56 protein-coding genes and 4 pseudogenes (2 of these 60 cut by a window edge) are annotated in these 56699 nt (G+C 68.9%); 35 read left to right on the forward strand and 25 right to left on the reverse strand.

The annotated features are described in order from the left end of the window. The 4 genes from ABZ725_RS47310 to ABZ725_RS47325 form a co-directional block, all read right to left on the reverse strand. Positions 1–1459 carry the 5' portion of a hypothetical protein gene (locus ABZ725_RS47310; protein WP_351914068.1) on the reverse strand. It extends 110 nt beyond the left edge of the window, so the window shows 1459 of its 1569 coding nt (coding positions 1–1459); it begins with the start codon at positions 1457–1459; its stop codon lies off the left edge, out of view. A gap of 949 nt (positions 1460–2408) precedes the next feature. Then, entirely contained in the window at positions 2409–2795 is a 387-nt protein-coding gene (locus tag ABZ725_RS47315) for a hypothetical protein (RefSeq protein ID WP_358808571.1), read from the reverse strand. Positions 2796–2936: 141 nt separating this feature from the next. After that, positions 2937–3305, reverse strand: coding sequence for a hypothetical protein (locus tag ABZ725_RS47320; protein WP_358808572.1), 369 nt, complete (start codon positions 3303–3305; stop codon positions 2937–2939). A gap of 94 nt (positions 3306–3399) precedes the next feature. Then, positions 3400–3921, reverse strand: coding sequence for a hypothetical protein (locus ABZ725_RS47325; protein WP_358808573.1), 522 nt, complete (start codon positions 3919–3921; stop codon positions 3400–3402). A 311-nt stretch (positions 3922–4232) separates the two neighbouring features. Here ABZ725_RS47325 and ABZ725_RS47330 point away from each other — a divergent pair, with 311 nt between their 5' ends. The 3 genes from ABZ725_RS47330 to ABZ725_RS47340 all read left to right on the forward strand — a co-directional run bounded on the left by ABZ725_RS47330 (position 4233) and on the right by ABZ725_RS47340 (position 5889). Next, complete coding sequence (locus tag ABZ725_RS47330; RefSeq protein ID WP_358808574.1) at positions 4233–4664, forward strand: Rrf2 family transcriptional regulator; 432 nt, start codon at positions 4233–4235, stop codon at positions 4662–4664. Positions 4665–4776: 112 nt separating this feature from the next. After that, entirely contained in the window at positions 4777–5193 is a 417-nt protein-coding gene (locus tag ABZ725_RS47335; RefSeq protein WP_351914076.1) for a nuclear transport factor 2 family protein, read from the forward strand. 249 nt (positions 5194–5442) lie between these two features. Further along, on the forward strand, positions 5443–5889 hold the full coding sequence (locus ABZ725_RS47340; protein ID WP_358808575.1) for a nuclear transport factor 2 family protein: 447 nt from the start codon (positions 5443–5445) through the stop codon (positions 5887–5889). A 147-nt stretch (positions 5890–6036) separates the two neighbouring features. On the opposite strand, the gene ABZ725_RS47345 is transcribed toward ABZ725_RS47340, so the two are convergent. From ABZ725_RS47345 to ABZ725_RS47360, 4 genes and pseudogenes are all read right to left on the reverse strand, one after another. Then, the gene (locus ABZ725_RS47345) at positions 6037–6444 is read right to left on the reverse strand and encodes a hypothetical protein (RefSeq protein WP_351914080.1); all 408 of its coding nucleotides are present in this window, start codon (positions 6442–6444) and stop codon (positions 6037–6039) included. Further along, positions 6434–7255 carry a hypothetical protein gene (locus ABZ725_RS47350; RefSeq protein WP_358808576.1) on the reverse strand — a complete coding sequence of 274 codons (822 nt, stop codon included), beginning with the start codon at positions 7253–7255 and terminating at the stop codon, positions 6434–6436. Before ABZ725_RS47350 ends, ABZ725_RS47345 begins: the two co-directional genes overlap by 11 nt. Positions 7256–7272: 17 nt before the next feature. Further along, a pseudogene (locus ABZ725_RS47355) lies at positions 7273–7554 on the reverse strand (hypothetical protein); the annotation flags it as partial. Continuing rightward, a pseudogene (locus ABZ725_RS47360) lies at positions 7539–7991 on the reverse strand (GGDEF domain-containing protein); the annotation flags it as partial. The pseudogenes ABZ725_RS47360 and ABZ725_RS47355, both read right to left, overlap by 16 nt. A gap of 132 nt (positions 7992–8123) precedes the next feature. On the opposite strand from ABZ725_RS47360, the gene ABZ725_RS47365 reads away from it, so the two are divergent. From ABZ725_RS47365 to ABZ725_RS47375, 3 genes are all read left to right on the forward strand, one after another. Beyond that, the gene (locus ABZ725_RS47365; protein ID WP_358808577.1) at positions 8124–8999 is read left to right on the forward strand and encodes an acyl-CoA thioester hydrolase/BAAT C-terminal domain-containing protein; all 876 of its coding nucleotides are present in this window, start codon (positions 8124–8126) and stop codon (positions 8997–8999) included. 243 nt (positions 9000–9242) lie between these two features. After that, positions 9243–10142, forward strand: coding sequence for a hypothetical protein (locus ABZ725_RS47370; RefSeq protein WP_358808578.1), 900 nt, complete (start codon positions 9243–9245; stop codon positions 10140–10142). Beyond that, on the forward strand, positions 10139–10282 hold the full coding sequence (locus ABZ725_RS47375; RefSeq protein WP_358808579.1) for a hypothetical protein: 144 nt from the start codon (positions 10139–10141) through the stop codon (positions 10280–10282). Before ABZ725_RS47370 ends, ABZ725_RS47375 begins: the two co-directional genes overlap by 4 nt. A gap of 79 nt (positions 10283–10361) precedes the next feature. Here the strand turns inward: ABZ725_RS47375 and ABZ725_RS47380 are convergent, their stop codons facing one another. Next, a complete protein-coding gene (locus ABZ725_RS47380) occupies positions 10362–12179 on the reverse strand; it encodes a hypothetical protein (RefSeq protein WP_358808580.1) in 1818 nt (605 codons plus the stop codon). 174 nt (positions 12180–12353) lie between these two features. Between ABZ725_RS47380 and ABZ725_RS47385 the strand changes: the two genes are divergently transcribed. From ABZ725_RS47385 to ABZ725_RS47430, 10 genes are all read left to right on the forward strand, one after another. Beyond that, on the forward strand, positions 12354–12692 hold the full coding sequence (locus tag ABZ725_RS47385; RefSeq protein WP_358808581.1) for a hypothetical protein: 339 nt from the start codon (positions 12354–12356) through the stop codon (positions 12690–12692). Further along, positions 12689–13369: a nucleotidyl transferase AbiEii/AbiGii toxin family protein gene (locus ABZ725_RS47390; protein ID WP_358808582.1), complete on the forward strand. Its 681-nt coding sequence runs from the start codon at positions 12689–12691 to the stop codon at positions 13367–13369. The genes ABZ725_RS47385 and ABZ725_RS47390 overlap by 4 nt, the downstream gene beginning before the upstream one ends. An 866-nt stretch (positions 13370–14235) precedes the next feature. Further along, positions 14236–14415 carry a type II toxin-antitoxin system Phd/YefM family antitoxin gene (locus tag ABZ725_RS47395; protein WP_358808583.1) on the forward strand — a complete coding sequence of 60 codons (180 nt, stop codon included), beginning with the start codon at positions 14236–14238 and terminating at the stop codon, positions 14413–14415. Between the two features lie 89 nt (positions 14416–14504). Beyond that, complete coding sequence (locus ABZ725_RS47400) at positions 14505–16460, forward strand: zeta toxin family protein (RefSeq protein ID WP_358808584.1); 1956 nt, start codon at positions 14505–14507, stop codon at positions 16458–16460. A gap of 202 nt (positions 16461–16662) precedes the next feature. After that, entirely contained in the window at positions 16663–17316 is a 654-nt protein-coding gene (locus tag ABZ725_RS47405; RefSeq protein ID WP_358808585.1) for a hypothetical protein, read from the forward strand. 39 nt (positions 17317–17355) lie between these two features. Continuing rightward, the gene (locus tag ABZ725_RS47410; RefSeq protein WP_351914154.1) at positions 17356–17496 is read left to right on the forward strand and encodes a hypothetical protein; all 141 of its coding nucleotides are present in this window, start codon (positions 17356–17358) and stop codon (positions 17494–17496) included. A gap of 244 nt (positions 17497–17740) precedes the next feature. Further along, positions 17741–18043 (forward strand): hypothetical protein, encoded by a 303-nt coding sequence (locus ABZ725_RS47415; RefSeq protein ID WP_351914156.1) that lies wholly within the window; start codon positions 17741–17743, stop codon positions 18041–18043. Then, positions 18040–18411, forward strand: a complete 372-nt coding sequence (locus tag ABZ725_RS47420; RefSeq protein WP_358808586.1) for a fic family toxin-antitoxin system, toxin component — start codon at positions 18040–18042, stop codon at positions 18409–18411. The genes ABZ725_RS47415 and ABZ725_RS47420 overlap by 4 nt, the downstream gene beginning before the upstream one ends. A gap of 642 nt (positions 18412–19053) precedes the next feature. Next, positions 19054–19578, forward strand: coding sequence for a group II intron maturase-specific domain-containing protein (locus ABZ725_RS47425; RefSeq protein ID WP_358808587.1), 525 nt, complete (start codon positions 19054–19056; stop codon positions 19576–19578). Then, positions 19536–19802 (forward strand): hypothetical protein, encoded by a 267-nt coding sequence (locus tag ABZ725_RS47430; protein ID WP_358808588.1) that lies wholly within the window; start codon positions 19536–19538, stop codon positions 19800–19802. Before ABZ725_RS47425 ends, ABZ725_RS47430 begins: the two co-directional genes overlap by 43 nt. Positions 19803–20966: 1164 nt before the next feature. Here ABZ725_RS47430 and ABZ725_RS47435 read toward each other — a convergent pair. Continuing rightward, on the reverse strand, positions 20967–21419 hold the full coding sequence (locus ABZ725_RS47435) for a hypothetical protein (protein ID WP_358808589.1): 453 nt from the start codon (positions 21417–21419) through the stop codon (positions 20967–20969). 260 nt (positions 21420–21679) lie between these two features. Between ABZ725_RS47435 and ABZ725_RS47440 the strand changes: the two genes are divergently transcribed. Beyond that, positions 21680–22000, forward strand: a complete 321-nt coding sequence (locus ABZ725_RS47440; protein WP_358808590.1) for a transposase — start codon at positions 21680–21682, stop codon at positions 21998–22000. 152 nt (positions 22001–22152) lie between these two features. Here ABZ725_RS47440 and ABZ725_RS47445 read toward each other — a convergent pair whose 3' ends face one another. After that, positions 22153–22770, reverse strand: coding sequence for a peptidase inhibitor family I36 protein (locus tag ABZ725_RS47445; RefSeq protein ID WP_358808591.1), 618 nt, complete (start codon positions 22768–22770; stop codon positions 22153–22155). 150 nt (positions 22771–22920) lie between these two features. Here ABZ725_RS47445 and ABZ725_RS47450 point away from each other — a divergent pair. Beyond that, positions 22921–23225: pseudogene (locus tag ABZ725_RS47450) on the forward strand (ISAzo13 family transposase); the annotation flags it as partial. Between the two features lie 237 nt (positions 23226–23462). Here the strand turns inward: ABZ725_RS47450 and ABZ725_RS47455 are convergent. Beyond that, entirely contained in the window at positions 23463–26321 is a 2859-nt protein-coding gene (locus tag ABZ725_RS47455; protein ID WP_358808592.1) for a BTAD domain-containing putative transcriptional regulator, read from the reverse strand. A gap of 678 nt (positions 26322–26999) precedes the next feature. Here ABZ725_RS47455 and ABZ725_RS47460 point away from each other — a divergent pair. Beyond that, a pseudogene (locus ABZ725_RS47460) lies at positions 27000–27398 on the forward strand (transposase family protein); the annotation flags it as partial. Positions 27399–27771: 373 nt separating this feature from the next. Here ABZ725_RS47460 and ABZ725_RS47465 read toward each other — a convergent pair. Beyond that, positions 27772–28200, reverse strand: a complete 429-nt coding sequence (locus tag ABZ725_RS47465; protein WP_358808593.1) for a peptidase inhibitor family I36 protein — start codon at positions 28198–28200, stop codon at positions 27772–27774. A 443-nt stretch (positions 28201–28643) separates the two neighbouring features. Here ABZ725_RS47465 and ABZ725_RS47470 point away from each other — a divergent pair, with 443 nt between their 5' ends. Further along, the gene (locus ABZ725_RS47470) at positions 28644–29255 is read left to right on the forward strand and encodes a TetR/AcrR family transcriptional regulator (protein WP_358808594.1); all 612 of its coding nucleotides are present in this window, start codon (positions 28644–28646) and stop codon (positions 29253–29255) included. Here the strand turns inward: ABZ725_RS47470 and ABZ725_RS47475 are convergent. Further along, positions 29241–30404, reverse strand: a complete 1164-nt coding sequence (locus tag ABZ725_RS47475; protein WP_358808595.1) for a DUF418 domain-containing protein — start codon at positions 30402–30404, stop codon at positions 29241–29243. The genes ABZ725_RS47470 and ABZ725_RS47475 overlap by 15 nt on opposite strands. A 468-nt stretch (positions 30405–30872) precedes the next feature. After that, complete coding sequence (locus tag ABZ725_RS47480) at positions 30873–31433, reverse strand: hypothetical protein (protein WP_358808596.1); 561 nt, start codon at positions 31431–31433, stop codon at positions 30873–30875. Positions 31434–32688: 1255 nt separating this feature from the next. Between ABZ725_RS47480 and ABZ725_RS47485 the strand changes: the two genes are divergently transcribed. Next, entirely contained in the window at positions 32689–32991 is a 303-nt protein-coding gene (locus tag ABZ725_RS47485; protein WP_358808597.1) for a sigma factor, read from the forward strand. A 115-nt stretch (positions 32992–33106) separates the two neighbouring features. Continuing rightward, the gene (locus ABZ725_RS47490) at positions 33107–33367 is read left to right on the forward strand and encodes a WhiB family transcriptional regulator (protein WP_351914179.1); all 261 of its coding nucleotides are present in this window, start codon (positions 33107–33109) and stop codon (positions 33365–33367) included. A gap of 152 nt (positions 33368–33519) precedes the next feature. Here ABZ725_RS47490 and ABZ725_RS47495 read toward each other — a convergent pair whose 3' ends face one another. Both ABZ725_RS47495 and ABZ725_RS47500 read right to left on the reverse strand, forming a co-directional pair. Further along, complete coding sequence (locus tag ABZ725_RS47495) at positions 33520–34512, reverse strand: hypothetical protein (protein WP_358808598.1); 993 nt, start codon at positions 34510–34512, stop codon at positions 33520–33522. A 125-nt stretch (positions 34513–34637) separates the two neighbouring features. Continuing rightward, complete coding sequence (locus ABZ725_RS47500; protein WP_358808599.1) at positions 34638–36035, reverse strand: hypothetical protein; 1398 nt, start codon at positions 36033–36035, stop codon at positions 34638–34640. A gap of 760 nt (positions 36036–36795) precedes the next feature. Here ABZ725_RS47500 and ABZ725_RS47505 point away from each other — a divergent pair. From ABZ725_RS47505 to ABZ725_RS47555, 11 genes are all read left to right on the forward strand, one after another. Then, positions 36796–37326: a hypothetical protein gene (locus ABZ725_RS47505; RefSeq protein WP_351921016.1), complete on the forward strand. Its 531-nt coding sequence runs from the start codon at positions 36796–36798 to the stop codon at positions 37324–37326. Next, complete coding sequence (locus ABZ725_RS47510) at positions 37323–37601, forward strand: hypothetical protein (protein ID WP_351921018.1); 279 nt, start codon at positions 37323–37325, stop codon at positions 37599–37601. The genes ABZ725_RS47505 and ABZ725_RS47510 overlap by 4 nt, the downstream gene beginning before the upstream one ends. A 73-nt stretch (positions 37602–37674) precedes the next feature. Continuing rightward, a complete protein-coding gene (locus ABZ725_RS47515; protein WP_351921020.1) occupies positions 37675–37941 on the forward strand; it encodes a hypothetical protein in 267 nt (88 codons plus the stop codon). Positions 37942–37960: 19 nt separating this feature from the next. Then, positions 37961–38698, forward strand: a complete 738-nt coding sequence (locus ABZ725_RS47520) for a hypothetical protein (protein ID WP_358808600.1) — start codon at positions 37961–37963, stop codon at positions 38696–38698. 1 nt (position 38699) lies between these two features. After that, positions 38700–39863 carry a hypothetical protein gene (locus ABZ725_RS47525; RefSeq protein ID WP_358808601.1) on the forward strand — a complete coding sequence of 388 codons (1164 nt, stop codon included), beginning with the start codon at positions 38700–38702 and terminating at the stop codon, positions 39861–39863. A gap of 136 nt (positions 39864–39999) precedes the next feature. Then, entirely contained in the window at positions 40000–41493 is a 1494-nt protein-coding gene (locus ABZ725_RS47530; RefSeq protein WP_358808602.1) for an SCO6880 family protein, read from the forward strand. A gap of 116 nt (positions 41494–41609) precedes the next feature. After that, positions 41610–43040 (forward strand): ATP/GTP-binding protein, encoded by a 1431-nt coding sequence (locus ABZ725_RS47535; RefSeq protein ID WP_358808624.1) that lies wholly within the window; start codon positions 41610–41612, stop codon positions 43038–43040. Further along, entirely contained in the window at positions 43037–44797 is a 1761-nt protein-coding gene (locus tag ABZ725_RS47540; protein ID WP_351915088.1) for a TraM recognition domain-containing protein, read from the forward strand. Before ABZ725_RS47535 ends, ABZ725_RS47540 begins: the two co-directional genes overlap by 4 nt. Further along, positions 44781–45650 (forward strand): DUF4913 domain-containing protein, encoded by an 870-nt coding sequence (locus ABZ725_RS47545; protein WP_358808603.1) that lies wholly within the window; start codon positions 44781–44783, stop codon positions 45648–45650. The genes ABZ725_RS47540 and ABZ725_RS47545 overlap by 17 nt, the downstream gene beginning before the upstream one ends. A gap of 140 nt (positions 45651–45790) precedes the next feature. Then, positions 45791–46582 (forward strand): peptidoglycan DD-metalloendopeptidase family protein, encoded by a 792-nt coding sequence (locus ABZ725_RS47550; protein WP_358808604.1) that lies wholly within the window; start codon positions 45791–45793, stop codon positions 46580–46582. A gap of 824 nt (positions 46583–47406) precedes the next feature. Beyond that, positions 47407–47913, forward strand: a complete 507-nt coding sequence (locus tag ABZ725_RS47555) for a hypothetical protein (RefSeq protein ID WP_358808605.1) — start codon at positions 47407–47409, stop codon at positions 47911–47913. 184 nt (positions 47914–48097) lie between these two features. Here the strand turns inward: ABZ725_RS47555 and ABZ725_RS47560 are convergent, their stop codons facing one another. The 8 genes from ABZ725_RS47560 to ABZ725_RS47595 all read right to left on the reverse strand — a co-directional run bounded on the left by ABZ725_RS47560 (position 48098) and on the right by ABZ725_RS47595 (position 54411). After that, a complete protein-coding gene (locus tag ABZ725_RS47560; RefSeq protein ID WP_351915082.1) occupies positions 48098–48637 on the reverse strand; it encodes a sigma-70 family RNA polymerase sigma factor in 540 nt (179 codons plus the stop codon). 78 nt (positions 48638–48715) lie between these two features. Then, on the reverse strand, positions 48716–48955 hold the full coding sequence (locus ABZ725_RS47565) for a hypothetical protein (RefSeq protein ID WP_358808606.1): 240 nt from the start codon (positions 48953–48955) through the stop codon (positions 48716–48718). Next, on the reverse strand, positions 48936–50030 hold the full coding sequence (locus tag ABZ725_RS47570; RefSeq protein WP_358808607.1) for a hypothetical protein: 1095 nt from the start codon (positions 50028–50030) through the stop codon (positions 48936–48938). Before ABZ725_RS47570 ends, ABZ725_RS47565 begins: the two co-directional genes overlap by 20 nt. Positions 50031–50071: 41 nt before the next feature. Continuing rightward, on the reverse strand, positions 50072–51088 hold the full coding sequence (locus tag ABZ725_RS47575) for an N-acetylmuramoyl-L-alanine amidase (protein ID WP_358808608.1): 1017 nt from the start codon (positions 51086–51088) through the stop codon (positions 50072–50074). A 570-nt stretch (positions 51089–51658) separates the two neighbouring features. Further along, complete coding sequence (locus ABZ725_RS47580) at positions 51659–51889, reverse strand: hypothetical protein (protein WP_358808609.1); 231 nt, start codon at positions 51887–51889, stop codon at positions 51659–51661. A 156-nt stretch (positions 51890–52045) separates the two neighbouring features. Next, positions 52046–52765, reverse strand: a complete 720-nt coding sequence (locus tag ABZ725_RS47585; protein WP_358808610.1) for a zf-HC2 domain-containing protein — start codon at positions 52763–52765, stop codon at positions 52046–52048. Beyond that, positions 52762–53337 carry a sigma-70 family RNA polymerase sigma factor gene (locus ABZ725_RS47590; protein WP_351915070.1) on the reverse strand — a complete coding sequence of 192 codons (576 nt, stop codon included), beginning with the start codon at positions 53335–53337 and terminating at the stop codon, positions 52762–52764. The genes ABZ725_RS47585 and ABZ725_RS47590 overlap by 4 nt, the downstream gene beginning before the upstream one ends. 177 nt (positions 53338–53514) lie before the next feature. Next, positions 53515–54411, reverse strand: a complete 897-nt coding sequence (locus ABZ725_RS47595) for a lytic transglycosylase domain-containing protein (protein ID WP_358808611.1) — start codon at positions 54409–54411, stop codon at positions 53515–53517. 461 nt (positions 54412–54872) lie between these two features. Between ABZ725_RS47595 and ABZ725_RS47600 the strand changes: the two genes are divergently transcribed. Both ABZ725_RS47600 and ABZ725_RS47605 read left to right on the forward strand, forming a co-directional pair. Further along, complete coding sequence (locus ABZ725_RS47600) at positions 54873–55544, forward strand: TetR family transcriptional regulator (protein WP_358808612.1); 672 nt, start codon at positions 54873–54875, stop codon at positions 55542–55544. A 419-nt stretch (positions 55545–55963) separates the two neighbouring features. Further along, a protein-coding gene (locus ABZ725_RS47605; protein ID WP_351915091.1) for a bifunctional DNA primase/polymerase crosses the window boundary here: on the forward strand, positions 55964–56699 show its 5' portion. It continues 299 nt past the right edge of the window; 736 of the gene's 1035 nt are visible here — the first part of the coding sequence; its start codon is at positions 55964–55966; the stop codon falls past the right edge of the window.

Here is a 56699-nt window from a genome sequence, read left to right on the forward strand (position 1 = left end):
TATTACGACGCTTTCTGAGCTCCTGGACCCTGTTGCCATCGGTCTTGGTCAGGTGCCGAAGTACGTTCTGGAGCCTCTCTTCCGTGCCAAACTCGGCGAGCAGTTGCAGGACGCGCTCGGCAAGGGCCCTGTCTTCCTGGTTCGACATGCTGCCCTTACGTAGGAAGCGGAGTGCATGCGCCAGGTCTGCCGGCGGGCGGCCCAGAGCCATGCCGCGCAGAAAGCAGCTCCCGATAGGGGACTCCGCGTGGCGGCGCAGATGCGTCCTGAGTTCTCCGATTTCCCGGTATGCGCCAGCTGCCATAAGGAGCTGGGTGGCAGCGGTATGACTCTCCTGGCTCACGCCGTCCACCAGGTCCATGTACCGGGCGAAGCCGCCAACCGACTCGCTGCCCCGCTGTGCCAAATTGATCAAGCGCTGGCTGATGACGTTCTCGGTATGCCCGTCGCTTCGCAGCGCGTCGATCCAGTGGGCGATGTCGCCGGGCACCTCTGTCCTCATCGCTTTGGCGTACAGCTCCACCTCCGTTGCCTGCCGGGCTGGCTGATCGCTCCTGGTCGGCACGGTTTTTTCCATGGAAAAATCTGCGACCGATCGTCGCAGCTCAGAGTGCTTCTCTCTGAGGTCGTACATCATCTTGCGTGTGCGGTTGAGCACCGTGTGCACGTCTGTCGGTCCCCGGTCCTGTCCGAGAGGATCAGAGGCCCATAGCCCTTCGGCCGCGAAGTCCACCGCGAAGCCTGGGGTCTCCTCATCGGGTTCGACCCGATGCAGTTCCGCCATGAGCTCCTCGTTCAGCTCCAGGGCGGCATCGCGTTCTCGTTTCGCTTGGGCAAGCTGTGAGGCAAGCTCCTTTTGGGCATGCTCAAGCTCTTGGATCCGGGCACGGGCCTCAGCCAGCTCTGCTGCGTCTGGACCGACGACCACCCGCAGTGCCGCTCGTTCTCTCTTGCACTGCACAAGTTCCCGCTCCAGCTCTGAGCTGGCCCAGTACAGACCAGCAACAAGCTGCTGCGTGTCGTAGATGAGGGCGTCACTGCGAGTGAACGCATCCTTGAGACTTTGCCTCTCCTTGAGGAGACTCTGCGTCTCCTCCAAGAGCTCTATCTGCCGCCCTTGAGTGATGATGAGCTCTTCGTTTCTGGCAGCGAGCTGGCTCTCCAGGTCGCTGATGAGCCTGGCCGACTCAACAGATCGCGTAGTGGGGTTGCTCTGTGCCGCGTGGAGTAGCTGCAGCGCTGGTTGGAGCCGTTCCGCGACCGTGCATCCGAAGCAGATGTCCTCGATCGCTTTGATCGTGGCTTCTTCGACCTTGTGGCCCTGCAACTGCTCATAGAACCTGCTCCGTCCGGGTACTTTGGCGTCTTCCGCCATCCCGTAGTGCTCCGGAACCAGCCTGGCGTGCACCTTCTGGCCGGTCAGGCCACTCGTTTCGATCCACTCCTGAAGGATCAGCACTAGGCGAGCCATCTCCTCGGACTCTGCCGTCGGCACCTTGGGGCGGCCGCGGCGAGTGGGCTTCCCTCGAGGGTGATCGTCCACCGTGTTCCCCCTGTATTCCATGGACGTCCAGGGAGAACATCTAACTGTTCAGAAGCGGCCCGCGCGGGTGCCAGAGTCACTTCATACCCGGATTGGGGATCCCATCCGGACTGATCGACGCCGTGGGAGTCGCCATGAGTGCAACCGTAGAAGACCCCGAGTCCCCTGAGGAGTTGGGTGGCGGACCCGAACTTCCGGAGAAGTCTGGGGTCAGCATCGGACGGGAAGGACTGGTCGTCAAAGCCGGCAAGCACCTTCACGTTCACGTGTCGCTCGCTCTGATGGGCTGGGGCGCTGCCCTCGGCACGGGCGCTGGCGCAGGCCGACTGCTCGGACTGTTTGCCTAAGGCCGGCAGGTTGTTGTCCGCGGACAACAAGTCATCCGTCCAGGCTGCACGGCACGTTGCCAAGCCGCCCGCTCAGCGGCAGCCGACGCGGGAAGACATCGAGCCGCCCAGCACCGGCGGAGTCGGCAGCGCGACGAGGTCCGCTGAAGCCGTGCCGGACGGACACGGACAGCCGCGTCGACTGCCGTACGAAGACGCCTTCTCCGTGGTCACCCAGCCGCACCTGAAGATGGAGCCGACGGCCTTCGCTACAGGCGCTCGTGCATGGCTGAGCATCCTGCGTGACCGGCATCCCGACGAATACAAAGCGCTGCTCCAAGAGCTGCCCGACAGGAGCAGTCAGCCTGACCCCAGCGGTCTCGAACGTAAAAAGGCCCGTGGCCTCCTGCGATTCTCTTCGCAGGAGGCCACGGGCCTTTGGCGTGCTCGGGCGGTGAGGTCAGGGTGCCCAGTCGGCGACTGCCGTCTCGTCAGGCTCAGGGGCCGCCGGGGGTGGCGGTGTTGGTCGCCACCGATGGTCAGGTGGGGGTGTGGGCGGCGGAGGCGAGGAAGACGACCAGGGCGCGGGGATGGTCGGTGGCGTCGAGCGTCCACAGCCGGATGGGCGTCTGGTCGACGGTCGTGTCGATGAAGGTCATCCGCCACCACAGCCAGTCCGACACGCTGTCCTGCTGGGGCCCGGCGGTGCCGTAGGCGCTCTCGCCGGTCGTGCGAGCGGTGACGTTCAGTGCCTTGGCCCAGTCCCGCAGGGCGGCCCTGTCTTGGACCCGTATCAGGGCGGTCGGCCCGAGGCCGTTCGCGTCGGCGATGTCCACCGACTCTGCGGAGAGGCCGGGGTGCGCGGCGAGCAGAGCAGCTGCGGCGTCGAAGGCCGGGGTGGGAGGGCTGGGAACGGCGATGCCCATGGATTCCTCTCGGGTGCTGTGCGTCAGGGCGGCCACCGGATGCGGTGGCCGCCGGATGGTCAGGTCAGCTCTCTCGCGGCAGTTCTGGCGAGGCCGCGCATTGGCGCCCGCTGACGGTCGATCCATCGGTGCGGAGGCCCCTCAGCGGGCGGGTGCCGCTCCGTCTGCGGGGTGGGTGTAGCGGATGGGCTTGCCGAGGCTGCGGGCGTATTCGATCTCTTTGCGGGTGCTGTCGCCGATGTAACCGCCGGGGTTGACGATGAGGACCTCGTCGGCGAGGTCGATCTTTTGACGGTGCAGGGCGTCCAGCATCAGCTTGAGCCGGTCGGCCCGCGCGGGGTCGGCCCACAGCGGGTGGGCCTTCCTCAGATTGCAGCCGGGTGCGAGGACGATCCGGCCGGCCGCCGTCTCGTAGACGTTGGCTTCGGCGAGCTCCTCCCAGTACCTGGTCGACCCGCACAGCACGACGATCGACGGTCGGGAGGATGAGTTGTAGGCGGTCTCGTGCACGAGAGGGTCCCTTCGTGGGCAGGTGGCAGGGGAATCGGGGCGCGGCCGGAGCCTAGGTTCGGCGGGCCGCCCCGGCAGGGACGTGCGGATTGGGTCAGCTGGTGAGGCGGGTCGGCTCGCTCACGGCGCTGTCGGGCGGTTGCCGGCCGACCGCGGCGTGGGTGAGGGGCCGGTAGGCGTCGTCCCAGGGTCCGAGGATCAACGTGCGGGGGCAGGGCATCGGCCGGGTGAGGACCTCGCCGGTGTCGGGGTGGATGAGCGCCAGTTCGACGACGTCGGCACTCAGGTCCTGGCCGGGTTCGGGGCGGGCGCGTTCGACTCCGTCGGGGACTTGGACGGCGAGGTCTTCTCCCTCGGTGAAGGAGGCCGGGTCCCTGCGGGCGCTGAGCATCCGTTTGAAGGCGTCTACCACCGCCCGGTTGCCGGGGTGCAGCTCGCCGGGCCCGTGATCGCAGCGCTTCTGCGGCTGCTGTCCCTGCTTCTGGCTCTTCAGGACGCGGGGCAGATGGGCGTGGAGGTGCCGGGCGGTGACCGGGACGCCGTGCTCCAGGAGGCGCACGGCCAGCAGTTCGACCAGTGCGCATGCCCTGTGCTTGCCGCCGGTTCTCTCGCTCATTGCGAGTTGTTGCTTCCATTGAGCGGTGTGCATCGTGAAGTCGCAGGTCACGGGTCTGGTGTGAAGGGCGAGACAGCCGGCTGGGGCGGCCCGTCGTCAGCCCCGGGTGGCCCGGTTGGCGCCGTAAGCACGGCTGACGGTCGGGCATGACCCAGATACGCCAGAAACCCGCCACCGGGTGATCTTGGGGTCCTGTGGGTGGCGTGCTCCTTGACGAGGCGGGTCCAGCCAGCCCCGCAGGACTTGCCGCATGCAGTTGTAACAACTATCGTTACGACTAGAACGGAGAGACAAGGGAGGTGGAGTCCGACATGAGTGCGAACAGCAGGCTGACCATCGCGGCGCACGCCCTGACATGGATCGGGTTGTATCAGCGGCGTGGCCACGAGGTCGCCACCTCCGAGCAGATCGCGACGAGCGTCAACACCAACCCCGTGGTGATCCGCCGCCTGCTGGGTGAGCTGCGCAAGGCCGGCCTGGCCGATTCACGGCGAGGTGCGGGGGCGGGCTGGATGCTCGCGCGGGACCTGGCGGCGATCACTCTGCTCGACGTCTATCAGGCGATCGAACCGGGGCCGGTCTTCGCCCTGCATCGCGCGACACCGGACCCCGAGTGCATCGTGGGGCACGGCATCGGGCCGGCGATGACCGCCGTGTACGACGATGTGGAAGCCGCCCTGTGCAGGGAGCTGGCCAAGACCACGCTGGAGGACGTGCTGCGGGACGTCTTGAAAGCCGCCTGACCTCGGACCGTCGACTTCCCCCGATCGAGGGGAGTCGCATTCCACGCCCACTGATGTAACAAAAATGGTTACGCCGACGAAGAGATAGAAGACAAGGACAAGGACAAGGACGATGACAACAGACACTCAGACGTCGCGGACCGTGGCCGAGAAGTTCCTGGAGCGCCTCGGCCGGCAGGACCCCGACGGCATCCAGGACCTGTTCTCCGAGGAGATCGACTGGCACGTCCCCGGCAGTGACGCGCTGCCCTGGACCGGGCGCCGTACCCGCCGGGAGGAGGTCGCGCCGTACTTCACCACGATGTGGCCGCACTTCGCGCACGGCCAGAGCAAGGTCGTGCTGGAGCGCTTCATCGTCGACGGTGGTGACGTGGTGCTGCTGGCGGTCTTCACACACACCGCCGCGGCCGGCGGCAAGGAGTTCACCACACCGGTCGCCATGCACCTGGCGGTCGAGGGTGGCCACATCGTCCGCATGCACCTGTACGAGGACACGCTGACCGTCGCCGAGGCGTTCAACGCCAGCTGAGCGGAGGGCACTCAGGGACCCCCGCGGCCCGGGGCAGCCGGACATGTACGCAGAGGGCCAGCCGAGACACGGCCGAAGCTGTCGGCGGATCTCTCTCCCCGGTCGCGTACAGGCGTCCCCAGTCGTCAGACCAGGTGGTGCCATGCCGCGCACTCCTCGGCGGGCCGACGCGACTCCTCAAACGAATCAGGTCGAAACGGTGCTCCATGGAAACCACGAGCATCGGCAACACGGAAAGCGGAACAAACCATGAACGAAAACGACCTCCACGCGCAGCGCGAAGCAACAGCCATCCAGTACTTCCGCCTGGTCGATGCCGCCGATCCGGCACTCCTCGAACTCTTCGCGGACGACGCGCAGATGTTCTTCCCGAAGTTCGGAACCGCCAAGGGCCTGGCGCAGATCGGGGCCTTCGCCCAAGGCTTCGCCCGGGGCATCGCTGACATCGAGCACGACATCGCCCACTTCAACGTCCTCACGTCCGGCGACTACGTCGTCGTCGAAGGGGCCGTCAGGGGAGAGACGACATCCGGTGTGGAGTTCCCCGACGGATCCTCAACCTTCGGACTCTTCTGCAACGTGTTCGAGTTCCAGGGCGAAAAGATCAAGAGGCTCCACATCTACGAAGACCCCGACTTCGCAGGCACCCACACCGACGGAGCATCCTGGGGTCAGTCCGTACGTGACAGCATGTAGCCGGCACGACCTGTTCGTGACTGGCCAAGGGGACCGATGGGCTCCGCTCTCTCCCCGCGCGTCAGCGGCCAGCCAGATTCCCCCGCTCGGGCCACTTAAGTACCGCTCAATGGCAATCGATCACGGTTCATCTGCCGTTCCCGCGCATCAGGTGATGCTGGTGGGGAGGCTCCGGACGGGACTGCGCTGGGTGTTGTTGTCGGTGCGCCGGTCCAGCTCGGTGCGGAGTTCGTGGATGACCTGGGCATAGACGGCGACGCGCTCGCGAAGCCGGCCGTTGTCCTCCCGCAGGGCCTGGGCGGCGGCTTCGGCGTCGATGGCGCGGGCGTGCAGATGCTGGAACGCGGGCGGGATGCCGTTCGCCTTGGACTTTCGGCGGGCGAATTCTTCTTTGAGGTCAACGTGCTTGTGCGTGAGGACCCAGCGCTTGACGCCTGCCTCGGCGGCGAGTTGCAGCGTGGTGAGCGCCCCGGTGGACCGGGTTGGACGGCCGTCGAGGAGCCGTTGGATCGCTGCGGTGATGGCGGCGCGTTCGTCGTCGTGGTCAGTGGCCATCGTGGGGTTCTCCGGTCGAGCCGTGGGCGGTGACGATTCGTTCCAGGCGGTCGAGTTCGTGCTGTTCGCGGGCGTGCCGGAAGGCGGGCGCCAGCGGGTCGTCGACGAGCGGTCGTAGTCGCTCGATCTGGACGAGGACGTGTTCGACGTCGCGATCGGTCCGCGCCATGTTGACGCAGTTCGGGCGGCAGTCGTCGAGGTCGGGGGTGCGGCGGGTGCCGTCCTCCTCGCTCCGCAGGCGGCAGGCTGCTCGCTTCGGGTCCAGGACGCAGGTCATGCCCTTGCCGGGGAAGATCTGCAGGTCGGGGTTGGCGAGCATGGCGTTGGCGTGCCGCTTGGTGCGCAGGACTCTCCCGGCGAAGCGGGTGGCGGCCTGGACGCGGTGCCGGTAGGTCTCGGCTGCTGGGCCGCTGACCTGCTCGCCTTCGCGCAGGCGCTGGTGTGCGTCGGCGAGGGTGTCCAGCCGGGCAAGCCAGTCCTCGAAGGCGAGGTCGTCGGGGAAGCCCGAGGCGTGGTTTCCGGCGTAGCCGAGGGTCATCTGGACGCGGAGGTGTCCGTACTGGATGGCGGCGGCAACCAGGCCCCTCGGCCGGCGGACGATGAACCAGGCCAGGGTGCGGCGCAGGCGAGCGGAGTAGATGACCGGGTGGGCCGGGTCGGGCGGGACGCGGTCACTGCGGCCGTGCTCGGTGCAGTAGGTCGCGACCCAGGCCAGGAACTCGGCGATGTCGTGGTTGATCCGGGTCTCCGACCGGGAGCCGCCGACGCGGCTGCGCAGGATGGTCGCGCCGTCGCGGCCGTCGGTGAACAACGTCGCCGGGAACAGCCGGGGTCCTGGTGGCAGTCGGCGATCCGGGCGATGCCGACCACCGCGCCCGTAACGAGCTGGCGGCCGCGGATCGTGCGGCCGATCAGCGGGATACGCAGGGCGGGCTGGTCGACGGTCTTGCTCGTGTGCAGCAGCACCCAGCCGGTCCGCCATTGGACAGGCCGGTTCTCCACCGTCTTGGCACCGGCGACGATGCAGGCCGCATACGGCTGCCGAATGCTGATGCCGCGGATCCAGTCGCCCTCGGGCAGGGTGGCGACGCTCGTGCGGCTCGCCCCCACATCGCCGTGCCCGGGCGGCCCGCGCGCCGGCCGTTGATGGACGGCACCGTCGCGTGCTCCTTGGTGGCGAGGACCGCACGGCCGGAGTGCTTGCCGTCGTAGAGGGCGGCGTCGGCGGCGCGCTGAAGCTGCGTCAGGTCGCGGACGCCGATCACGTCCGGCGTCGCGGCCCCGACCGAGGCGGCGACGTCGACGGTGCGGCCGTCGTCCAAGACGACTGGTGTGTGCAGCATCCGCACCAGCTGCTCCGGGCGGTGCGCGCGACGGTCGGCGGGCAGCTCCAGGACCACGGCGAACTCATCGCCCCCGAGCCTGCCGACGGATGCGCGCGGGCCCGCCCAGACGGTGAGCCGGGTGCCGAACGCAGCGAGGACGGCGTCGCCAGCCGCGTGCCCGAGACCGTCGTTGACGTCCTTGAAGTGGTTTTCCCGGACTAACTCAGGTGGCTTGTGGGGCGTCATGATGGAGACCTTCATGCGAGTGGAGGCGGGGCGCGGCACCTTTGGCAGGTGGCCGCGTCCCGCGTGCTGGGCAGGGGGTTATGAGAGCTGTGGAGGCGGGAAGCGCGCGTGGACGTCACTGAGCACGAGCTGGCCGATCCGTGGGAAGGACTTCTCGTCGCTCCTGCTCGTGGCAGTGACGTCGGGGTGCTGGTCCTGGCAGGATCCAGTGGGCGCATTGAACGCGAGCGAGCGTGCATCCTGGCTCAGCAAGGAGTCACGGCCCTTGCGATCCGCTGGTTCGGTGGGCCAGGGCAGAGCCCGGGCATTTGCGAAGTCCCCTTGGAGACCTTCACCACCGCCATCGACGTCCTTCAACGTGAGGGGGCTCGACGCATCGGAATTCTTGGCGTTTCCAAGGGAGCTGAAGCGGCTTTGCTCACGGCGGTGCACGACCCGCGCGTGGACGTGGTCGTCGCGTTGTCGCCCACCTCTCGGGTCTGGTGCAACGTCGGTCCGGGCAGCGACGGAGCGCATCACCCGTATCGCTCGTCCTGGACATGGCAGGGGCGGCCGCTACCTTTCGTCCCGATGGACGACTCGTGGCCTTCCCCGGAGCCGGACAGCGGGGCCGTCGCCATCCGCGGGTGGTACGAACTCAGCGAACGGACCTTCGCTCACCTCCTTCCGCCAGCAGAGATTCCCGTGGAGGCCGCCAGAGCGGACCTGCTGCTGATTGCAGGCGGCGACGACGCGATGTGGCCGTCGCTGCCCTTCGCCGAACAACTGGCGCAACGCCGACGCTCGGCCGGAGCCACCGTGCGTCTGATCGCGCGCGACGACGCCGGACACCGACCACGCCTTCCTGGCGAGAGCCCCGCATCCGCGTCCCCGCACTTTCAGTACGGAGGCACGCCTGAAGCTGACGCGCTCCTCGGCAAGGCTGCATGGCCTCACATCCTTGACGCACTCGCCGGCGGGAGCCCATCCGTGCTGAGTGGCTGAGGATGAGAGGCCGATGCGTCTTGGTCACGAGGTCCCCTTTGGGTTGGCCGTGATGCGGAAGGCCGTCGGCCGGGGTCCGCGCGTGAGCGCGAGGACCAGGCTGCGGACGCTGCCGCTGTTGACGGGCTGCGCCCGGTCGACTGCGAGGACGACCCGCTGCGCGGGGAACAGCCGAAGAAGTCCACGTCGTCGACCAGCGAGATGGGCGGCCGCGGGCCGGTGCCAGGCCTGCCGATGCGGGTCGTGAACGGTGCAGGTCAGGGCAGGCAGCAGCGGGGGAGGGCGGTCCTGCCGGCTGAAGACCTGCGGGTGATCTTGGAGCCGGTGCGGCTGGTCTGGGCGCGTCTGGAGCGTCCCGCCTCCCGCCGCCTGGTGGAAGCCGCTGCCCGCTCCGAGCTGGCCACGGTGAGCGGGTTCGTCGGCCGGATCGACGCGCCGCAGGTCCTCGCCGACCGGCTCGCCCGACGCCTGGCCGATCAGCTGCGCCTCGGTGGCCCGATCCAGGACCCGGTGGGCTGGCTGATCGGCAAGGGTCTGCCGCAGCGGCAGGAATGCGGTGAGCGGCTGTGCGACGACCGCATGCTGCTCGACTCGGGCCGGGATTGCCCGCGGTGCGAAGAGCGGCGGGCTGGCAGCCGTGCGCAGCGTCACGCGGTCGCGGCCGCCGTCGACAACGCGATGCCGTACGCCTCCGAGGCGGAGCGCCGTACGACGATCGATCGGCAGCTGCACGAGACCGTGACCGCCCGGGCGTGGGCCCGCGAGCACAAGTGGGAGCAGGTCAGGGCCCGGCAGGCGGCGGCCGCCAAGCGCCGCGCTGCAGCCGCGGCGGCGGCCGCGATCCCCGCCCGCGATGAGCCGGCCCCGGTCGTGCTGCCCGCGCCCGGCCCGGCGTCTGCCGTCCCGGTGCCGGAGGCCGACGTCGTCGATCGGGACTTGGTCCTCGAGGACTTGACCCGCGAGCAGGTCCTGGACTGGCGTACCCGCGCGGCCCGCGACCACCAGGTCGTCTTCGACCACATCGACCGGTACGGCGAGCACTCCGCACAGAGGCTGTTCACCAGGGCCTTCGTCGCGGACGTGCAGCGCCTGTCCCGCCTCGGGCACCTGAACCTCGGCTACACCACCTGGGAGCGGTCATGAGCGGCGAGCTGTCGGGCGTCGACCTGGCCCGGGTCGCTCTGTCGAACATCTCGCCGATCCTGCCGGACCAGCCCGCCTATTGGCCACTTCGCACGGCTCTGACCTGGCGTGATGACGCCCACGTGCGTGCCGGGCCCTGATCGGTTGGTCAGTCACGCCCACAGGTCGGCGGGCCTCACGGGGAGTCTCGGAATGCCGCAATTGCCTTGTACGGGTGGGCTATTGGCGACGCCAGTGGTGGTGAACCTGCTGTACGTCTGCTTCGAGAATGTCCCGCAGGTCATCGTCGTCCGCGGGAACCTCCAGCCCCAGCGCGCCGGCGACCTCACGGTAGGACGTCGTCATGTCCGGGTCTCCTGCGGCGACGAGGGACGACAGGAGTGCCTGGTCGGCGGGCGTGGTCCGGTCGACGTGGGTGAGGACCTCGACGCGGTCGGCGAGCGTCATGTGGGGGAGTGCGGAGCCGAGCTGCTGCCTGAGCCGGGACCAGGTGGTGGTGGTCTGCTCGCGGGCGGTCTTCTTGAGCGCCCCGCGTACAGCGGCGGCGGCGGATTCCAGGACGTCCGGCGGGAGCTCGCGGCGCCCCTGGCGGTCACGGGCCTGGGCCTGCTTCTTCACCCGGGACGTCTTCCTGATCCAGGACCTGGCCTGCTGCCGCTCGCCGGTGGACAGCCAGTCGCCGGCGGTTTGCAGCGCGGTGGCGAGTTCGGCGGTCAGCTTCCGCTGTTCATCGGCGGGGAGGCGGTCTCCCCGTTGGAGGCGGTTCAGGATGGTCCGGGCCTGGCGTACGGCTGCACTGCGTTCGCGCTGTTCCGTCCGGGCGGTGTTCGGTTCCTTCTTCCCCTTCCCCCTCTCCTTCTTTCTCTCCGTCGGTGCCTGCTGTGGCTTGGGGGTCGTCTTCGGTTGAGGGCGTCGCTTGGGGCGCGGTGCCAGGAGGGGGTGGAGTACGGTCCGGGCCGCGCCGGGATCGGGGAGATGGTCCTGCTGGCGGAGGAAGGTACGGGCCGCGGTCAGGACGCGCTGCTCGGCGGGGCTGGCGCCGCGCCGGGTGAGCGACGTGGCGGTCTGGAGCTGGGAGCGTACGTCCCAGGCCCGCTTCTCGGAGACGGCCTGGGCGAGGTCGGCGAAGACGCGCTGCTGGTAGTCCTCGTGGCCGGCCAGCCAAAACCGGGCCTCGGCCAGGGCCTGCTCGGCGTCGGCGCGGACGGCGGGGGCCAGGGTCTCGAGGAAGGGGCCGCTGCCGGCGCACAGCCGTCGTACGTGTTCGACGGTGCCGGTGCGCTGGGCTGCCTCCAGGCCGCGGATGAACCGGGTGACGTTGTCCGGCAGAGTTCCCGCGCGGTGCCCGTCGGAGGCCGGGGCGGTGGGGGAGGGGCGGTCGCGGAGGATCTCGGTGGCGGTCGGGGTGATCAGGCCGTCGTCGGTCCAGGAGCAGTCGGCGAGGGGGATCCATTCGGTGGGGTGGGCCAGGCTCTGGGTGCCGATCCAGACCTGGCGGCCGGCTCCGCTGCTCTCGCACTGCACCCGGTACACGTACGGACACCGGGAGAGCACTCCCGGCTCCGGCAGCACCCCGGGACCCAGGACGGGGATGCGGCCGTCGGCCCAGTCGGGCGGCACCGTGCCGTCCATGTGGACGCGCAAGGCGACTCCGTCGTCGAGGTCCACGTCCAGCAGCGACCCGATCGGCGGCGGGAAGGCGAACCGGCCGGTCAGTCCATGGTCGAGCAGGGACCGGGACATGGCCGCCTTCACATACAGGTGGTCGGCGCTGGACTCGCCGACCTTCGGCCTCCGGCAAGCGTGCGGGATGCCGTTGACCTGCGGAAAGTGCTGGAAGTGGCACTGCCGGTCGACATACAGTTTGTGCGCGAGCCGGGCGCCGCAGCCGCCCAGCAGGAGCCCGCACCAGAAGGTGTCGTGTGCGTGCGCGTGGCGGAACCCATCCAGCTCGATGGCCTCGGTCGGCAGGACGACGGGAACGTCCGAGTGCTCGTCCCCGATCACTGCCGTCTGCACCAGCCGCGTGTCGCGCACTACGACGCCCCCCGATCGTCTGCGGTCAACGATAGATCTGCGAGCAGACGGTTCGATAGGAGCAGGTCAGGCCGTTGTCTGCAGGCTGTGGCAGGTGCCGGCCGGAAACGCGGACGGCCAGTTCACTTCCGCCGATGGGCGATGAGTCCCGTCACCAGGGGCCATACTGAAACTGTGACCGTGGACCATGCCGCAGCTTCCCGCTGGGCTCATGTAGCCGAGCGTCTGCCCTCGTATCTTGAGGAGCTGTCCGGACCCGCGACCGGGGCCGTGGAGCTTCCGCTGCACCTGGCGTGGTCGGGGCTCAGGCGCTTCGAGGTGGGCGACGAGAAGCTGCTGCTGGGCCTGTACCGCATCGTGCTCACGAACGGCCTGCACGACGACTTGATCGGCTACCTCAACGCCGACCTGCTGGTGAGGCACTGGCCACGGCTGCGGATCGCCCTGGGCAAGCCCGTACGCACGTGCTGGGAGCAGCGCTTTCCCGAGTTGGTGGCCGCCGACGCGGCATGAGACTCCCGGAACTGCACCGACGTCTGCTGAGCGACGCCCTGGGCAGCGGCCATGCCTACCGGCTGGTGCTCGCCGGCGGCTACGCGATCCAGGCCCACGAACTCGTGAGCCGAACCAGTCAGGACCTGGACCTGGCCACCGACGCAGCGGAAAGCATGCACGAGATCACCGGCGCCGTCGCCGCCGGCCTGGAGAACAGGGGCTGGGTGATCCACGTCGTCGAGGTCGCCCCTCGGATGGCCCGTCTGCTTGCCACCGATGAGGCCACCGGCGAAGCCTGCGAGCTCGACATCCTGAAAGAGATCTTCCACAGGCCTCCCGCGCAGACGGACGCCGGGCCCACGCTGTCCCGGGACGACGCCGTGGGACTGAAGGTCCGTGCCCTGCACGACCGCGGCTTCCCCCGCGACGTCATCGACGTCTTCAGCGCACGAGAGCTCTACACGATGGGTGAACTCGAGCGTCTGGGCGCTCAGCACGACGAAGAGTTCGACCTGGAAGAACTGCACGGACGACTCGAAGCGGTCGACTTCACCTCTGACCAGGAGTACGCCGCGTACGACATGAGCCCCGACCGCATCGCCGAGCTGCGGGCGTGGGTCCGGGACTGGCAGGAAGACCTCGGACTGCGTCTGGCCGAACCGTACGCCGAGGAAGAGGACGAGGACGGTGGCTGAAACGCCCTGATCCATTCGTTCAAGTGCACGTCCGGGAACGGGGGGAGGGCAGCCTGTTGGCATTGGGATGTTCAGAGTCCGACGGCAAGCCCGGGCGGGACCTTTCGGAAGCCGACCGCGAGCGCGCGCAGGGGAGGCCGCCTCGAGCTCGAGGCCGAGTGGACCCCGCAGATCCTTCAGGCCTGGCGTCTGCTCGCTCAAACCCAGCAACGGAGGTGAGGATGGCGGCGCCGGTGGCCACGATTATGGAGACCAGGGCGCAGATCACCACCAGCAGCACCCTGACGAACGTCGGGTTGGGCATCGGTCCGGTTGACCTTTCCCGTGGCCGGACCTGGGGTGCAACGGCACTCAGCCCGACCACCACGCTTCGTGTACGTGGGATCTTGCTGAGGCCGTGCCGACGTTCACTGGTCTCGCTGCCGTGCCAGGGCCGTCCTGTGGCTATCCATCCCGGTCTGCTCGGTATCCGCTTGGTTGTGGTCTCACCAAAGCCCCAGGGTCTCGACCCCGGGGGCGCACATAGCCACACGCCGTAGTCACGGGCACGATGAGGCTCAAGCCCGCTTCGGGGCGCCTTGGTGTCGGCCGACCCGGGACACATCGGGTTCCCGGGCTCGCGCACGTCGCTCGTGCCGCACTGCAGCGGAACGGGCAAGCGTCAACGCCTGCGACACGCACGTGTGTTCAGGTAGATGCGCTGGTGGGCGTCGCCTGCTCGGTGGGCTGGTCCAGCTGCTGGTGGCGCCGCTGCTCGTTGCGGCCGTCAACCCCGGAAAGCCATCAACAGGACCCGGCACCGGTAGCTCACCTCACAACCGGGATCTTCCTTGTGCCCAGACCTTAAGGACCTCAAGATTTGCCTCATGCCTGAACAAGAGATCGGCATCGAGGAAGCCCGAGGAATTCTGGGCGATCTGGTGGAGAGGGTGCGCTATTCCGGTACCGCTGTGACGCTCACCCGGTACGGCAAGCCCGTGGCACGGATCGTCCCCGTCCTCGACGACGAGAAGAAGCCCAAGACAGGCGACGCCGCTGACGGCTGACGTCCCTTAGACACGTTCGGCGCTGGCGCCGACGAGGTACTGCCGGTGCCCGGGGCGGGCCTCTGGACCGAGGAGAAGAAGGGAACGCGGTGAGGGACGCGGATGTCCGCCCGGTTGTGCTGGCCCAGTCCGAGCACGAGGAGATCTTGGCGGCGCAGATCCTGCCGACATGGACCGAGGGCGCAGTCTCGCAGGATCGGCCGGTGGCTGTGCTGGTGGGCGGACCGCCCGGCAGCGGCAAGTCCACCGTGTGCCGGGTGCTGAAGGCGACGCTCGACCGGCGAGGCGGCGCGGTGCTGATCGGCCGTGACCTCTACAAGTCGGCGCACCCCGCCTACCGGTGCCTGCTGCGCGGCGATGACCGCACGGCGGGTGTACGGGTGCGGCCGGACGTGCTGCGATGGCAGGACGAGGTCGAGGAGTACGTACGGGGCCGGCGGTACGACGCCGTGGCGGAGACTCCCGTGGTCGATCCCGAGCAGGCCCGTGCCTACCGGAAGGCCGGGTACCGCGTCGAGGTGCTGGTGGTGGCCGAAGCGGACGCCGTGACGCAGCTGAGCGTGCTGGAGCGCTACCTGGCCCAGGTCGCCGAGGACGGTGTCGGCCGGTACGTGTCGTGGGACAACCACGACCAGTGCGTACGCCGCCTGCCGCAGTCCCTGGAGACCATCGAGACCGAACAGCTGGCCGACCGGGTCATGGTGGTACGGCGTGACCTGCACGTGGTGTACGACAGCGGGCCGGTCACGGCCGGGCCGGACCAGTCCCTGGCGGGCGCCCACCAGGCACTGAGAGCGGCGCGAGCACAGCCGTGGACTGCGCCCGAGACCTGGAGATTCCGCCGCCAGGTGAGAGCCCTGGAAGAGCAACTGCACCCGTCGGTGAGCACGCCGGAGCGGCGCCTCGCGGTCGCCGGCGGTCTGGACCGCGCCCAGGCCTTGGCCGAGCCGGTGCGCCGCATCGCCCAGCCGCTCACAGTGCCGCCGGGCATCGACTATCACCGCCTGTCCGCCGACGAGCACGAGTTCATCTTCGACGAGCTGATCGTGCCGATGTACCTGGGCGGCATCACCGCGCACGATCAGCCGGTGGCGCTGTACGTGATGGGTCCGCAGGGGGCCGGGAAGACCCATGCGACGCGTACGCTGCGCCGTGTGCTGCGTGCCCGACGCCCCACACGGATCGAGGGCGGGATGTTCAAGTCCGTCCACCCCGACTACCGCCGGCTTCTCGAAGAGGAGCCGCGCACGGCGTCAGCGCGGATCCGCCGCGACTACCGGGCCTGGCAGGACAAAGCCGAGGCGTACGTGCGCGGGCGCCGCGGTGACCTGCTGATCGAGATCGCCCCGGACGACGTCGCCCACTTCCTCGACGGCGCCCGCCGCCACCATGCGGCGGGCCACCGGGTGGAGCTCATCGTGCTGGGGGGACGGGCAGCGGACAGCCGTCTGGGCATCGCGACACGGTGCGCCGAGGTGGCCCGCATCGGCGGCACACCTCGCTTCACCTCGACGGCCGCCCACGAGGCGTCGTTCCACGTGCTGGCCGACGTGGTCCGCGCGGCCGAGGCGGTGCCGCACGTCGTCGACTCCGTCTCGGTCGTCCGCAGGGACCTGACCGCGGTCTACCGCAACGCGCGCACCCCGGGCGGCGCGTGGGGACAGCCGCCCCGGGGCGGGGACGTGGTCGAGGCCGAGCAGCAGCGCCGGTACACGCAGGACGAAGCGGCGCAGCTCCTGGCTACGCTGAAGCAGCTGCATGGCGAACTGCCGCAGTACCGGCCGGATCTGGTCGGGATCGCCGCGCTGGCATGGCCGCTCATGCCCGTCCACATGCAGCCGCGCCTCACCGGGTGCAGTCACCCGATTGATGGATCAGGCATCACCCGATTGGCTCAGCCCAGGGCGGAGGGCGCGGCACCGGCTGGCGGCAGAGGAAGCCGGACAGTTCGCGGAGGCGACGCCTGTGCCGTCGCCGTCGGCCAACGGCGAGGTGGCCTTTCGCGGTCGGCCGCGAAGCTGTTCCTGCAGGCCAGTGCTCGTTGAGCCGCTCGCGACAGCGAGGACTACTGCGCCGTGCTGATGCTCGGAGCCGGCCTCGGCGTTGCCATCCATGAACCGCGCCACCTGAGCCTTTCCCCCTCCCGCCACCCAGGCCCAGCTCAAGCTCAGCAGCGATATCGCACGCCAGATCAAGGGCGAGGGCTTGGACTCGGTGCGCCATGCGCTGCGGGCCTGCCGCGGGCGGATGCCTCAGTGGACCGAGCGCAGCTGCCGGGCACTGGCCGAGGTGCGGTGCGCCCAGCACGGGACCGTACGACCGGAGGCCATCGCCCTGCGCGAAGCGTTCGACCTGGCGGCAACCGGACGGACCACCGCGGCGGCCGACCGCATCCGGCTGACCGTGAACGACCTCGACGGCCAAGCGCTGTGGGGCCGGCTGCCGGAGCAAAGGGCCGCCTGCCTGCACATGACGGATTCCGTCGCCGCCCAGCAGGCGCTGGCCGACGCACTGGACGAGAACCAGTGCGTCCTGAAGCCCGCAGGCGGAGCGGAGCCGACCCAGATCAGGCCCGCCGTCGCGCAGGCGCACGAGGCCGCGCAGCTCCTGCCCGCCGAGTACGACGACGGCGTCAACCCGGTCCTCGAGGTGAAGGCGCTGTTGGAAGAAGTCGTATGGGGCGATGAGGAACGCACCGACGTCGCCGAGCGCGCCTGGCAGCGCCTGGGCCTCCACCTCGGTTTCGTGAGCACCCGGCCGGAGAAGCTGTACGGCACGGGTCCGGACAACCTCTGGAGACTCTCTGCCGCGCGGCAGGCCGTGATCGAGCTGAACACAGGGTGCGCCTCCGACACGATCGCCGAGAAGGACGCGGACCGGCTCGGCGGCAGCATCCGGTGACTCAACAAGAACAACCCCGAGGTCAAGGCCTTGCCCGTCATGGTGCACCCCAGCCGCGTCTGCGACGCCAAGGCCACCCCGCAGCCGGGGATGCGCGTGGTGGCGCCGGCCAAATACGAGCCGCTGAAGCACGCGGTCGTCCAGTACGCCGTCGCACTCGCCGGTGACCTGGGCCGATGAGGCGACGAGCAGGCCGTCGCCGCGCAGCTCGCTCACCACAAACTCACGGGCGACCGCTTCTTCGACACCTACTCCGAGGCCGCCCGCGCCAGCGCGTGACCATCACCCACCCCGTCCGAGTCGACGATCACCTGGCACGTTCGCCGGGGACTTGAAGGAGCACCCGCCGTCCACCGGCCGCTGCCCCTCTCTTCTTGCCCGAACGCCTTCGGCGAGAGCCGGATCCGCTGGTACCGTCGCTCGTATGGACCAGAACGGATCCCAGGTGCCGCCCTTCGAGCCGGAGGAGTACGCGCGCGTCGCGGCAGCCGCCGACATCGTCGGCAAGTCCCCCCAGGACTTCGTCCGCGACGCGGCGCTCAAGGCTGCCGACGACCCGTTCCTCAAAGCCCTCGGCCGGACCCGCGACCGCGTCCCGCAGCTCGCCGAGGTCTTCGCCACGCAGGACACTCGCGCCGCCGACACGAGCACGGCCACGTGGCCCGACCCCGCCCCCATGGGCAGCCGCGACCTGCACGAGTTCACGCGGCACGGCCACGCCGCGTGACCCGCTTCCTCACCCCGCAAGAGCTCCTGCAGATCGCGCAGACGCTCCCGGGTGACCCGGCTTGCCTCGACCTGGGCGTGCTGGACGCCGTCTGCGCCCGGGCCCAGGCCCACTTCATGGACCGTGACGTGTACGCCAGCGACTGGTTGAAGGCCGCGGCCATGCTGGAGACCGTTGCTCTGCATGAGCCGCTGGAGGCGAAGAACGAGTTCTTCGCCTGGCTGGTAGCCGAGACGTTCCTCAACACCAACGGTCAGTACATGCACTACGAGCCGGAGGAAGCCCTGGCGCTCGTCATGCGCACCAAGCACAAGGACGCCCGCGTACAGGAGGTCGCCGCTCAGCTCCGTTCCTGGACTGCAGGTTGACGGATGCCCGCGGCCTAGGGACTGACCGGGCCCCGGCTCTACCGTGAAGCACATGGCCAGGGAACTTCGCATCGAGCTCGATGGCGAACGGTACCTGCAGCTCGCACGCGAGGCGCACGACCTGCACGAGGATCGGGCTGTGTACGCCGGACGTTCTGGCTCAGGAGCTCGACGAGGCGCGGTTCCTCGAGGGCAGCCGGGCACGCTCGCCTGCCCAGCGTCTGGACCGTGCCCACCACCCCGCTGAAGGTGCCGGCCGAGCTGGAGGACGCCCGGCACTTCGCCGCCATGCCCGAGGCCCTGCCCCGGCGCTTCACTCGGCTACGCTCCGCCGCTCGGGATCGTCCTGGATCCCTTCGACGGCACGGGCACCACCGCGGCGGCGGCCAAGGCCCTCGGCGCGCATCTAGTGAGCAGGGGGCCGTACAAGGTGGATTGGGCGCTTCCTCAGAAGGCCGGATGGCTCACTTTTCAGGCCAGATGAAAGCTTCAGGCCGGCTCCGGCAGTTTTGAACTCCACTCGCCTCTCTGCCGTAGTAGCGGCTGGATGCCGGTCTCCAAGCCGAACTGCTGCCCCCGCAACGGGCTGTCCCAGCCGGCGTTCATGCTTGCCTCGACGTACGGGGTTGGGGAAGGCGCGTCGTGTCCCGGGCCTCGCACGTTGAGGCGCTGCGCGAGGACACCGCCGACGTGCTGCAACCGCTCAGCCTTCGTCTCTCTGAGGGGAAGACGCAGGTGGTGCACATGTCCGGCGGGTTCGACTTCTTGGGGTTCCGCATCCAGTGGCGCCGCAAACAAGGAACGGACAACTGGCACGTCTACACCTTCATCGCTGACCAACCCATCCGGCAGCTGAAGGACAAGATCCGTGCCCTGACGAACAGAACATCGCAGCAGAACCTCAGGGACATGTTGATCAGGCGCAACCAGATCATGCGCGGCCGGGCCAACTGCTTCATGCACGTGGTCTGCAAAGCCGCCCTGAGCTCCCTGGCCAGCTTCACGTGGCACCGGGTGATCAGCCGGTGGATGGCGCCGCACCGCTGGAAGTGGAAGGACGTCCGCCGACGCTTCACCGACTACAAGGAAACACCCCTATGCCCAACAGCTTCCACAACCAGCCCGTGCCCGCCTACACGATCTGGCAGGCGGCCGAGGCAAGCCTGACGTACCTGCACGAGGGTTGGAGCGCTTTTCCCGGTCCCTGGGCTACCACCGGTCACCTCCGAGCCTGGGACTTCACGCCGTTCACCGTCGCCGTCGCCGAAACCGGCGTCCTGTACGTCCGCAACGACCTCCTCGGCGACACCGTCACCCTCGACGTCACCGCCGAAACCGACATCGACACCGTGGCCCGCGCTATCGCCGTCGTCGTCCCACGCCTCCACTGACGCCCGCCTTGCGTGGCCGACCGGTCGCGTCGAGGCCGAGGGCCATGAGCACCGCGACCGCATCACGCTTTTCCGGCGCTCCCCGCCCGTACCGCCACCCTAAGCCGCCTGAGCAAGCCGGCCAGGCCAGGTCGGGAAGCCTGACCTGTACGGCCCGGCGTCGACGACCGATGCCAGGCTTCGTGCAGTACTCCCGGCCCACGGCCGCCGCCTCCAGCGGAGTCCGGGATCACGCCATGCCCTCTGCCTGCCCCATCCGAAACCGGTCTCGGGGCCGCACCGCCCTGCGCCACCTCTTCAACCGGCCCCGACTGGACACCTGGCACGCACCCTTCGGATTTCTCATGATCTTCGTCATGGACCAGCAGAACCCTGTCGATCACACCGTCGTTCTCTTCTGCCTCCAGCACATTCCCATCGTCCAACGGTTCTACCGCGCCCGTCTCAACCGCCGATGGGCACCCTTATAGACACCGCATCGAGAGACAGGTCCCGTCCTTCCCCGAGGAGGCGCGGGCCGGGCCCTTGCAGATCCACATCCGCCAACGGTCGTGCCGCCCAGCGCTCCGGCACCCCGTCGCCTGCGGTGGGCGTGTCCCACGGGTTCGGTCCGGCAGCGGTGACACCGAACCCGCCTCCGCGGCCCGCTACCACCCGTCTGCCGTCTGCCGTCTGCCGTCCGCCGTCTGCCAAGGAAATCCCTTCCATATCCACCTCTGCCTCTGCCACCGGGCCGACAAGCTCCCCCAGTACCCGCAGATCCCCGCACGGGCAGGCAACGGCAACGTTCGGGTCCTTCTCGCCCACAGCATCCACCCGGCCAGCGCCTCGAACGCCACGGCGCCCCGCAGCCCTGCGTCCCACGGCGAACACACGCCCAGCGGCGACAACCGGCAGCTCACGCAGGCGATGTTCCTGTCCACGTCCGTCGCCCAGCACACACCTTCGACGCTCCGTGACTCCAGCCACCCCGCCAGCGACGCGCTGTCGGTGCGCGGAGTGGGGCAGTGCTCTGTCGTCTGCGTCGACTGCCGGCCGCGGTTCAGGGCCAACGACGGCACGTCATCGGTGTGGTCGCGTTCAGTCAGGCAGGTGCCGGCCGCGACATCCAGGGCGGCGCCGTCGGTGCGACACCTGTCCGGGGCGATAGATCCGGCACGGCGGTCAGAGAGGGACGTGGCCGACGCTGATGTGCCAGTACTCCCCACCGTGCCGACCCAGCTTGCGAGCCAGAGCCGGAGCATCCGTCGAGGCCAAGTCAGGAACCACCATCAGGGATATGGTGCCGCCGCTGAGCCGGGCCACGGCTGTCCATTGATGGATGCGGGGGTCCGAGGGGAAGACGATACGAGAGGCCCCTTCGTCACACAGGAACTGGAACGTGACCCGACCGTCGGCCTCCAGCGACCACCGAGCCTGAGAATCAGCCGCGCGGGCGATCTCGTTCCGCGTCGTGAAACGGTATCGGGTGACGAAGTCGAGAACTTCGGCGCGGGGCACGCTGCAGTTCACCACCAGGGCCAGGGCTGCGATCGTCCCATCCGTGGTGGGCAGCGCTATGGGTACCGCCGACGCCGCGGGGACACCCTCGTATACCGTTCCGTACAGTTCCCGCATTCCAGGCACGGGTACCAACTCCACAATAAGAGACACCTCACCGAGTTCCCGCCGTCAGGTACGAGGGGAGCTTCACCTGTAGCAACGGCCCACAAGCCAAAGGAGTTCACTACACCCTTCACAACAGACGCTGCACACCCGAGTCGGGCGAAAACCGTGCAACGCCCCGGGGCTTCGGAGCAGAGAGTCCGGATGGCTGTCGGCGTGGTGTAGCTGATCTTGGCTTAGAGGTCCTAGGCGGTGTCTACAATTGCTCTTGAGTGGTGGATCACGGCCAGGTGATACGTCGCCATGAACTTTCCGACGCGGAGTGGGAGTTTGTCCGCCCGCTGCTGCCTGAGTCCGTACGGGGACGCAAGCGGTTGGACGATCGAACCGTGCTCAACGGGATCGTGTGGAAGTTCCGGACGGGCTCGGCCTGGCGAGATGTGCCCGAGCGGTATGGCTCGTGGCACACGCTGCACACCCGTTTCCGCCGGTGGGCCCTGGGCGGCACCTTCGAGCGGATACTCCAAACCGCCCAAGCCCGGGCAGATGCGGCCGGAGATATCGACCAACAAGGCTCCTGGCCGAAGAGTTGAGACGTCGAACACCTCTCTCAACGGTACGGGAGCCTTGTGCATTGCGGACGACCACGCCGTCACTCGATCAGTGGCCACGCTGAAAGGGCTCAGTAACAGGGCAGATGGGCCAGTATCGACGACACGACGGGCTTCGAAATTACAGAATGACGTTAGCTACCGGCAACCGCAACTGCTTGATACGAAGATATCACGTCATTGAACCCGAAATCGGCAAGGTTAGAAACTTGAGTGAAGCGCGGTAGTTTCTTTTCCTGTCCACCAAAAAATATGTCACTGAAGAGCGACAGCTCTACACCGGAATTATTGATCACCGAAGATATGGAGTCGTGGAGCTCGGGCTGCCTGGATGTCCTGAAGTCTCTCTCACTCGCCGGTGGCTTCACGAACATAAAACCTCCCTTGAAGTCAGCGTCGGTGTAGAAGCAAAGCACTTCTCTCGGGCAAGTACGCGAGGGCTTGCCCGGTTGGTTGTCAGTCTGCGCCGTACTGACGGGCCCGTTTGTCGCACCCGGTGCGAGAGTCGATCCCCGTCCGGACGGAGTGGGCGTTGGGCCCGCAAGAAGGAAACTTATTTCAGATCGAATCGGAGCAGGCGAAAGCCTTGATGGTGCTTCTTCTGCATCATGGTGAGACTTTCCGCTTTCACCGGAACTGCATGCAGCAAGAGGAAGGAGCGCGGCGACCAAAGCCAGCACAGTGACGGTCTTCCGAGAGTCAAACACAGTGACCTCCAGGGTGCGATTGATCCTGCTTAAAGGGCTACGCACCCCTGTCGACGACGGGTCACAGGGCGCCTTTTCTTATACTTTATCTTTACCATCTGTTCGATCAGGCGCATCTCCGAGTCGGTTCGTCACCAACTTGCGGTGAAGTTCGAGGTGTTGTTCCCGCATCTGGACGATCGGCAGCGACGGCTGATGATGGGGGCCGAGGCTCGGATCTTGGGGCACGGCGGCAGCCGGGCGGTCGCGCGGGCTGCCCAGGTCAGTGAGACAACGGTCCGCAAGGGCGTGGACGAGTTGGAGGCCGGCGAGGAGCCAATGCACCGGGTCCGCAGGCCCGGTGGTGGCCGGAAGGGGGCAGTGGACTGTGATCAGATCCGGGTCTGCGGTCCGCGCTGCTGGCGCTGGTGGAGCCTGACGAACGAGGCGATCCGATGTCGCCGCTGCAGTGGACGGTGGAGTCGACCAGGAGCCTCGCAGCCGAGCTCACCCGCCAGGGGTGGCTGCCACGCCAGGGGCATCGGGTGATCGTCAACAGGGCCTTCACCCGGTCAAGGCCCGATCAGCTCGGCGTCGATGTCGCGGGACGTGTTTTCGTCGAGGAAGCCTGGGCTGCGTCGAAGGTCATCAGGGTGGCGGCAGGGGCCAGCGGTTGGACGCCAGGGAAGGGGCGGCGCTGGTGACGGTTTCGATGGCGACCACCTCGGACCGCAGCCGGCCAGAACTGCTGTGGCTGGTCAGCGCGGTGACCTGAGTTCAAGCAGCTTGGTCCGTACACCTTCAGCATCTGGGTGACCAAGCAAGTCCATGGTGTTGAGTCCCTCGGTCCAGGCGGCGCGCGCCAAGTTCAAGTGGCCAGCGCCGAGATAAGCATCCCCGAGACGTTCGAAGGTACTTACGGCGTGCCAGGGAGGGCTACCGTATTGCTGGTCGAGTGTTATGGCATTGCGGTAGCTGGTGACAGCCTTGTCATAATTTCCGAGACAATAGTGGGCATAGCCGATACTGTCCCACGTGTTCGCCGCGTTAGCGTAGTCCTTGAGTTTCTCGCAAAGAGCCAGGGCTTCCCAGCAGTAGTTGAGGGCTTGTTGGTGCTGTCCGAGCTGGGTGAGAAACCAGCCGACCGTGTTGAGGGCGGAAGCTATGGCCACTTGAATGCGGTTGTCATCACCGTGGAGAACGGCTGACTCCCGGGATAGACTGAGTGCCTGCTGCGCGGCGTCCAGCGCTGCATCGAGGTCACCCAGCTGTTCAAGTGCCGCAGCCAGCGCGCGATAGCTTTCAGCCCGCGCCCTGATGTCACCGGTTTCGGTGAACAGTTCGATGGCGTGCTCAGCATGAGTCACCGCGTCGTCGAGACGACCCAGGCCTATCATCGTCTTGCCGAGGCCTCGGTGGGCATAGGCCAGGGCGGTGGGGCTGTCCAATCGGCGGGCAGCATCCATGGCGTAGCGATGCACTGACTCTTCTTCTCGCCACATGCCACGGCCGTGCAGATGGTTGGCCATACTCCAGGCCAATTGCCACGTATGGGTGTCGTGTTTGTACACGACGGCTTCCCTAAGGACCGTCATGAGGACCGTCAGCTCGGTGGTGAACCACGCCCTAGCCCTCTTCTCATCTCCGTTCAGTTCCTCGACGCGCACCCCTTCCGCAGTAGATGCCAAAGAGATCAGTGGCCGTCCCAGAGACGTCAGCATGTCGGCATCTCTTGCGGTGTGAAGGTAGTGGTCGAGCATCCGGGTCCGTGCGGCTTGAGTCTCTGATTGAGGATCAAGAGCATCGGCCAGTTCCATGGCGTAGGGACGAACCAGGTCGTGGAATGTGTACCGGCCGGGAACCGATTCGTTCAGCAGATGAAACTGGGTGAGATCCAGCAGGAGCTGCTTCGTCCGGGCATGAGTGAGACCGGCCAGACTGGCCGCTGCCGGCAGGCTTATATCAGGGCCGGGATGCAATGAAAGCATACGGAACAAACGGCCTGCCTCTGGGGCAAGAGCACGATAGGACCACGAAAACACGGCACGCACATCGGCGACATCATCTCCACCGTTGAACACGTCCAAACCGTTGGCACTTGCTTGGAGTTCATCGGCTATTGCTGCCAGCGGAAAGGAAGGACGTGTAGCCGCACGGGCCGCAATGATTGCCAATGCCAGAGGCAGCCGCGCACACCGAGCCACAATATCCGAGACCGCGTCGGGCTCAGCCGCCACACGTTGCTCCCCGAGACGGCGGATGAGCAGCGCTCGGGCCTCCGCCGCAGGGAGCACGTCGAGGTTCAGAGGGGCTGCACCGTCCACAGCAACCAGCCCGGGAAGCTGGTTACGGCTGGTCACAATGACCACGCAGCCGGCCGCCCCGGGCAACAGCGGCCTTACCTGAGCCGCGTCACGAGCATTGTCCAGCAGGACCAGCACACGCTTGCCAGCAAGCAGGGTGCGGTAGCGGCCCGTCAATGCGTCCATGTCCTGCGGCAGTCCATGAGGATCAGCGCCCAGTGACTCCAAGAGCATCCGCAGGGCATGCGCCGGACGCATAGGCGTACCGCCTGGGTCGAAACCTCTCAGATTCAAAAACAACTGGCCGTCAGGAAAACGGTCGGCGATCTGACGCGCCCAGTACACCGCGAAGGTAGTCTTCCCCACACCCGCCATACCCGAAATGGCGTACACCGCTGCCGAAAAACCGAAGGAGATCTGGGAAATACTTCCCAGATCGGAATCCCGGCCGACGAACACGGTCGGGCTCCGAGGCAGTTGCGCCGGCACCGGAGACACCGAAACAGGGACCGCCTGGACCGGCGTTGACGACACCGGAGTTCCCGAGCAGAGGAGTTCATTGTCCGCACGCAGAATTCGCTGATACAACTCCTGAAGTTCCTGACCGGGATCGACACCCAGCTCCTCCGCGAGCAGGACCTGCGTCTCCCGATAGGTTTCGAGGGCTGCCGCTTGCCTGCCCGATCGATACAAGGCCAGCATCAGCACCGCCCGGAAACGCTCATCCAACGGATGAGCAGATATCAGCCCGTTCAGCTCCGCAACTACACTCTCATGCGCACCGAGATCAGTCTCGAGCCTGAGACAAGAAGCCTCCGCCGACAGACGCAACTCCCCCAGCCAGTGCCGCTGATCCTCCGCATACTCGCCTCGAATATCAGCCAAGGCCGGCCCCTGCCACAACCTGAGAGCATCACGAAGGTACTTAGCCGCGTCATCCGACTTCCCCGCACGCCGCGCCTGATCAGCAAGAGCCGACAGCTCCCGGAAAACGTTGAGATCCAGCGCACCTTCTGAAACACGAAGCAGGTATCCGTCCCCCACAGAACGGATTACGGACGTCGCGGCCGCCCCGTCAGGTTCCAACGCCTTCCGCAGATAATGAATATACGTCCGCAGCACAGCAAGCCCAGAAGCAGGTTGCTTAACCCCCCACAGAGCGTCAACTAGTTCACTTTTCAAAACCAGCGAACCCTCAGCCAGCAGCAGAGCCGACAACACCACACGCTGCTGCGGCGACCCCAGCTCGACCTCTTCCGAACCCCGCCACGCCCTGACCGGCCCCAGGACAGCGAACCGCAACGCCTCCCCCAACGACCCGCCCTCTCAGATAACGCCCTGTCAGAGACGGCAGACGGTGCCACCTTCCCGACGCCCCCGCGAGTGACCTGGAGTCTAATACGACAACATGATTTCGACGTTCTCCGACACATGAGAAAGCGTGACAGCAGGTCAGACAGACACGGCCAGAGGAAGCCCAGTGTTGCCTGCTTCCAGGAAGGACCGCCGGAGCTGCACGAGCGTGCCGGGCGGATGCACCACACGTCGACACCGAAACCCGTCGTCCGTCAAACGGCTCATGGGCGCATGGGCGCATGGGCGCATGGCTCAGCGTGCGTCACGAAGCTCTGCGGCGGCAAGCCGAGCAGATGCCGGCGAGCGGGACGACGACCTGGCGCGTTGACCGCGACTACTGCAGGGTCCCGTCAGTCGGGGTACGAGCTGGCGGATGGCGGAGAACAAGCGGGGGAGGTCGTTGGCATTCTCGCCGGCCTGCGTTTCGTGGTGGCCAGGTGGACGTCGGGATGACTTCGCACCGTTTTCGGCACCGTCAGCCTTTTCAGCGCGGCCGCTGATCGGGGGACGGTCCGCGAAGCGCAACGAGTGAGGCCCCCGCGCTGTTGATCGAGATGTCTGACGTCTCAACCACGCTGCTGGGGGGCCTCGTTGGCCGCACTCGACCTGCCTCATGCGCTCGTGGCGTGGGTGACCATGCTCGTCGTCGCCCGTGAGAGTGACCGGCGCTCCAGGCTCCGCCCGTCTCAGCGTGATGGTGGCACTGGTGTACCTGCGCGAGCGCACCACTCTGGCGAAGATCGCTGCCGGGCTTCGGAATCAGCGAGTCCACCACCCACCCCTGCACCAGCGCGTTCATCCACTTGCTCCCCGAACGCGCGCCGGGTCTGCTGAAAGTCCTGCGCGAGGCCGATGCGGACTTCGTCCTGCTGGACGGCACGCTCGCCGAGTGCGACCGGGTCGGCGGAGGACGGGCCGACCATTCGGCCAAGCACCGCCGGCACGGGGTGAACGTGCAGGTGGTCACCGATCCGGGCGGCCGACTGCTGTGGTTCACCCACACTGTCAGGCCGGGCTCACGACCTGACCGCTGCGAGCTGAGCCACCGGCAGGGCGTCTCCTCCGAACCTGCGGGAGGGGCACGGAAGGTGTCGGGGCGGTCTGTCGTGGCTCTCGTCCACTTCGGGTGGCCGGTCGCGGGTTCCGGCACGTCCACGTCCGTCTGCGGCGTCTTCGTTGGATGCCGGTTCCCCCACGCTGGGCCGCCTTCACACGGGGACCCATCGAGTCGCCGCCCTGTCGCGTACGGGTGCCCCGGGCACCGAGTGCCGAGGGGGAGGGGCGGGGGCACTGGGCACGAAGACCGGCTCGAGAACCCTGGCGCCAACCATGGGTCGAGGACGACGCGAAGCTGGTGACCATAAGGGTCGTAGGCTGCTCGACCCGCGAGACATCGCTGGTCATGGTGTCAGCAGGCGCGGGAAACCCGCTCGTTGAGGTCGACCGTTCCGCTCACGGCGGGGGCCGGGGCGATCCGGAGGTCTTCCACCCATTCCCATGCGGAAATGCCGGTGTAAATGCCGGGACGGTCGGCATGCTGATAGATGAACAGCACAGAGCCCGTGTTGTTCTTGAGCGAAGAAGCCGCATTGTCGACGCTGCTGCCGTCCGGGAACTTACTGTTCGCCAGGTCCTTGACGCACGACATCCCTGCGACGGTGGGAACGACGAACATCTGCCCCGCGTAGCCAAGGTCCTTGTAGAGGCAGACTTCGCCCGAAGGACACGAGGTGTCCGCTTGAGCCGTCGGACTCATCATCCCCAGCGCCCCGGCGGTCAGCGCAATTACGGAAATGATCGATGGTATTCGCATTGGATCCTCGACATGCAGTTTCACGGGTGATGTAGCTTTTGGTGCCCATCGCAAGAACGTAGTGCGTGGACTGCTCGGCGGCTCGGAAGGCAGGAGGGCTCACGATATTTTGTGTCCTCATGATCCCGGGCGGATAGAATATCCGTGCCAGATCGAGGTCAAGAGGGATTCCCGGCGCGGGGCGAACGCCGCTCAGGCTGGACGGGGGCGCACGGACCGCGCGAGGCGTCGGCACATGGCGTGCCCACTCTGCTGCACAGACACAGGAGATCGACCCGCTTCGGCGTAGGCAGAATGTTCTGTCACTTAGGACGGGAGCATGCCGCAACGTACGGCCGACAAGGCCGGGGACGGCCGGACGTCAGCAAGGGTGCCCGCCGACCAGCGACGTTGCACCGCGGGGCATCGAGCCCGACGACAAGCGGCCCACCCTTCAGGGAGAACGATCGTTCCGGTACGATGTCCATGTGACCTCCTCCGATGCCCCCGCAAAAGCGTCTCCGGCCCGCGCCCGGCTCCTGGAGGCGGCCTCCCGCATCTTCTACTCCGATGGCATCCGCCATGTGGGCGTGGACCGCGTCATCGGCGAGGCCAAGGTGACCCGGGCAACCTTCTACCGGCACTTCCCCAGCAAGGAAGATCTCGTGCTCGCCTATGTCGAGCGGCGCGACCAGGAGATCCGGTCGGCGGTGACGGAGGCGTTCCGCACGAGCACCGATCCCAAAGATCTGCTGATCATGATGATGACGGGCATCGGGTCGGAGATCTGCCGGCCCGGTTTTCGCGGATGCGCGTTCATCAACGCCGCCGCCGAGTACCCGGAGTCCGAGCATCCCGTCCGGAGGGCGGTCCGAGCCCACCGGTCCTGGTTCAGCCAGACGGTACTGAACCTTGTGACCGCCGCGGGCTGCGCCGACCGGGAACACACCACCGCTCTGTTGGTCCTCCTGCGGGACGGAGCGATGGTCGGGGGAGACCTGGGCGATCCGGCCGCGGCACGTGAGCAGCTGCTGCTGACGGTCTCCACCCTCCTTTCCCCCGCGCAGGCCGGTGGTGTGGTCCCGTCACCCCGCCCGTGAGCCGGAGACCCACGTACCGGTGGGGGAGCCACCGGGACGCCGACCCAGCGTGACCGCACGCAGCAACGACTCGACCGGCCCGTACCGCATCAGCCGCATCAGCCGTGCTCCGCAGACGAGTTGAACGGCGTACAGCAGCACGTCGCCCGCCAGGACGGCAACCCCTCCGACCTGGTCGTAGAGCCCGCAGCCGTACCCGGTGAACACCACGGCAAGGACCAGCGACTGGGTGAGGTAGTGCGTGAGCGCCATGCGTCCGGCGGCCGCCAGCAGCCCGGCCGCCGCCGGGCGCACGCTGTCGAGCAGCAGAAGCAGCCCGCAGGCGTACGAGGCCGTGAGCGCGGGTGCGGTGAGCACCGACACCGCCTGGCCGACGAGGAACCACCGGCTGTCCATCGGCCAGGCGGCGCAGCACGCCGTGAGCACGCCACCGGTCAGCCCCACCGGCAGACACCGCGCGACGGTCCTGCGCAGCCAGCGCCGGTCCCGTCCCCGCCGCTCCACCAAACCGCACTTGGCGGCGGCGAGCCCGGCCAGGAATGCGGCCAGCATGTCGGGTGCGTACAGCAGATCCGCGCCGAGCGCAGACGGCAGATCCTTCAGATGGGCCTTCGGTACCGACAGGAATCCGGCCGCCCGGTAGGCATCGACGGTGCCCGCGACAAGGCGGGCGTACCGGGCGGGATCCACGGGCTCCGCGAAGGCCACCGTCAGCAGCCCGTACCCGAGCAGCAGCGCCGCCAGTGCCAGGACCAGCCCGGCCGCGACGCGCAGGGCGGCCGGCGGGGACAGACCGCGCAGACCGTAGAGCACGAGCGCCAGGACGGCGTAGGTCGTCAGGATGTCCCCGGGGTACAGGAGCACGGCGTGCGCCGCACCGATCACGAACAACCCCGTTGCCCGCCGCAGATGACGCGGGGCGAACGCGACGCCGGCCTGCCGGGCGGCACGCTCCTGAAGCACGAAGCTGTAGCCGAAGAGGAAGGAGAAGAGGAGATAGAACTTGCCGGTGAACAGCGCCGTCGTCGCCCAGGCCGCCGCGCGGTCGGCAATCGAGGCTTCCGGACCACCGCCGAGCGCCGTATAAGGCCCGGCCATCAGCGAGGAGTTGACCACAAGGATCCCGAACAGGGCGAACCCTCGCAGCACATCGACTTCACCGACCCGCCGCGATCGGCCGGGTGAAGGCGTCTTTGCGTTCACGAAGTGGTCACGGCGCCGGTCGCGGACGCCGCCGCCGCCGTCGACCGTCCGGCCGGCAGCGGAAGGCCGGGGCCCCACTCCGTACACAGCGCCGGGAACACCGGTTCTGCGTCCATGCGCACCCCCTCACCGGCCTACGCCCTCGGCACGCACTACGGTCCGCGTGCCCGGCCGGTTCACACGGACCGTCTTCAGCCCCGTCGCGTACCGGCACGGCTGCGGGACGGACCTCGGCAAGGGGCTGCTGTCGGCAGCGGGCCGTCTTCACGAAGCCGCCGAGGGTGAGGTATCGCGCGCAACGGGCCAGGCGGTTCCCCGAATCCTTTGCCGGTGCGCTGGCGGTCCGAGCGGATGCCGCGCCGTGCGCACCTGGCGGAAAGGCGGAGAAGCCCAGGCCGTCAGGACCGGGCGGGGTCATGCCCCGGGGCGGACGCGGTTCAGCCGGAGTGCCGAGACAAGGAAGAAGACGCCCCCGAGGAAGGCGTAGCCCGCGAGGTTCTGAAGGGTGGGATCGTCGCTTCCGGCCCGCGCGATGAAGGACGCTCCGGCGGCAGTGGAAATGGTGCCGCTGATGATCATCGGCCACTGGCCGCCCAGCCGTCGGCGCATGGCGCCCGCGAAGAGCTGAACGAGACCTGAGGCGATAGCCCAGACTCCCCAGACCCGGAGGACCGCCGGCACGTCGGATGCGGCGGCGACAGCCACCCCGATGACGGCCAGGGAACTGATCACGATGTTCGCGTACAGCGCCGGAACCGCTTTGCCGTCCGCCGCGGCGGAACGGAGATCGACCGCCGCTGCCACCACATCGAACAGGGGATAGATCACCAGGAGCGTCGCGCTCACGGGATTGATCGTGTCGGCGGATGTGAACAACGCGAAGGCCCATACGGCTGCGAACGCGAAGCGCTGAAAATACAGCTTGCGCAGGGCGACGAGGTTACTGGTGGAGGCCGGACCGACGAGGGTGTCCATGGGAGTTCCTTGTTCAGGTTTTCACGGATGTGGGTGAGTGACGCAACTACGTGACCGGTGCATTTCTTCGACCGTCTGAACGACGTGTTCTGGCGTCCCTGCCGCCTGCCAGGGGCTCGCTGATGCCGGAGCCGGCAGGCGGGGTGGCCGACACGGTTGGCCACAGTGGCGCCATCCAGCCCGGGACCGGGGAGGGAGAACGTTCTGTCTAGTGACATTCAAGTGAGTCGACCGACGCCCTGTCAAGACAGAACGTTCTCCCCCCTGTTGATGGCGGCGGTGCCTCTTCGTCGACCGGTCGAGGGCCCAGCGACTGGGGGTGGGCTACTCAGCGACCGCCGAGTACTGCCCTGCTGCAGGTGAGAAGCGCAGGTCAGGAAGCTGATACTGCCTGCGGAGCGACTGGAGCGACTGGAGCGTCAGGTATATGAGTCCGTGGAAGAAGGATTCTGTACGCCTGGCATATAGCGAGCTTCAGTCGCTTGGGTCGCTGTTTCTGTTTGGTGCCGTCTCTGAGCTGGGCTTTCCCCGGCGGGGCGGTACGGCGACCCAGCGGGTGCGGGTAGCTCTCCGACCGGTCGGTCGCTCCTGTGGCGGGCTTTCATGTCCGCGACGGTGGAGCGGGAGAGCGCGCACCTCCCTCGAGTGTCCGGTGCCCTACAGGCGGAGCCTTCTCTGACGTCGCGTCGCTTGGGTCGCTGATCGAGAGTGCTCATGAGCCGATGTGCGGCTACCGCGCCGCCGGGGCCGGCTTCCTGGCAAGCCTCGCCGAAAAGGGCGGGGCGGGTCTGTCTTCCTGCCGAGCGGCCGCTTGTTCGGTGGGTTGGGACGGTCATTCCCCGGGTAGGACCCACGTCGGTCGGCGGGAGTTCTCCAGCGCCGAGGCCGTACCGACCGGACTTCCCCCGCGACGGACGAGGCCGGCACGAGCCGCCTACCGCGGGACCGATCACGTGGCTGCCGGGGCCTGACAGTCGTCGCCCCCGAGGCGGAGCGGTGAGCGCACATCGCGGATGTCGTCCATCGGTCCGTGAATCAGCCGTAAACGAATCGTAGACACCCAGCGGGTTCCCTAGGTCAGGCAGCGGCCCCGTGCCGACTGCACCCGGTACGGCGCCCCTCACGGAACCCGAGCACTTCGGTCTGCCGTAGAACGACGCATTTCCCTCAGGGATGGAGTATGCGGATGGCAATCAGCCGGCGGACGACGCCTCAGAAGCCTCATGGAACGGTTCCCCCTGCGGTGACGGAGTCTGTGACGGGCAGTGAAGTCCTGGTGCGCGCGCTCTACGCCGAGCACGGGAAGGCCCTGCTGGCCTATGCGACACGGCTGGCCGGTGACCGGGCGGTGGGGGAGGACATCGTCCAGGAGACGCTGGTCCGGGCGTGGAGGCATCTCGTGGCCGACCCCGCACCGGTCCTCATGCGCACCTGGCTGTTCACCATCGCTCGGAACATCGCGACCGACCGGTCCCTGGCGCAGCCCCTGTCGCCCCATGCGGTCGCCGAGCCGGACTCGACCGCCGTGGTGCACCAACTCGCCTCCGGGCGCCGGTAGTCGGTGTGCGGCATCCTGCGGGGTGCCGGAAATTTTGAACTGCACCGTGCCAAACCCTCGTGCTACAGGCAAGCGAATCTCGAAAACGGGGTTCATGGAGAGTGCGGTGCGAGAAATGATTATCTCCGACTGGAGTGGAAAAGGTCTGTGCGGGCCGGGCGAGGCGGAAATCCTCTTTGCCGAGGGCGCGACCCAGCAGGAGGCCAAGAACGTGTGCAACGGCTGTCCGATACAGGCTGAGTGTCTGGCGTACGCGCTCGATCAGCGCATCGAGTTCGGAGTGTGGGGCGGTATGACCGAGCGGGAACGCCGGTTGCTGCTGAAGCGCTGCCCCAGTGTCCGATCGTGGCGTCGGCTGCTGAAGACCACCTCGTAGCTTGTTCGTGATGTGTGTTCTGCGTTCCCATGGTCGGCCCCGGTAACTGGCGGGGCCGTTCGGGCCGGAAATATGGCGTCCGGTCCGAACGGCCCCGCCGTACGAAGTCTCGCCTGCACGGGCTGCGGCGTTACTCCTCTACCATTTCGGCACTACTCGGCGAACTGGCCGATGAAGATGGAGTTCACCTTCTCGATGCCGAAGTCCGCGAAGGTTCCCCTGCCCTTCTCCAGCACGGCGGAGCTGCCGGTGCAGTTCCTGCCGGACCAGATCTTGATCGGCTTGTTCGCGGACGCGGAGTCGTCGGGGCTGATGGCCGTGCCGAACGACGGAGTGTTCACGCATCCCTTGCCGGAGACGACTCCCGCGGCGCTCTCCGAATCGTTGACGTCCTCGACGATCTTGTACCGGCCCGTCTCGACACGCGCCACGATCTCCGACTTCGTCTGCCCTTCGGCCTGTTCACCGCCGTCGGCGGGGTCGACCTGGGGCTCGGCCCCGGCGGAATCCTGCCCGGCACGCCCACCGTCGGGGGTCACCCCGAACCAGGTGCCTCCTACGAGGTGACCGTTGGTGTCACCGGGCGCCTGATCCTTGCTGAACAGATAGACCGGAGAGCCGCCGATCGTGACCTGATATCCCTGGCCCCGCTTGATGAAACCGACGTCGGACTTCTTGATTCCGTCGATGAAGACCTTGCCGTTTGTCGCGACCTCGAGTGGAGGCCACTGCTTCTCGCACTCGTCGAAGCAGTTGGACGTCGAGGGATCGGTCTTGTCCTTGTCGAAACGGTAGAGAACGAACCCCGCGCCGTTCGTGACCACCGGATCCAAGCCGCCCACCTGACTGGCCGACAGCTGTACCCACTTCCGGATCACCGGACTGGACGCAGCGGCCTGCCGTGCGGGCGCCGCGTCCGCCGCCAGGTCACCGGTGCTCAGATTCGCGTTGTTCTGCTGCGCGGTGCCGTTCTTGAAAGTCAGCTGAGAGGCGGCCGCAGAGGCGGAATCAGACGGTGCCGCGGCCTTTTCGTCGTCCCCGCCGCCGCATGCGGTGAGGAGAAGCGCGCCGGCAAGTGTGACCGCCGCAAAAACTGAAGTACGCGTGTGAGACATGCAAACCCCCACAGAAAGTTCCGAGACCAAGTCGTTCCGGGCTTTTCCGGAACGTCGACACCCCGGACACGGGCCGCACCCGCCCGAGGGTTCTGGGAACCCTCCGCTGATACACGACCGTGACATATTTCTTTCCGAGCGCCCCGGCGGCGTTTTCAGAGCAGGTAAGGATTTGCCGGGGCACCCCCGAGCGAGGCAGGGGCGAAGGAAGGGGCGGACACCCGGGAGAAGTGAGAAAGGCGCTCGACCACGGACTTGTGCCCCTCCGTGGCGTGGCCCGTGCCGATGCGTTCCCACAGCAGCAGCAACTCCCTGCCGAGCGACACCGCGATGTGAGGTGACGTCAGGAGCTCCCAGGTGGCGCAGGCCCGCTCCAGGTCCTCGTGAGCGCGTGGATCGCTCTGGTAGTGCCGCATCCAGGCCACCTGGAGCGAGAGCGCCGTCGCTTTGCCCTGATCCCCGGACAGGTGAGCCACATAGGCGTGAAGGGCGCCGGCTTCCAGCGCGAAGGGGTGTGTGGTCCCGAACGTGCTCACGGCCTGCTCCTGGAGCGCGGCCGCGCGCTCCTCGGCGCGCACCAGGTCCCGGGCTGTCAGAGCGTCGCCGACGGCGGCGACGCCCGCCCGGAGTTCTTCCGGAACGCCGACGGCTGCCGGCGCGGCGCGTTCGGCTTGCCGCGCAGCGGGGTGTGCGCCCCCCTGCGACGCCACGGGGGGCAGGCGCGCCGACACGGCGCCCGGTCGGTCCGGAGCCGATCCACCGGCCGGCCCACCGCTGTCCGGCACGGCGGCGGCCGGGCGAGAAGCGGGAGCCGGCGGTGGCATCGGCGGTGGCGGCGGCGCTACCGGGAGCGCCGGATCCTGGGCATACGGAGGAGTTGGACGGGAAGGGTGTCGCGTCGCGGTGCCATGTGCTGCGGGCGGGACGACGGGTACGGGGGCGGCCGGTATCGGCGGGGCGGGGAGGACCGGCGGACCCGGGTGCGGCAGGCGTTCGGCCGGATCCGGGGAATGGGCCGCAGTGCCGGGAACGGGGGTGCCGGCTAGTCCGGGGGAGTCCTCGGCGGCCGGACCGGGCACGTTGCGGGGCGGGGACGCCGGCGCCCCTCCCGCGGACGCGGCCGTGACAGGCCTCAGCACGGTGGTCGCCGGATCGCTGTCGGCCTGCGGACCGTCCGGCCGGGTCGCCGTCCGCCCGGACGGGGGAGCGGCCCCGGAAGTCGCCGCCGGGTCGTCGAAACCGTGACGTGGCGGCGTCACCTCCGGGGGAGGAGCCGCCGCGTTCCGGGCCGCGGGCGAGGCCGCCCGGAGCTCGTCGAGGAGGACCGGGGGCTTGAGGAACTCGCTCGCGCCGTCCGCCCCGACCCTGATCACCAGGGTCAGACGCCGTTGATGATCGAGTACGGACGCCTCGACCGGCCCCGCCATCGTGAGAGCGAGCTGGTGCAGGTGGTCGAGGGCGGCGGTCTCGGCGGAGCCTCCCGCCACCTCGATGTCCTCCCCGTCGACGGTGATCGTGCCGTCGGACGCGATGAAGACATGGCACCGGTGCACCGCTGCACCGTGTGGTTTCCCGGGAGCCGCTCGAGGGCCCGTCAGGGGACCGGCCGACTGGGCCTTGCGGTTCTCTTGCCGGAAGATGGGCACTTCACTGACCTTCCGTGTCTGGGGGAGAGGTTGAGCTCGGCTGGGGTCAGGCACGCTGTGAGAAGCCGGCCGTGCGGCACCACAGGGAAGTTCCGCCGGACGCGGTCGGATGTGTGCCCAGGTCCGCGAGGCGTTGCCGCCCGGGACGAGGCGTGTGTGTCCTGCCGGCTCGGCGACTCGTCACCGGGCGACGACGACGCCGTCCTCCGCCGCGAGGCACGGCGACGGATGTCTTCCTGCTCGGACACGCAGCCAGGGGCCCGGACAGTTCAATTCTGATTGGTCGAGTTCCAGGTGAACTGTGTGACCGCACGCGTCCGTGTGTCTGTCGAAGGAAGCACACGGTGGCCGCCGGCACCGACGTCCGGTGAGGTGGACAGGGACCGCCCGGACCCGCCGTGAGCGCCCACGCGGGCAGGCCGTGGCACGCGTCGTCGGCCCCGCCGAAACCCAGCTGTCGAGCCTGCTCTCGGCCTGCCCGCGTAACGCACCCAGGACAGAGGAGACGAACACGATGGGCACTCCGGCCGCGGCGTCCTCGTCGGATGCGTGGATCCGCGGGCCGGTACCCACGCCTGAAGTCCCCCACGAATCGGATGAGTTCGGAGCTCCGGCCGGGGAGCGGCCGTCGCCGCAGGACGCACAGCGGCGACATCCCCCGCTCCCCTTGCTCCCCCCGCGCCCCGGGGCCGCGGCTGCCGTGCCCGGCCCGGCGAGGACACACGGAGCCGAGCACGCCGAAGACGTTCCTGCAGCCTCACGGACCGCGGACATCAGCTGGGCCAACGCCCACGGAGGCGCCGGAGCCACCACTTTCGCGGCCGCACTCGGCGGAACTGACATCGGCCACGCCTGGCCGGACGTCGGCCGGGGGGAACCGGGACGGACGCTGCTGCTGGCCCGCACCCACGACAGAGGGCTGCGAGCCGCGGCGCAGGCCCTCGACGCGCTGAGAACGGGCCGCCATCCGCCCGGAGTTCACCTGGTGGCGGTCGTTCTGGTGGCCGACGCCCCGGGGCGGCTGCCGCTGGAACTGTTCCGCCGGGTCCGGGTGCTGCGTTCCGCGGCCCGCACGATCAGCGTCCCGTGGATCAGCCAGTGGCGGGTGGGCGAGCCGGTCGCCAAAGCGCCCAGAGCCATCGTCGAACTCGCGGCACTCATCGGGCCGGCGGGACCAACGCAAAGAGACGGACAATGACGAGCCAGACGGCTGCTCACGACATCCTCGCGGCCCCTCCCTTCCAACCGGGCGCGGACGCCGACTTCGTTCTCGGCGTTCTCGCCTGGGCTGCGTCCGCTGCCGGAGTCGCGGGAGTGCTCATCACGGGGATCCTGATGGCGATCCAGCTGCGCCGTGGCGAAATGGGCGAAGGGGCCTCGTACCTGCGCGGTCTGTTCTTCGTCCTCAGCGGATGCGTCCTCGCGGCGACCGCCGGTCCCCTCGTGCAGTACCTCGGCTATCTGGGCCTGTGAAGCACACGGCGCACGGGCCGGTAGCGACCCCCGCTTTCCCTTTCTCACAGACATTCGATCTTGGAGACATCTCATGAACTGGCTTCTCGCCGCCGGTGTTCCGAATCCCACCCGGCAGGCGCCGGCGGCGCTCACCGACAAGATAAACCTCGTCCTGGGCATCGCCGCGTGGGCCGGCACCGCCGCAGGTGTGGCCGGCGTTCTGGTGACGGGCGCGATGATGGCCATCTCGGTGAAGCGCGGCGAGAGTTCCGAACACATGAGCCGCCTCGGCATGGTCCTGGGCGGATGCGTGCTCGTCGCCACGGCGGGACCGCTCGTCCAGTTCGTCTTCAACTAGACGGGAAGAGAGGGTTCCCGTGACGACATCAGCCGATGCCGAGAAACAGCAGGCGCCGTTCTGGACCCGACGGGGCTGGCTGATGGCCGCCGGATTCCTGTCGTCGGCCATGATCACGGCCCTGGTCGCGGTGGTGACGGGCGACGGGCGGTCCGGGCAGCCGGCGCCGACCGCAGCGCCCGGCCCGCTCACCCGCGCCGCGGCCGACACCCCGGGAAGGCCTCAGGGATGCGTCACCGACGACCGTGACCACGGTACGGACGAGGCGCCGCCCGAGGACATCCGGTGGCGGACCATCGGGGGCACACGTGTTCCCGTCTCCGCGACGGCGGGACCGACCCGCTCGGCGGGGGCGGTGCTCTGGTGCTTCGCCCGCACCCCGGCAGGAGCGGTCCTGGCGGCGCACGTCATACCGGCACAGATGACTTCTCCGGACTGGCGCGTCGTCACACGTGACCAGGTCGTGGCGGGATTCACCCGGGACCTCTTCGTCTCTCAGCGCGCGTCCCTGCCGGACCGGGACATCGAGGGCCGCCAGAACGGCACTTACACCGGATACCGGGTGTCGGACTACACCTCGAACCGTGCCACGGTCGACCTCCTGATCAGCAGCGTGAGCGGGCTGCGCTTCACCACCTCCGTCACCCTGCTGTGGAGCGGGGGCGACTGGAAGGTGAAGCCGGGCGGCGACGGAGGTCTGCACTCCGAAATGTCCTCAACGGCCAGTACCACCGGTTTCGTCCTCTGGAAGGCGTGAGATGGCCTGCGAAACGGGAAGCGGCCCCGGCGACGTCGTCAAGGGCTTCTTCGACTTCCTCGGTGACCCCATCGGCACGATCCTGGCGGTGATCGCCAACAAGGTGCTCGCGGCCGCCATCACCGCGTTCGGTGACCTCACCACGAACATCCCCACGCTCTCCACCGACGCGTCGAGCGCGGTGAACGACCAGACACAGTGGATCGTCGTCTACACCGCCGTCGCGTCCTTGATCTTCGCCGCCGGACGCATGGCGCTCGAACGGCGGGGCGAGGCCGGCGGCGTGGCGCTCAAAGGCCTGCTGCGCGTGATTCTCGTGGCCGGTGGCGCGACAGCCGTCGTGACCGCACTGGCCCGCCTGGCCGACCGCTACGCGGACTACCTCTTCGCCACTTCGGCACAGGAGCAGGTCACCAGCATCGGCTGCCGCGGGGCCGACAACATCCAGTCGGTACTGCTGCTGGTTCTCGCGCTGCTCCTCCTCGTCGCCGCCATCGTTCAGACGATCCTGATGTACGTCCGGCTCGGCGTCATGATCATCCTGCTCGGCACCCTTCCGATGGCGGCTGCCGCGTCCATGACCAACTGGGGCACCGGCTGGTGGCGCAAGCACCTCGGCTGGATGACCGCCTGGCTGCTGTACAAGCCGGCTGCGGGGCTCGTCATCTTCGCCGGCGCGGAGATGATCTCCACGAGTGAGACCAACGACGACAACGCCGTCCACGTCAAGATCGCCGGAATCGGCGTCCTCCTGCTCTCCGCGGTCGCCCTTCCCGCCCTGCTCAAACTCGTGGTCCCGGCCACGGCCGCCCTCGGCACCGGAGGCGCCGGCGGCGTCGGAGCCCTGACCGGCTCGCTCGCCTCCGGCGCGAAGTCGATCGGCGGCGCCACGGGCGGGGGCGGGAGCCAGGGCGGAATGCCGGGTCCGGCGGGTGGATCCGGCGGAGCCGGCCCGTCCGGCGCCCGCGCCGCGGGCGCCCCGTCCGCTGGCGGCGGCGCCAGCGCTGGTGCCGGAGCCGCCGCTGGCGCCGGCTCGGCCGCCGCGCTCGCTGCAGGCCCCGTCGGCGCAGCCGTCGCCGCCGGCACGGCGGTGGTGAAGACGGTGGGCGGGATAGCCGCCGGAGCTGTCGACGGAGCCGACGGAGACCGCGGACACAACCGCTGACAGGGGCGCGGCCGGCCCGGGCGGCCGCCCGGCGTCCGGCCACGGCCGACCAGACCGCGTGACATCTCCCGGGCAGCCGTCCGTCCCTCGCGAACGGCTGCCCGACACCTCAGCCACTCACCCTTCGGGAAGCACCATGTCGACAGAAGCAGTTACGCATCCCACCTACGGAAACTGGCGGCGCCCACGACGCCCCGGACTCGGCCCCCTGGGGCTGGTCGGCACGTTCGGCGTGTTCAGCGGGTTGGTCCTCACCCTGCTCGTCTCACTGATCTCCCTGGTGGCGGCCCTCTTCGTGATCCTCCCGCTGGCCCTCGCGCTCGCGCCCCTGACGGTGCGCACCCAGGACGGCCGCAACCTCTATCAGCTCCTGGCGCTGCGGGTCGGCTGGCTCCGCCGGCGTGCCAAGGGGGCCCACACCTACGTCAGCGGCCCGCTGTCACAGCGGCCCGGCGGTCGCTTCCGCCCGCCGGGCCTGCTCAGCCGCATCACCATGAGCGAGGGCCGCGACGCCTATGACCGCCCCTTCGGCGTACTGCACCACCCGGGCCGCAACACCTACACCATCGTGCTCGGCTGCGAACCCGACGGCGGCTCGCTCGTGGACCCCGACCAGACCGACGTATGGGTGGCGGCCTGGGGCCACTGGCTCGCCCGGCTGTCGCACGAACCCGAACTGCGGGGCGCCTGCGTCATCGTGGAGACGGCACCCGACCCGGGCACCCGGCTGGCCAACGAGGTCCTGCCGAGGATCAAGGAGAACGCGCCGGCCGCCGCGCAGGCCGTCATGAGAGAGGTCGTCGAGCGCTACCCTTCCGCCTCCTCCGAGATGCACACCTACATCGCCCTCACCTATGGCGTCGCCCCCGGCCACAAGCGCGACCGGAGCGAGATCGTCACGGAGCTCGCCATGCGCATCCCGAGCCTGCTGAGCGGGCTCGTCGGAGCCGGCGGCGGATCCGCCGCACCCCTGTCCGCCGAGCGCATCGCGGAAGTCGTACGCGTGGCCTACGACCCCGCGGTCGCCGGCGACGTGCTGGACGCGCGCGCCCGGCACGGCGGTACCGGCCTGGAGTGGGAGGACTCAGGCCCCGCCGCCGCGGTCGAGACCGTCAGCTCCTACCAGCACGACTCCGGGGTGTCCCGCAGCTGGCTGCTGACCCTCGCACCGCGCGGCACCGTACGCTCCAGCGTGCTGCGCGGCCTGCTGGAAGCGGCCCCCGGCACCCGTCGCAAGCGGGTCGCCCTGTTCTACCGGCCGATCGATCCGGCGACCTCGGCGCGGATCGTGGAGGCAGACCGCCGAGCAGCCCAGTTCATGGCGACCTCCGGCCGCGGCATGATGCAGGCCCGCGCCGCCTCGGAGATGCGGGCGGCGGAGCAGACCGCAACGGAAGAGGCCGCCGGAGCCGGACTTGTCGAGTTCTCCCTGATGCTCACCGTCACCGTCGACTCCTCCCGCCAACTGCCCGACGCCGCCGTCACCGTCCGAAACCTCCAGGCGGCGGCCAGGCTCTCCCTGCGCCCGGCCGACCGGATGCAGGCCGCCGCCTTCACCTGCACGCTCCCCGTCGGCGTTCTGCCGTGGGAGCACACCCTCATTCCCCAGGCACTCCAGGAGGCGCTGTGAACGGCAAGGGCGACACCTCGGGGAGGCGCCCGCCCGCCTCCCCGTTCCACGGGCCGCGCGGCGGCCGGCAGCCGAAGCCCGGACCGCGGGGCTGGCCGGGACCGGGCGGAGGCGAGATCGGCAACCTCGACCCGCCGACGCTGTGGCGCGCGACCACCGTCCAGGCCTGCGGGCTCTGGCCGTTCGCCGCGGGCTCCGGCTCGCCCATGACAGGGGTTCCGCTCGGTCAGCACCTGGACACGGGTGCCACCGTGTGCGGCGATCCCATCTCCTGGTTCACCAGGGCCCGTTACATCTCCAACCCCTCGCTGTTCATGCTCGGCATGCCAGGCCTGGGCAAATCCACCCTGGTCAACCGCATGCTCATCGGCCTGGCCGCCACCGGAGTGGTGCCGCTCGTCCTCGGCGACCTCAAACCCGACTACGCCGACACCGTGCGCGCCCTCGGCGGCCAGGTCATCTCCATCGGCCGGGGAGTGGGGGGTATCAACATCCTCGACCCGGGTGCCATGGGCGAGGCCGCGGCCCGTCTCGGCGGCCCGGCCGGACAGGCCCTGGCGGCCGAGGCCCACGGCCGGGTGCTCAACATGGTCGCCGCCCTCATCACCGTCGTGCGCGGCCGGCCGATGGACGACCACGAGCAGTCCATCCTCTCCGCCGCCCTGCACCATCTGCGCGAACGTCTGCCCAGCGGCAGACCGCCCCTGCTACCGGACCTGCTCGCCGTGCTCCAGGAGGGACCGGACCGGGTCCGCGCGGTCACCCTGGACCGCGGCGACGACACCCGCTACCGCGACGCCGTCGACCCGCTGCACCGCTCCTTGCTCGGCATCCTCGACGGTCCGCTGGGCGACACCTTCGCCTCACCGACGTCGACCCGGATCGACTCCTCCGCCCCGGCCGTGTGCATCGACATCTCCCGCATCGGTGAGGCAGACACCCAGCTCACCGCCGCGGCGATGCTGGCGGCCTGGTCCGACGGGCTGGGAGCCGTGGCCGCCGCACACGCCCTCGCCGACGCCGGACTCGCCCCGCGGCGCTGGTACTTCACCGTCCTGGACGAACTGTGGCGCCCGCTGCGCGCCGCTTCCGGCATCGTCGACCGCATCGACGCCCTCACCCGCCTCAACCGCTCCCTCGGCCTCGGCGACGCCAAGATCACCCACACCCTCAAGGACGCCGAGGCCCTCGGTACCGAGTCCGACCGGGCCAAGGCCCGCGGTTTCGTGGAACGGGCGGGCATGGTCGTGTGCGCGGGCCTTCCCCGCACGGAGATGGAGGAACTGGGCCGGGTGGTCGGGCTCTCCGATCGGGAGATCGATCTTGTCTCCTCCTGGTCGTCCCCGCCCGGCTGGGCCATCACGGGCGGCCACGAGGAGCCGCCCGGACGGGGCCGCTTCCTCATCAAGGTCGGCGGTCGGCCCGGCATCCCCATCAAGGTCGCCATCACCGAGACGGAACGCGACCTGCACAACACCAACAGCCGCTGGGCGGCCGACGGACAGACCGGAGCCGCCGCCCTCCGGCAAGGGGGGAAGCCGGCTTGAGTCCCCGCCCCAGGCCCTCGGCCAACGAACTCGCCCCGTGGGCGATCGTCGCCGTCGCCGGCGTCACGCTGCTGCTGTCCGCGATCGTCTGGCTCGGCGGGACCATCGCCGCCGCGGCCACCGGCGCGGGCTGGAACCCGCCGCCCTTCGCCCTGTCGACCTTCGCCGAACTGGCCGGCCACGGGGCCCGGCCGATCTGGCCGGGAGCCTCGCCCCTGGCCGTGTACACCGGCATCGTCGCCGTGTCCGCGGCCGTCGTCGCCTGTGTCGTCCCGCTCGTGAAGATCGTCCGCGGCAGCCTCGGGCGCGGTACGGGTCTGGCCGGCGCGCGCGAGCTCGCGGCCCTGGCCCCTGAGGGCATCGCCGCCCGAGCGCGCGAACTGCGTCCCTCGCTCAAGGGCGTCAAGGAGCTGGAGGCCGACGACACCGGCAACCTGCTGGGTGACCTCTCCCCGAAAGGACCCGAACTGCGCTCCTCTTTCGAGGATGTCGAACTCGACCTCATGGCACCGCGAGCCGGCAAGTCCACGGGCATCGCGATCCCGCGGGTGCTCCGTGCCCGCGGCGCCGTTCTGCTGACGTCCAACAAGTCCGACGTCTACGCCGTCACCCGGGCCGAACGCGCCAGGACCGGCCGGGTGTGGACCTTCGATCCGCAGGGCATCGCCCACGCACCCCGCCAGATGTGGTGGGACATGCTCGCCGACTGCGTCACCATCGAGGGCGCCCGCCGGCTCGCCGGACACTTCGTCGCCTCCGTCAACGACGACTCGTCGAAGAAGGACTTCTGGATATCCGCCGCGCAGAACACCCTCACCGCGCTCTTCCACGCCGCCGCCGGCGGCAAGGCGCCGGTGACGGAACTGCTGGCCTGGCTGGCCGATCCGTCGGACCGCACCCCGATCGACCTGTTGCACGACATGGGGATGCACGCGCTCGCCGAACAACTCCAGGGCACTGTGCGAGGAGCGGTGGAGACCCGGGACGGCATCTACGAAACCGCCCGCCAGTGTGTCTCCTGCCTGCTCGACCCGGAGATCCTCGCCTGGGTGACACGGGATCCGTCCCTCCCCGAGTTCCGGCCCCACGAGCACGTCCTCACCCGGGACACCCTCTACCTCCTCTCCAAGGACGGCGGCGGCTCCGCGGCCGGAGTGATCGCCGGGCTCGCCGACGGCACGATGCGCGCCGGCGTCATGGCCGCCGAACGCATGGGCGGGCGCCTCGACCCCCCTATGACCGCGGTCCTCGACGAGGCGGCCAACGTGTGCCGCATATCCGATCTCCCCGATCTCTACAGCCATCTGGGATCACGAGGGATCAACGTGGTCACCCTGCTCCAGAGCTACCGGCAGGGCAGCCGCGTCTGGGGCGAGGCCGGCATGGACGCCCTGTGGAGCGCCGCGACGATCAAACTCCTCGGCGCGGGGCTCGACGACGCCGACTTCGTCGACAAGGTGTCCAAGCTCGTGGGCCATCACGACGTCAGCACCGTCAGCGTCTCGCGGAGCAAGGAGGGCACGTCACGGTCGATCTCGTACCGCCTGGACCCCATCCTGCCGCCCGACCGGATCCGGGCCCTCCCCAAGGGCACGGCGCTGCTGCTGGCCACCGGCGTCAGGCCCGCACTGATCCGGCTGCGCCCCTGGTACAAGGAGCCCGGCGCGGCCGCCATCTCGGCCGCGGCGGCCGAGGAGACCGCCGCGATCACCAGGCGCGCGGCGGAGAAGTGGGTGAGCCATGGCATCGAACAGTGACGACGGCACGACGGGTCTCGCCCACCCGGCACCGGACCCCCGCTCCCTCATCCAGGGCCGCGGTGTCCTCGGCGGGTCCGTCCCCGACGGCTTCCCGGGCGCGGACGCGGACGGCTGGGCGCGTGCCACCTCGCCGCCGCCGTCCGAGCCGGACCGCCCGGTGTCGGTGTTGTCGCCCGGTCGAACCGAACCGGACCCGCCGCCTGCCGAGGGCTCCCCGCCTCTGCCCTTGCCCGGCCCGCCGTCATCGGACACCGCTGTCCGGCCGCCCGATCTCGCGGGCGCACCACATCCGACGGCCCCGGACGGCTCGCCACCGGGGGAGGGCGGCCCCCCGGCCGAGGAGAACACCGTAGGGGCGGACGGCTCACCGGCCCCGGACGCGGATTCCTGGGCCATAGAGGAGACCACGGAGGCCATAGGGACCACGGAGGCCGGGGCGGCGGAGGTCGGGGCGGGCGGAGAGGCGGGCGACGCGCCGGACGCGCCTGCGCCGGCCGAACCGCCCTTCATTCTCTACAAGTCGGGCGAGGCGTTCGGCTCGGCGACAGCCGACCTCGCGACGTGGGTGCACGGACTTCTGCTGCCGGTCTACGGCCGGGAGGTCTCCTCCACGGCCGCCTGGTGCACGCGCTGGTGGGAACACCTGGAGGCTGTCGCACAGCTGTACGGCTTGTGGATGGCCTGGATGGCACTGACCAACGGGGATGCTCCGCTGACCGGTCCGGCGTCATGGCACCGGGACTTCCTCAACCCGGTGATGCTCACCCTGCGCGACCCGTCGGGGACCTTCGCGGGCTGCAAGCCCGGGAGGCACCGCAAGACGGAACCCGTGCCGATCGAAGAGCCCTGACGCGCGTCCCGTCCCGCGGCCGGGTGCCACGAGCGTCGCCCACGGCGGCACCGGGCCCATGACGTGTGCCGGAGCGTCGCCGTCGGCGTCATCGGCGGTCCGCGGTGACCGACCCGCATCCCGAACAGAGAGAACCCCTCATGGAGTACTTCGGGCCGGACGCATTCCGTCCGCGCCGCCGTCGACGGGTCCTGGCCGCCCTGTCGGTCCTGGCCGTGCTCGGCGCGGCTCTTCTCACGGCCTTCGCCGTCGATGACCGGCCCGCGGCATCGGCATCGGCCTCTGCCTCGCCCTCCCCGGTGGTCGTCCATGACCTCGTGCCGCCGGACAGCGCCGGGGGAGAGCCCCTCGACGGCGGCTCTCCCCCGTCCGTCGTGGAGGATCCGGAAGACGGGCCGCCGCTCACCGAGACGGTGTCACCGACGGGCGAGGGCGAGACGGTGGAGGCCCCGGGCCCGGATCCCACGGCCGGCCAGGACCCGGCGCCCGAGCCGTCCCGGGGCACTCAGCGCCCGTCGTCCGAAGCCGGCGACACGTATCGGCCGGTCGACGGATACGTCGTCACCGCCCGGTACGGCCAGCCCGGTTCATGGGCGGCCGGGCATCACACCGGAGTCGACCTGGCGGTACCCGTGGGCACCGAGGTCGTCGCCGCGCGCGGGGGCACCGTGGTGTGCGCGGCATATGACAAGGCTTACGGAAATTTTGTCCTTCTGTACCAGAGTGACGGACTCTATGCCCTGTACGCGCACCTCTCGAAGATCACCGTGCGGATGGGGCGGACGGTGAGCGCGGGAGACCAACTGGGCCTGTCCGGCGCGTCCGGCCGCGTCACCGGGCCGCACCTCCACTTCGAGATGCGTTCGGCTCCCGGCTACGGCTCCGACATCGACCCCATCGCCTACCTGCGCTCCCACGGGATCGTCCTCTAGGGCGCCGGCGCATCGCTCGCACCGGCCAGCGGGAGTCCGCGCGCCGCATGACACGACGTCAGACAGCCCTCGAACTCTCGGTCGGCCGGAGCCGTAGTGATGAGAGCACCCGGAACCGAGCGCGTGTCCATCAGCCCGAGACCGACCCGAGGAGCAGCATGTCCACACCGACGCCTGTGGGACCGAACCCCGTACCTCCCGTGCCGGGCGGCGCCTCTGACACGAGCAGCATTTTCTCACCGAGGCCCCAGCGAGGCTGGCGGCCGACCATACTTGTGGAGCCGACGCCGGTCGGCGAAATGGATCCGCCCCCTGTGCCCCCTCTGCCCCCCAAGCCCGCTGACCTTGTGACTCCGCCCCTTGCGCCTGCCAATCCGCCTCGCCCTTTGCCGGTTCCGCCCGGCAACTCTTTTGACGCGGTCGGTGAAATAGCTCCGCCCCCTGTGCCCCCTCTGCCCCCCAAGCCCGCTGACCTTGTGACTCCGCCCCTTGCGCCTGCCAATCCGCCTCGCCCTTTGCCGGTTCCGCCCGGCAACTTTTTTGAGGCGGTCGGTGAAATGGCTCCGCCCCCTGTGCCCTCCAAGCCAACGGACAGGCTGCTCGTCGGCTCTCCCGCGAGCAGCAGCCCGCAAGGCCGTTTTCGTGAAGGCGATTTCACCAGTGCCGAAGGGGACGCCACTCTCGACGATGGGTGGGACCCCCGTCCCGGGCTGAACCGCCCGGAGCCCGCAGGGGATCGCCGAGCCCCGGAATCCGTAGGAAGTCGCCTTGCCAGGTGGGCGCTCGCGAAGATCAAGAGCCTGCTCGGTCGGGCGGTCAGCTCGATGAAGAAGCTCGATGAGCGATTTCAAGTGAGGGACAGGGCCCTCAAAATCCTGAAGAACCGAAAGCAGATGGTGGCTGCGGGTGTTGTGATCGGGGCTATTGCCGCCGGTCCGTTCGGCGCCTTTGTCGGCGGCGTTGCCGGATACACGGTGAGCTCCGCGGTCAGGGGATTGGAGAAGTGGTGGCAGAGGTACGCGGAACTTGGGCGTCTGAGGGAGGCTCATCGTTCCGGCTCGGCAGGCGTGGAAAACTTCCAGGCGCCCTCGGCGATGAGTACTCCTCGTCTCGCACAGGTCGCTCCCACGGTGTCGGAGCAACAGCAGCTGCGTTACGGCCAAACGGTTCCCCAGCCGTTCCGGGCGACGAGTCAGCGCGAGTCTGACTTCTCGATTGCCGCGGCCCAGTGCCTCCCCCAAGGCGTCGGTTCGCCCGCGATGGCCGACAGCGATGCCTGGGCCGCCGCGCGCCGGCACTCCGCGCCCGCCGCCAAGGGAAGAAGCAGGTAGCCCTCTCGCGAGCGGCGTCGTGGCCACCACCGCACACGTACCGAAATCCCACACCTCGTCCGTTCGCGCCGGTCGTGCACCGGACGGGAAGCGCTCCCTCGTGCGGCCCGCCGGAGGCCGATGCCCTGCCGTGGTCGCGCCCGCCGCGAGCCGGCCCCACGGCGGGCGCCGGCCTCCGCGGCCGTCACTCCGTGTACGCCGGAGTCAACTCCCGTTGCAGTGCGAGCAGGCCGTAGTGGACGCGTGACTTGAGCGTTCCCTTGGGGATGCCCAGCGACTGCGCCGCCTCCTCCAGGGTGCTGCCGCGGAAATACACCTCGACCAGGGCCTGCCGGTGGGCGACGGACAGGGCGGCCAGACCGCCCCGGACCATCATCTCGGTCAGCACCCCTTCGCTGATGTCCAGCTCGGCCGACTCGTACTCCGTCCACAGGTCCCCGCCTATCTCCTGCGGGCGGCTCTTGCTGCTTCGGTAGCCGTCGATGACGAGATTCCGCGCCACGCGGAACATCCACGGCCGCAGCGTCGCGTTCCCGATGGCGCCGTAGACGTGCCAGCACCGCAGCAGTGTTTCCTGCACGATGTCCTCGGCGCGCAAGGCATCGCCGCCCATGAGCCGCCGCACGTACGCGTGCAGTGCGAGCACCTGCTTACGGTGGTCGGCCAGTTCTTCTTCCGCGGTGGATGCTGACGACCCGTCGGACTCTGCGGACGTCCAGCTCATGACTACTCCTAATGGTGTCCGGGTCTGTCGCGATGCCGGGCGCGTGAAGGGATGTCCGCCGCTGCCTTCCGGCGGGAATCACGGGAGTCGGCCCGGCGAGATCCGCAACGGCTCGCCGACCGTCCCGGACAGCCCGGCCGAGACCTTCACCCCGAGGACGGCCGCCCCGGCCTTCTCGTCCGGCCCCCTGTTGCGGGCGGGCCGAAGCGGTGGGTGAGGGAACGTCGGGTCGGAGCGGTCCTGGAGCCGGCGCCGGGTGGCTTGCCCGATGACGTTGGCGAGGGGTTCGCGCGGTCCGTCATCGAGTGGGCGAAGCACCGCCGGACCGGTCGCTGACGGATTCGAGGGTGCGTTGTGCCTGGGCTCCCAGGTGCGGGCCGGCGAGCCAGGTGTCGGTGGCAGGGCCGACCGATGTGTTGCTGACCAGTGCGAGCGACCCGTCCGGGCTCTGCGCGAACCAGCCGCCTCCGGAGGCGCCGCCGTTCATGGTGCAGCCGATCCGGTACAACGCGGGCTGATCGCGGTCCAGCACGTAGCGTGTTGGACGGTCCTGGCAGGAGTAGAGCCGCTCACCGTCGAAGGGCGCCTGCGCGGGATAGCCCCAGGCGCTCGCCGTGGCGAGCGACCTCACGGTCGGCACGTCGAACCGCACGGGCACGGCGTTACCGAGGCTCTCCTCCAGGGACGAGGAGCCGGCCGGCGGCCTGACCCGCAGAACGGCGAAGTCGAAGGACGCCCCGGCCCCGCCGGTTTCCGCACCCTGCGCCGTCCATTGCGGGGGCACCGCGGCCTTCTCCGCCCACCAGGTGCCGAACGGCGCGACCTGGTCCAGTGGAGCCGTCCGACGGGCCGATCCGCTCAGGTCGTCGTCGTTGTAGGAGGGGACGAAGACGATGTTGCGGAACCAGCCGCCGTCCGCTCCGGCGTGCACACAGTGTCCGGCCGTCCACACCAGATCGGACCGGCCGGGCCGGGCGGGATCGCGAACGGCCGTCCCGGAACACACCTTCGGGCCGGTGGGCGAGTCGAAGAAGACCTTTCCGACCACGCCCGCGGTGCTGTGGTACGGCGCCGCGGTCGGCCGGGCGGTGAGGGGCTCGGGCTCGGGATCGGACGCGCCGTCCTGCCCCGCTCCCTCCGCGAGCGGGGCGTCGGGGGAGGACGAGGACGACATCCGCTCCCCGCTCCACAGGCCGCCGATCGTCGGGTTGTAGAAGTCCCCGTTCCGCCACCGGTCCGCGCGCCAGTCCTTCCAGCCGCCGTCGATCCACGAGCGCGAACGGTCCGCGGACGCCCCGACTGTCCTGCCGGCGTCCGGCAGCACGAGCACCGCGGCGAGCACCACGACAGCCAGGGCCGTGACGAGGGGCAGGGATTTGCGCAAGGAGGGCATGACAGAAGTGCTCCAGTGATGGGGGAGAAGGGGGCGCGCCCTCAGCCGTAGAGCCGGGCCGCCTGCTCGCGTATCCGCCCGAGACCGAGATACGCCGTCGTCCCGGGGCAGTCGGTGGACGTCCAGTCCCGATGTCCGGCGACGGCGGGGCCCTGAGTCGTTCGCCCGGTGACCACGTGCCGGTAGGTGACGCGTGAGAGCGGGGCCAGGCCGTGGAGCGAAGCCAGTGCGCCCGTCAGGTTCACCAGGGACTCCTGCATCCGAGGTGTCCGTTCCGCCTTCGTGAAGTCGCCGAGCAGCGCGATGCCGATGTTGCCCGGGTTGAAGCCGATGGTGTGGAACGCCGTCACGACCTCGTCGCGCGCATTGTGCGCGGGCCTGCCGTCGGTACCGGAGTAGCGGCCCTCGTAGATCTGTCCCCGCTGGTCGATCAGGAAGTGGTAGCCGATGTCTCCCCAGTCGTTCGAGACGGCGTGCTGTTGGTAGATCGCGCGCACCGTGGCGGCCGGGTCGGGGTCGTCCGGGTCGGTCGCGGTGTGATGGACCGTGATCATCTGGAAGGGGGTGAAGACGGTGGGCGACGACTCGGAACCGTTCGCGGTGAAACGCTTCGTCTCATCGGCTCCCCACGCGGCCCGCGTGATCAGGCCGGAGGGCGGGAAGGCCGGTCGCGGCGACAGGCTGCCGCTCGGGTCGCGCGAGGCCCGGGCCGACGGAGTGCCGGAGGCGAGAGGTTCACCCGTCCGCGGTTCCCGTTCCGTGTCGATGGCGAGCGACTCCGTCACCCGCACGCCGGATGCGGCCTCGAGCTGGTAGCCGTAGCTGTTGCCGGCCGGCACCAGGGCCTGGTTCCTGGGCGCCGTCGCCCCGTCCCGGCCGGGACCGTCCTTGCCGCAGGGACAGCCGGGGACGACGGTCCGCCAGGCGCCCGGCTTGCCCTTCCGGTTGTACAGACGCAGTCGCACGCCGCGGGGCGAGCCGGTCCAGCTGAGGGCCACCGCCGTGATCGGGAAGTCCGTGCGGTGTATTTCGGGGCCCGGTGACACCGAACGTGCCATGCGGGTTCCCGGAACCTTCGCCTGACGCTGTTCCGCGCCAGGGGCGGCTGCCTTCCCGCCCCTGGCGGTCGTCGCGCAGGTGCTGAGGACGGGTACGGCGACACCTGCGGCGCCGAGTGCCATGAGGAGACGGCGGCGTGACGGGGTCCGGTCTTCGCTGTGGCCGGACGAGCGGTCGGTGGTCAGGCTCTTCAACATCGGCTCCGTCGGGATCGGCTGTCCTACACCGACACATACGGCGGTGCGCCGACGGCGAGTTCACATTTTTTTCGGGGGTGCGGCCGGGAGCACGGGGCTGCGGCGTGCGGCGGAAACCACGCACCGGACCGCCTCGTCGGCCGTGCGCCGGAAGCCATGACCAGGAGCCGTGCACCGGCATGACCAGGGGCATGGCGAGGAGACGGCTGAGGCGTTCAGGAGAGTCGTGGGCCTGATGCCGATCCGGGCTGCGCACGGTGTGCCCCTCGCGTGCACCACGGGATGGGCAGGTTCACGGGCACCACCTGGACCGGCCCGTGCGGAAGCCGCCGCCGGCGGTGCGGGACGTGAGCGGCCGTCCGGCGGACGGTTCTACTGCCTTCTCGCCGGAGCGGCCGCCCGCGGCCGGGGAGCCGCCATCGGTTCCCGCGTGTTCGAAGTCGCTTCGGGAGCGGGGGCCTTCACCCCGGCCGGCATCTTGGAGGCAACGGCGGCGATCCCCGGCGTCTGCGCCACCGCCTGCTTCTTGTCCTCCTCCTCCAGGCGCTCCATTTCGCGTGCGACGTGCCCCTGTGGCTGCGCCTCGCGTGACGGTTTCGGCATGTTCAGTCCCTGGGGATCGAATGACTCATTGACGGTTCATGGGCCGGCGGCGACGGGCGTGCGGGTCGGCCCGGGGACGGCAGGCGGCATCGATCAGCAGGACGACGTGAGGTTCCCCGCCGCGGCGGGGAACCTCACGGACGGCAGGGCAGAGGTTCAGGAGGGTGTACCCCGTACGAGCTTGTTGCCGAGATCGTTCTCGACCACGACCTCCTTGACCTGCTGCGCGTCGATCGCGGCCGCGCCCTCCAACTTCCCCTGGCCGACGGGCGGAAGTTTCGACTGCGCGCCGTTCCGTGGAATCACCCAGCTCAGGGCCGTTTCCCGGCGGCCGTCGGTGGAGACGACGACGAGCCGGCACCGCACTCCACCCGGCACACCGGTGACGGCGGCATTGATCTTGACGTAGTCGTCGAACGGCGTGAGCTGTACCCGCATGGACGCTTTGGTGGTGGCGTCCACGGCGGACGCCACCAGCACCCCTGCTGCCGGCGAGGGAGGCGGCGAGCCTGCCACGGTCGCCGTCGAACCGCTGTGGCCCACCATGAGCCCGCCGAAGAACAGTGCGGCGGACGACGCGGCGACACCCACGCCCACGGTCACGAACCTGCGGCGCCGCCCTTTGGACTGCTCCGCGCGGACCTCCCGAAGGGTTCGCTGAAGCATCAGTTCGCCGTCTTCCGGGGGGCCTTCCAGGAACGCCTCGGGCGGCACCTCTCCCAGGGCGGCTTCCATGTCCCGCAGCGCCGCGAGTTCCATCCGGCATGCCTCGCAGTCGGCGGTGTGTTCTTCGAGCGTTGCGCGCTCGTCGTTGTCGAGGGTGCCCAGCACGTACGCGCCGAGCGTCTCATCGCTCGGATGCTGCCGTGTGTTCATGCAGCCCCCACCTTTCGAAGAGTCAGGCTCTTGGTGGCGCCAGGGTTGGTGGAACCGAAGTAGGACTTACGCAACGCCTTGAGCGCGTGGTGGGCCCGGGACTTCACCGTACCCTCCGGTATGCCGAGGCGTCCGGCCGCTTCCGCCGCCGTTCGGCCCCGGTAGTAGATCTCGACGAGGACGTCCCGGTGCTCGGGCTTGAGCTGGTCGAGGGCGTCCAGCATGACGACCGCGTTGACGACACCGTCGGCGTGATCGTCCAGAAGCGGTGAAGCCGCGTCGGAGTGGGCCACCTCGTTGGGGCGTGCCGCCTTGGCCCGGTAGCGGTCGGTGGTGATGTTCCGGGCCACCGTGAGGAGCCAGCCACGCAGGGAGCCCTGTGGATTGCTGATGACCTCGGGATGTTTCCATGCCCGTATCAGTGTCTCCTGGACGATGTCCTCTGCTGCCGCGCGATCGCCCGTCAGCCGTGTCGCGTATGCCAGCAGGGCCTTGCCGTGTTCCCCGTACAGCGTGCGGATCAGAGCTTCATGACTCGTGGCCTCGGGGGCACGAGACCTCAGGATCGCCATCTAGTTACTCCATCCCCGTGGGTTCACTCGGCATACGAAGCGAGGGCGAAGTCAGGGTCTCCATGCCAACGGTGATGTAGATCACTCCCGTGCGTAGTCGCCCGGCGTTGCCCAGGGGCGTCCCGGCAGGGAGCCGGAAGTGTCGGAAGGGCGCGGTCCGTGACCCGGATCGCCTTGTCACGGCGTGGCCGGTCCGGCATCGGCCCTCTCTCCGTTGTCGTCATGAAGGGCGGGTATATCGGAGAGCTTCCGAGGAACCGGGCCCACGCCCTCCATCGAGGCGAACCAGGTGCGGACACCCACGATGTAGGCCTGGGAATCGTCGGTCGCCGGAACGCCTCCGGCTGCCCGAACCGCGTCGACGCCCACGTCGTACGCCGTCAGCGTCAGGTCCAGGACATTGCCCGTCACCTCCTGCCGGTCCAGTGAATCCTGCATCTGGGCCGACAGTTCGCAGAGGTACTTGGCCTGGACGTCGATCGACTTCTTGGCCTCGAACGGATCGGCCTCCTCTCCCGCGAAGCGCGTGAACACCTCGCGGGGCACCTGCGATATGCCTTGCGCGCCGTTCGGGCCCACGAACCGGGAATCGAATCCGGATTCGTATTCGATCTGTGCCGCGATGACCACCGGACCTATGGCGTCACAGATTCCGCCGGCATCCTGGATGGCGCTGTACAGATCTGTGGGCACAGTGCAGGGCGCATTTCCGCCGCCCCCCGTACTGTCGGGCGGCGATAGTTCCAGTTTTCCGCGTCCGTCGCCAGTGATGATGGCCGAAGCTCGGTTCGAGGCGGCGTCCGGGTTTTCCTGCAGAGAGACACTCTCCAGCCTTTCGCAGAGCTCCTCGGCGTCCGTGAGTCCGGTGTAGGGGTCGCCCAGGCTGCCGAGTCCCGAGAACGAGAGCCCATGGAAGAACATGAAGATCAGCACGATGGGGAAAAGCAGTACGGCAAGCCCGCCCACGACCAGGATCACGCCGATGATGAGAGTCACTCCAAGGGGAGCGGCAAGGAATCCGAGACCGCCTGCTGCCGCCGCGATCACTGTGCTCGCTTTTACGCCGGACGCCACCTTGAATTCCTCTCGGTCCCTCAACTGACCTGCCCTGCCGCGCTCCTGACGTGAGCGAGGCACCCCTTCTTTCGGGGTACGGGCCTGCGCGGCGGCTGGTTCACTGCCACTGTCGCGCTCGGGAGGGCGGCGGCCCGGCGGGGGCGCGCCGACGCCCTCGTCGCGCGCTACTCTGTGCCTCGCGGTCCGCGCCCGGCCGACTCCCCGCAGCATCGCTCGATGCCTGCCCGGATCTCCTGGAGTGGCTTCGGCCCGCTGTCCGGTACGCGTCGCGTTCCACCGTCCGGCGTCCATCCGGCCCACCGCTTTCCCGGCTCTCCCGGTTTCCGTCTCTCTCCGCCGAACGCGGACGGAGACGGCGGCGCGGCACTCCAGGGCTTCCCGGAGTCCGGGATGCCCGCCGGTTCTCCTGCCGCGGGACCGGCTTCCCACAAGAGACTGCTGGTCTGTAGTATGTGGGCATGACGACCTTCCAACGCGCCAGAAGTGAGGAGCAGCGCTCGGAGAGAAGGCTCGGCATCCTGTTGACTGCCAGCGCGATGCTCAGCGAGATGCCCGTGTCCGAGGTGAGCCTGAACGAGCTGAGCCGACGTGGCGGCCTCGCGAAATCCGGCCTGCTGCGCTACTTCGAGTCGCGGGAGGCGGTCCTGCTCGAGCTGCTCACCCTGGCCGCGCGGGACTTTCTGGCGGAGGCGGGCGAACAGCTCGCCTCGCTCGTCGACGCCCAGGATCCGCTCGAGGTCAGAGCCGAGGCCGTCGCGTCCGGACTCGCCGCGTCCTTCGGCGCGCGACCGATGCTGTGCGAGCTGCTCAGCGCGCAGGCCGGCGTTCTGGAGTACAACGTCTCCGTCGAAGTCGCCACACGATTCAAGCAGACCGCTCGCGGCAGTTTGCCCGGCTTGGCCGAGATGCTGCGGAAGCTCCTCCCCGAACTCGGCCAAGAACACTCCGGACAGGCCGCCACGCTGATTATCTTGTTGATCGGCGGCCTGTGGACTCACACGAACCCCGCCCCTGCGGTGCGCGCGGTCTACCGCGCCGACCCCAGTTTCTCCTTCATGGACTCGGAATTCACCGATGCCCTGCACCGATCGCTTTCTGTCCTCTTCGCCGGATTCCTCACACTCGGATGAGGCACCCGCGTTCCCCGCAACCGAGACACGGAACGGCCGGCTGACGCGTCCCATGGGCCGACGTCATGAAGCCGGCAAGGCCGCCATGTCCCCTTCCTGCATGCGGAGTCCGGGTTGCCGCTCAGAGGCGGGTGCCGGTGGCGAGCCGGGCCCTCGTCCGGTGAGCCGACACGGCGACCCGGTGGGGCCGGGCCGCTGTCGACCCGGCCGGCCGGTCACCGCGCCGCACGTCGCGCATCCGAGCTGCACAGGCGGCGGTCGACGGTTCGCGCCGCGCGGTACCCGGTGTCGCGGGCGGACCGCTCCGACCACCGCCGGATCGCGTCGGCCGGTGACCGGAGGCGATCGTGCCTGCTGAACCACGCGTCGACGACGGTGCGTCACGGCAGCCCGCCCCACGGTCGTCAGCGACCCGTTCCCTGGAGTTCGCGCGCTGGTGCGCCCGCCAGGGCTGGCCGGTGCACCCCCTCGCCGCCGGCCGCAAGACACCGGCCGGCAACTGCGCCGCATGCCGTGCCGCCTCGCACCTGCCCGCCCTGTGCCCGTGCCTGCCCGCCGGTCGTTGGTGTCACGGATTCCACGCCGCGACCCTCGACCAGGACCGCATCGCCAACTGGTGGGGCGCACACCCGGAGTTCGGCGTCGGCATCGCCTGCGGCCCCGCCAGGCTGGTCGTCATCGACATCGACGCCCACTCCGCCCGGCTGCCCACCCGCGACCGCATCCTTCCCGGCATTCCCATCGACGACGACGTCGATCTCACCGGCCTGGCGAACGGCTTTCACACCCTCGGTCTCCTGGCCGCGCTGCGCGGCCGGCCCAACCCGGCGGACGACCGGGCCACGCTGCGCGTCCGGACACCGTCGGGCGGCCTGCACGTCTGGTACCGAGCGATGGACAAACGCCTCTGGCGCTGCTCCACCGGCTCCAGCCGCCGCGCCGCCCTGGCATGGCAGGTCGACGTCCGGGCACACGGCGGCTACATCGTCGCTCCCGGCACGTCGACCCGGGACGGCACCTACACCCCCGTCGACAGCGTCCGTGACATCGCCGAACTGCCCTTCTGGCTGGCCCAGGAACTCGAACGCACCGGCCACCTTCCCACCCCGACCGCGCCCACGCCCCGTCCGGTTCCCCCCAGAGCCCGGCAGGCCG

Origin of the sequence: Streptomyces sp. NPDC006872 (assembly GCF_040635845.1) — a bacterium.
In the GTDB taxonomy this organism is placed as follows: domain Bacteria; phylum Actinomycetota; class Actinomycetes; order Streptomycetales; family Streptomycetaceae; genus Streptomyces.

Bases quoted from the DNA above. Each gene is read 5' to 3' on its own strand.
- ABZ725_RS47315 (WP_358808571.1), bottom strand. From the start codon at position 2,795: ATGGGCATCGCCGTTCCCAGCCCTCCCACCCCGGCCTTCGACGCCGCA.
- ABZ725_RS47325 (WP_358808573.1), bottom strand. From the start codon at position 3,921: ATGAGCGAGAGAACCGGCGGCAAGCACAGGGCATGCGCACTGGTCGAA.
- ABZ725_RS47330 (WP_358808574.1), top strand. From the start codon at position 4,233: ATGAGTGCGAACAGCAGGCTGACCATCGCGGCGCACGCCCTGACATGG.
- ABZ725_RS47335 (WP_351914076.1), top strand. From the start codon at position 4,777: ATGACAACAGACACTCAGACGTCGCGGACCGTGGCCGAGAAGTTCCTG.
- ABZ725_RS47340 (WP_358808575.1), top strand. From the start codon at position 5,443: ATGAACGAAAACGACCTCCACGCGCAGCGCGAAGCAACAGCCATCCAG.
- ABZ725_RS47345 (WP_351914080.1), bottom strand. From the start codon at position 6,444: ATGGCCACTGACCACGACGACGAACGCGCCGCCATCACCGCAGCGATC.
- ABZ725_RS47375 (WP_358808579.1), top strand. From the start codon at position 10,139: ATGAGCGGCGAGCTGTCGGGCGTCGACCTGGCCCGGGTCGCTCTGTCG.
- ABZ725_RS47390 (WP_358808582.1), top strand. From the start codon at position 12,689: ATGAGACTCCCGGAACTGCACCGACGTCTGCTGAGCGACGCCCTGGGC.
- ABZ725_RS47395 (WP_358808583.1), top strand. From the start codon at position 14,236: ATGCCTGAACAAGAGATCGGCATCGAGGAAGCCCGAGGAATTCTGGGC.
- ABZ725_RS47405 (WP_358808585.1), top strand. From the start codon at position 16,663: ATGCCTCAGTGGACCGAGCGCAGCTGCCGGGCACTGGCCGAGGTGCGG.
- ABZ725_RS47410 (WP_351914154.1), top strand. From the start codon at position 17,356: ATGGTGCACCCCAGCCGCGTCTGCGACGCCAAGGCCACCCCGCAGCCG.
- ABZ725_RS47415 (WP_351914156.1), top strand. From the start codon at position 17,741: ATGGACCAGAACGGATCCCAGGTGCCGCCCTTCGAGCCGGAGGAGTAC.
- ABZ725_RS47435 (WP_358808589.1), bottom strand. From the start codon at position 21,419: ATGCGGGAACTGTACGGAACGGTATACGAGGGTGTCCCCGCGGCGTCG.
- ABZ725_RS47480 (WP_358808596.1), bottom strand. From the start codon at position 31,433: ATGGACACCCTCGTCGGTCCGGCCTCCACCAGTAACCTCGTCGCCCTG.
- ABZ725_RS47490 (WP_351914179.1), top strand. From the start codon at position 33,107: ATGATTATCTCCGACTGGAGTGGAAAAGGTCTGTGCGGGCCGGGCGAG.
- ABZ725_RS47510 (WP_351921018.1), top strand. From the start codon at position 37,323: ATGACGAGCCAGACGGCTGCTCACGACATCCTCGCGGCCCCTCCCTTC.
- ABZ725_RS47515 (WP_351921020.1), top strand. From the start codon at position 37,675: ATGAACTGGCTTCTCGCCGCCGGTGTTCCGAATCCCACCCGGCAGGCG.
- ABZ725_RS47525 (WP_358808601.1), top strand. From the start codon at position 38,700: ATGGCCTGCGAAACGGGAAGCGGCCCCGGCGACGTCGTCAAGGGCTTC.
- ABZ725_RS47530 (WP_358808602.1), top strand. From the start codon at position 40,000: ATGTCGACAGAAGCAGTTACGCATCCCACCTACGGAAACTGGCGGCGC.
- ABZ725_RS47545 (WP_358808603.1), top strand. From the start codon at position 44,781: ATGGCATCGAACAGTGACGACGGCACGACGGGTCTCGCCCACCCGGCA.
- ABZ725_RS47550 (WP_358808604.1), top strand. From the start codon at position 45,791: ATGGAGTACTTCGGGCCGGACGCATTCCGTCCGCGCCGCCGTCGACGG.
- ABZ725_RS47555 (WP_358808605.1), top strand. From the start codon at position 47,407: ATGAAGAAGCTCGATGAGCGATTTCAAGTGAGGGACAGGGCCCTCAAA.
- ABZ725_RS47560 (WP_351915082.1), bottom strand. From the start codon at position 48,637: ATGAGCTGGACGTCCGCAGAGTCCGACGGGTCGTCAGCATCCACCGCG.
- ABZ725_RS47570 (WP_358808607.1), bottom strand. From the start codon at position 50,030: ATGCCCTCCTTGCGCAAATCCCTGCCCCTCGTCACGGCCCTGGCTGTC.
- ABZ725_RS47575 (WP_358808608.1), bottom strand. From the start codon at position 51,088: ATGGCACGTTCGGTGTCACCGGGCCCCGAAATACACCGCACGGACTTC.
- ABZ725_RS47580 (WP_358808609.1), bottom strand. From the start codon at position 51,889: ATGCCGAAACCGTCACGCGAGGCGCAGCCACAGGGGCACGTCGCACGC.
- ABZ725_RS47585 (WP_358808610.1), bottom strand. From the start codon at position 52,765: ATGAACACACGGCAGCATCCGAGCGATGAGACGCTCGGCGCGTACGTG.
- ABZ725_RS47590 (WP_351915070.1), bottom strand. From the start codon at position 53,337: ATGGCGATCCTGAGGTCTCGTGCCCCCGAGGCCACGAGTCATGAAGCT.
- ABZ725_RS47600 (WP_358808612.1), top strand. From the start codon at position 54,873: ATGACGACCTTCCAACGCGCCAGAAGTGAGGAGCAGCGCTCGGAGAGA.